The sequence below is a fragment of the Coleofasciculus sp. genome (assembly GCF_046565525.1).
In the GTDB taxonomy this organism is placed as follows: Bacteria; Cyanobacteriota; Cyanobacteriia; order Cyanobacteriales; family Coleofasciculaceae; genus Coleofasciculus.
In genome coordinates this window covers 1-48,981 of the sequence record NZ_JBKHUP010000066.1, presented here as the reverse complement: position 1 = coordinate 48,981, position 48,981 = coordinate 1, and the positions used below count along the sequence as shown (strand labels likewise).

Below are 48,981 nucleotides of genomic sequence, written 5' to 3'. Positions count from 1 at the left end.
CCCTCACAGGTAACCAAACCCCTGTTTGGTCTCCAAACCCTCACAGGTAACCAAACCCCTGTTTGGTCTCCAAACCCTCACAGGTAACCAAACCCCTGTTTGGTCTCCAAACCCCCACAGGTAACCAAACGCCTACTTAATAACAGTAGCAATCAAACCCCCGGCTAACCAGATATAGGAGACAATCGCCAGCCAAAACAGTACGCGCTCAATGATACCTTTGTTACCCCCACCGTGATGCATTCCACCCTTATGCTCCTTTTTGCCACCCCAACGCAGCCAAGCCAGAACCCCGGTGACAGCGAGAAAGGCAAGATTCAGCCAGAATGTATAGTCAATGGCAAAACGCTGCGTCTGGGCTTGACTCTGCCCAGTACTTTGTGGCAAAAGCCCCAATAGGGAAAAGCCATAGTGCATGACAATTGCTGTCACCACCAATGCGGCTAAAAAGACGCCCAGGATATAGGATGCCATTTTCCAGCCGTAGTACTTGGCATTAATCCGAATTATCGGGAACACGACTAAATCACTAAAAATAAACGCGATAACCCCAGCAAAACTCACCCCATTGGCATAAAGAACCGAAGCCAAAGGAATATTCCCCATAGAACCGATAAACGTAAAAAACGCCGCCACCGGTCCAACAATCGTATTTTCTAGAATCGCCAAAAATCCCGGATTCCCATCTTGTCCAGAACCAATAAACAGGAACTGAAAAAACGATCGCGGCACAAATACAGCAATAGCCCCCGCCACAGTAAAACCGATGGTTACGTCTTTCCAAACCATCTTCCATTCCATGAAATATTTCCGGGCAACCTGTTTCCATCCCTGTTTAGTTTGAATCTTCTCCTTCCAGTCGGGAGGATCTTCCCCATCATTTTGCTCGCCTTCATCTTCCCGTTCCCGCAGTCGTTTGCGTACCTTTCTAATTAGCTTGGTGGGGCGCGTAAACCGCACAATTAACCACATTGAAATAATCAGCAGAAGTCCGCCCAAATACTCGCCGACGACGAACTGCCAACCGAGGAAGACGGCGATGATAAATCCTAACTCAATTACTAAATTGGTTGAGGCGAGTAAGAAAGCCAGGGAAGGAACAAACCCGGCTCCTTTTTTAAATAAGGATTTCGTTGTCGCTAGGGCGGCAAAACTACAGGAACTGGAGATGAACCCGAAAAACGTTCCCAAGGCGACGCTACCTTTTCCCGCTTCACCCATTGTCCGTTGCATACGTTCGCGGGTCACAAAAACCTGAATAGCGCTGCTAATGACATAACCCAATATGAACGCCCATAACGCTTTCCAGAAAAAGCCGAGTGAGGTTAACACTGCCTCACTATACATTTGCCAAAAGCTTGCGTTGTTCATGATACTTAACTGATTTGATATTTTTTTGATTGCTAGGGTTTTATTCCAACGAATTAACTTGATTTCAAGAAAATAGCTTATTGAGAAAATCCATCAATAGCTAGATGAATTGAAACGGCTTCAAGCTCTGTAAACTACCCTAAAGAAGGGGTTAAGGTATTACATCTAACTATCGGATGATTCTTGATTCTATCTACTACCGCTAAGCGCAGTAGAGGCAAGTTATGACTTGCCCCTACTGATATTGGTTCAGATTTTTAGGTGGCAAACTAGGGACTTTATCGCTATCCTACAGGTTATCGGAAAAAGGTTTTACTATCACACGCCCAATAATCCGAACAATTTTTCGCTTGGATGCTGAGAACTTTATAGGGATGTACAACACACTTTTTGTCAGACTTTTTGTTAAAAAATCTGCATTTAGTACAGGGAAATTTAGGTTTTACAACTAATTTTAATTTTCACGGTAACGGTTAAACGTTAAGCCAACTTAATTCGACGTAACATAACTGCATTAATCGCCACAATGACTGTAGAAAGACTCATTAATAATGCCCCGACTGCGGGAGACAATAAAATTCCCCAAGCGTAAGCGACTCCAGCCGCCAGTGGAATTGCAATCACGTTATTTTAACCACAGCTTTAGCCAGGGAATGTTCAGAGGATGTTTCTAATGCAGGGGCAATTGCCAGGGCGTCTGTTTCGCTTATGTCTTCTGTATAAATATAAAGAACCATTGCTGAAATTGGAATGAGAAGTAGAGGATGGGTAAGGTGAGGATTAAACTAATAAAAAAGCGGCGTTTTACCCAAGACAACAGTATCTAAGACATCCACTTGAGCTAAACTGAAAAACCGCGAACCCGAAAATCCGGCTAATTTTAAGGTGGACTCAGATTGCTGTCCTCTCGCTTTTCACTGTAGAAAGTTGCGGGTGCGATCGCGTCCAACTAGAGAATGAGCTGTAATATCTGACTAATGGTGGACAACGATTTCATTTTGATTTCATGATTTGATGCTATGAGAATTTTTTTAGTCGAAGATGAACCCGATTTAGGCGCGGCGATTAAGCGGGCGTTGAATCAAGAGGCTTATATTGTAGATTGGGTTCTCGATGGCGTTGAAGCCTGGGAATACTTAGAATCCGACTGGATTCAATACACCTTAGCAATCTTTGATTGGCTATTACCCGGATTATCCGGATTAGACTTATGTAAACGGCTGCGATCGCAACAAAGTCCTCTGCCCATCTTAATGCTCACGGCAAAGGATCGGATGGAGGATAAAATAATGGGGCTAGATGCTGGCGCTGATGATTATCTAGTCAAACCCTTTGGTATGGAGGAACTCCTAGCGCGGTTGAGAGCATTGCAGAGGCGATCGCCTCATTTCCAAGCGCAACACCTCAAAATCGGCAACCTCACCTTAGATTACGGTACTCATACCGCTTATTGGCAAGACTCCCCAGGAAATCAGCAAACGATTCCCCTCACTCATAAAGAATTTCAGTTGTTGGAATATTTTATGAGACATCCTAACCAAATTGTCACCCGCGATCAGGTGCTCAATCAACTCTGGGAATTGGGTACAGAACCAATGAGTAATGTTGTGGCGGCGCAAATGCGACTGCTGAGACGGAAGCTGGCGCAGCAGGGTTGCGATAATTTGATTGAGACGGTTTATGGGGTGGGTTATCGTCTAAATGTTCCATCTTAGTTCTCATTCGTCATTTGTGTGCTTCCTTGCTTACCTAGAAGGGCGGGTTTAGTCACATCCAGGTGCAAAAGAAACGATAATAGTAAAACCCGCCCCTACACCCCTACACCCCATCTCCCTGATCAGATGAATCAAAATCAATTATTTCGCTCAACTCGGTGGCGACTGGCTGGTTGGTATGCTGGCGTTATGGGTTTAATTTTGGGCGTTTCGGGTTTGGGGGTGTATGAGGCGATTGCTCATGCTCATCGCGTTAGTGCTAATCAAGAGTTGAAATCAGTGGCGGGGATGTTGCATGATAGTTTAGAACCGACATTAAGACAACCGGGGCGTCTGGAAACAGCGGCAAAGCGACGTTTACCCAACCTCTGTTTAATGCGCGATCGCACGGTGGATAATCAGACTCAATCTACCTTGGGGGAGTTTTGTACAGCCGAGAGACACACCTCACCCGCTCATCGTTTGAGTGCGATTCATCAAGGCGATTATTTTATCCGCTTCTTTGATAAGTCTGGACAACTGATTGCTCAATCGGGATCACCACCGCAGCAATTGTCTACTGAGTTAATCCCTGAAAACGCCACAGAACAAAGCTTACTCACCCTTAAGGATACGTCAGGCTTACGCTACCGACACCTGGTTTTAGCCTTGGATACCCCAACCAATGAGCCTTGGGGATATCTCCAGGTTGGTCGTTCTTTAGCAGATTTTGATCATTATCTCGCCTCAGTCAGAATCATGATTTTACTGGGGTTACCTTTAGCTATGTTGCTCGTCGGTGTCGCCGCTTGGTGGCTAGCCGAGTTAGCCATGCGCCCGATTTACCAATCCTACCAGCAGATTCAACAATTTACCGCCGATGCTGCTCACGAATTACGGACACCCTTAGCGGCGATTCGAGCCACCGTCGAATCGGTTCTCCGACTGGCTTGTATCTCAGAAGCTGAGAGTCGCGAGACGTTGCAGGTTATTGAACGTCAAAATTATCGATTATCTCAACTGGTGAGTGATTTATTGCTGTTGTCTCGTTTAGATCGAAAAATTCAACACAATCAATGGCATCTTTGCTGTATGCAAGACTTGCTCAATGATATTGAAGAAGAACTCGCCGCCCTCGCTATGACCCAGCAGATTAAGTTAACCACAGATATTCAGGTTGATCAACCCATCCAGGTTTTAGGAGACGAAGAACAGCTTTATCGACTGATATTTAATATTGTCGTGAATGCGCTGCATTATACACCCGCTGGGGGTCAGGTTAAGGTTAGTCTGGATTGCCGGGATCAGTGGGTGTTGATTCACATCCAGGATACAGGAATTGGCATTGCACCCGAACATCAGAAGCACATTTTCGACCGATTTTATCGCATCAATAGCGATCGCGCCAGGGTGTCGGGAGGTTCAGGGTTAGGGTTATCAATTGCGCGTGCGATCGCCCAAGCTCATCAGGGTACTATTCAGGTACACAGTGAATTAGGTAAGGGAAGCCAGTTTACAATTCGGTTACCCAAAAGCGTTTAATACCCAAAACTACCGCAAAATTTGCTTTTCCTTGGTTTCCCCCGTGCAAAAAAAGCGAAGCATCCACTGGTCTCCCCCATGGAACAAAAAGCGAAGCATCCACTGGTCTCCCCCTTTTTAAGGGGGACGGAAGGGGGATCTATAAGGGGGACGGAAGGGGGATCTATAAGGGAAGAGGGAGATCTAAATCGGCAATAAAAATTTATGTCTAATGAAGGAACCCGAATAATCAGCCACTCTGTTATAGTTTCAGAATGCAAAACCTTCAAAAAATAACCATGAAAACTAAATCCATGATCCAAAATACTCGAAAAGTCGTGATGAAACTCCTACCCGCACTCTTTTCTCTAGTGTTAGTGACATTAACTTGGACAGGCACATTTTTTAATGCAACGCCAACAGCCCATGCTTTAACCGTAAAAACGACACCGTTTATCCTTGCCGATAGTAACCCAGTTGATCAAGTATTCGGTTCTGGAACCAGCGACCAAATTCAAGGGAAAGCCAAAGAAGACATCGGCACCGTAGAACGAAATGTGGGCAAAGCCAAAGAAGACGTTAAAGGTGCAGCAAAGCAAGCTCAAGGGCGGGCGGAACAAGATACAGGTCGCCTTAAAAATCGCGCCGAAGATGCAGGTTCGGATATGGAAGAGGCTTCTCAAAATCTGGGAGATGCGATTAAGAGTTTGTTTGGAGAATAGTACCCTAGCCTACATAAATGGATTGGCTAAAAACTCCTCACTAAATGGTAAAATCGGCTAGTCAATAACCGCTTTGCTGACTTCAGTAGAAACGTCCTCAGGGGCGTTTCTACTGAATACGTTTATTTTTACTTATGACTTCTTTTTCCCCTATTGTTAAACCGATTAGTCAGATGAGACTAGCACCAGGCAGTGCTGTCACCATTCCTAACGTAAACTGGCAGGAATTTGAGTCTATTTTGGCAGAATTGGGAGAAAAACGTGCAGCAAGACTTGCTTACAGCCAGGGAACATTAGAAATTATGCTTCCTTTACCGGAGCATGAAAAACCGAAGGATATTATTTCAGATATAGTCAAGCTATTCCTCAAGGCTACAGGCAGACGGTATGAACCTTTTGGTTCAACTACCTTTAAAAAAGAAGGAGCCGCAGGCGTTGAACCGGATGCTTGTTTCTACATTCAGAATTATCAACAGATGATTGGTCGTCGCCGACTTGAACCCGATGATCCGCCACCTGATTTAGCAATCGAGTCAGATGTTACATCGAAAACAACATTGGATGCTTATCAAGGAATTGGCGTTCCCGAAGTCTGGGTTTATGATAGTGGGAAGTTGACACTTTATGTGTTAAGAGAAGGGAAGTATATACTATCAGATATTAGTCCGACGTTTCCAGAAATTCCGATCACTCAGGTTATCCCGGATACCGTAAAACGATCATGGCAAGTGGGACATGTTCAGGCGTTGGAGGAATTTGAAAGCGCAGTTATTAGAGGTAGTCGTTAACGTTACCCAATTTAAATGCATGACAGCTTATCATCGCTAATCAGAAAGATTTCATCTTGATTTCATATTTTTCTGTCAAACTAAGAAATATCCAGAAATCATTTTGGACAGAGAGTTGGATGAAATTTTAGACCTGTTCAGCAGATAGCTACTATGGGAAATCGATATATCAAACAACTTACCGCACTCGCGATCGCGACAACCTTAATCATCGGCTCTGCACCCAAGCCGATCATGGCACAGCAGCGCAACGCCGTAGCTCATCCCCGCACTCCCTACCGCCTCAGCTTCTATAACCGCCACAGACGCAGTTACCGAGTCGCTAGTGCGCTGCATTTTGCACATAGCAAGCTCCATGATGTTTTACTTTTAACTCCCTTCCAGCGTCATGGTGAGGAAGATACGAAGCTTTACCAGGAAGTTCTAGCGTTTTACCAAAATCCACCCCGGATTGAGCCAACGATGGAATTATATGCGCCTTATACAGCGCGTGCAACTTGGCGACTCTTCCGCACCATTGACTCCGTGCATTTACTCCACGAAATGACTGAGGATATCATGGCAGATTCAGATATTCCTTGGAGTGAAAAAGAACAAGTACTCAAAGAGGCTTATGACTATTATAAATCCACCTATAAAGACATTGCATTGAGTCCCGCACCTCTAGATGTAACCATGCGTCGCGCTGGGGTAATGATGAAGCCCTATTTTAGCCTAACTCGGAATTATTATCCGAAAAATAATAACTTTTTCTATGCCGCTCATTGGTGGCATCCGGCGATTTATGAGTCGATGATGATTGGCGGAAATGATCAGGAACAGGACAAGATGATCCAGAAAATGGAAGATTTGTTTAGTTCCCAAGTTGTTCCCAATCCCCCGATGCGGATGATATTAAGTCGAGAAGGCTCACCTCGTTACAGTCGTCTTTCTCCGGAAACGGCGAATGTTTTTGATAATTTACACATGCTCCATGGCATTACTTATGATATTTTTGCTTACGATGGGTGGACAATTGAGCAAAAACGTGCTGAATTGAATCGGGTTTTAGATGCCATGAGTTATCAGCCAGGGGATGATAAATTAGTGCGGAAGTTTACCACACCTAAGCCTGATTTAAATCCGTTAGTTTATGATGATTGGATTAAAAGCTCAGATGGTGCGATGGCACAAATGATGATGGAAATGTTGGCAGAGATGATGCCAATGATGATGCAGCACCATGGGGGTATGGATTCCCAGATGGATCATAGTGAAATGGATTCAGATGGACATCATAGTGAGATGAGTCCTCAAATGCACCAGATGCATCAACAGTTAATGGCACAGTTGAAACTGAAACTGACTCCGGGAATACAATCGGGTGAAATGCCGGGTTCATTTATGGATGCGATGATGGAAATTATGCCAAATATGCCGATGTCTCCTGAGATGATGGCACCGGGTAAAGTTAATCCAATGATGATAGAGGTAATGCTGAAAGGTTGGCAGGAAAAGTATGGCAATTTACCTGATGTTGAACCGCTTCCGATGGGGAGTGAGCCATCAGCACAAACATTTTTAGAGTAGGCTCTTTAGGTTCGCCGTTGTGCTGTATTCGCCATAAATGCTGATATCCCCCACGACAAACTTTTAAGAGAGGTTCCGGTGGAACTAATACCAAATCCGCCTTTATTACCCCCTTCTGCCACGGCGATTGAAATCGCTGCTACACAAACAAAGTCCGCCTACGCGGACTAGGTTATAACGGGGGTAGCTAACCCGGATTTGGTATAAATGCTGATATCACCCACGACAAATCTTTAAGAGACGTTCCACCGGAACTAAATGCTGATATCACCCACGACAAACTTTTAAGAGACGTTCCACCGGCACGTCTCTACAAAAGGGCTAATCAAGGCGACAATATCCCAGTTTTAACTGATACTTTGCACCTGTTTCAAGAGATGGTTTTGAGTTTAGGCGAGATTCGTCAACCCCCAACGCTTTGAGCAATGGTGCGTTACGCTTCGCTAAAACACCCTAAAGTTTGGTTTGAATTTATAGTATTAGGAGTGAGGAAAATGAAACATTCATTGCAGCCGCTTACGGGTTTAACTGTTATCATTTTAACCATGGCAACATTTGGGCAATCAACCGCACAAGCCTCTGACCATTTCAACTTAGAAGAAGGATTACCGATTGAAGTTGAAGATGCCTATCCGGTTCCTTATCAAGGATTAGAAGTTCAGGGACAATTCCGATACGATCGCGCGGAGGATGGCGAGGATAAGTTTATCCTGGAACCGCGCTTGGAGTATGGCTTTGCCCCCAACTGGCAAGGGAAAATTACTGTTCCCTTTGAATTCGGAGCAAAGGAGGATGGTATCGGGGATGTGGGTGTGGAAGTGTTTTATAATTTCAATACAGAAACGCTGAAAACACCTGCGTTTGCGGCGTCTGTGAGTGCGGATCTGCCGACGGGTAATGATAGTGCGGGAGTTGATCCGACGTTAAAGTTAATTGCGACGAAAACATTAGGAACCGGGGCAAATTTAGATCGCCTACATTTGAATGTGGCTTATGGTTTAAATGATCAGCGCCAAGATGGGGAACGCCGCGATCGCTTGTCTGGTGTTTTGGGGTATAGTCGCCGTCTAAATTCAGAAGCGCTGCTGCTGACGGATTTTGTTTATGAGCAGGAATTAGAGGAGGATAAGGAAGCGTTTCTGCTGGAGTTGGGGGTTCGCTATCAACTGACACCTCTGAATGTGTTATCGGTTGGGGTTGGGGTTGGTTTAAGTGAGGAGTCTCCTGATTTTCGGGTTACGGCTGGATTTCAACAATCATTGTGATGGTTTTAGGTTACGGAAGTTGTTCTCAGAACTCACCGATCAAGTAGTGGCTTCTGTTACAGGATGAAATTTTTCTGGAGGTTCTATCTGTATCAGGCATTTTGTGAAATGGTATAAGCTCGCTTCTGCTAGCTTAATTCAAGCGCAAGCGTTCTTCAACAAAGAACAGACCTAACGAGTTGCATTCGTGACTCGAATCTAGGTCATTGTAGTTGAGAGGTATAAAAGCGCTATTTTGGGTACGATGATTCCCCCAAATAAGCTGATAACCCATATCAAAAAGAGGTTTGACTATTTCTTTATTTGAGAGACCAAAGGCATTAACTTTCGAGAGTGAATCGAATTCTAGTAGGAAAAAAGGTTTAGATTTTTCAAGTGTTTTCATTGCTCCGGGGATGATTTTAGCTTGGAAACCTTCTACATCCATTTTAATCAAATCTGGCATTACATAATTTTTTTCACAGAAATCATCAATTGACCAACAATCTATGTTAAATTGATTAAAATATTGCTTAAAATATTTTTTTTTCGGGGTTCCATCCAAAAACTGCTTCAACTTATCTTTGCTCTCCCATAACTTATATGTGCCATAAACTTGCATATTTTTAAAAATTATATTGAGACGATCTAAATAGGGATAATTACTAACACTATCAATTTTAGAACCTCGGTTGATTATAGATTTATTTAGTTCCGAGGAGTCAGAAAGTGCATAGTTAAAGGCTTTATTTCGAGATATTACATCTAGTTGGTGGTTAATATCGATGTTATGTTTTAGGGATGCAAACGAAACCGGATTCATCTCAAATGAATAAACTTTTGCGGTATCAAATATTGACAAACATATTAGAGAAAAGTAGCCGTATAAAGCTCCAACATCAAAGACTGTATTGAGTGATTTTGCTGAGGTATATAACGCCTCAAAAACAGCAATTGTTCCTGGTTCGTAAATTGCGCCTCCAGAATGTGTATGACGCATCCATTGAGAAGTTTCATGACTATTTTTTCCTAATTTTACAGGAAAATAGACTGGTTTATATGAATTTACAATCAGCTTTTGTTCATGGGAATCTTCACTAAAGCTATAAGAAAGGGAACAAAGTGATAAATTAATTTGTTCACACAAGTATTTAGCATGATTCATTAGATTAATTCCTCCAACAATTAAATAAAGTTTGTTGCTAACAAAATGCACTAGGACACTGGTCTGAGGTTATCGTTCAAGTGCTGTACTCATATCAAGTCCTGTTAATTGCCCATAATAGCCATGCTACAACAGCAAGGGTTTCGGGCTTTTTTATTAGGGGCGATTTGTGAGAGACTATATCACAACTCTAGCCAGTAAGTCCAGCTACCCTCCTATTCCGCATCCCTGATTTTTATCCTCTCTTGACTCTCCAGTAAGCTGGAGACTTTATCCTATAAACGTACACCCTTCAGACGTGCTATTACCCCTCCCCACTCCCCAAACTGCTACTATCAGGAGTCAACCATGGAAACCAGCCATCTACGACTACAAGGAATGGGTTGCGCCTCTTGCGCCACCACCATTGAACAAGCCATCCAAAACGTTCCTGGCGTTGTTGAGTGTAATGTTAACTTTGCCATGGAACAAGGTTCTGTAACCTATAATCCCAACGCGACAAACTTAGACAGCATCCAAAAAGCCGTCGCCGATGCGGGATATGGGGCGCAACCCTTAGATACCACCCGAATGGGTGAAGACACCGATGCCGAAAAAGCAGCAAGGGAAGCCCATCAACGGGATCTCAGACGTAAAGTTATCGTCAGCGGCGTTATCAGCCTCATCCTCGTCGTCGGTTCACTTCCGGCGATGACAGGATTGCACATTCCCTACTTTCCCTCCTGGCTGCATAATGCTTGGGTACAACTGGTTTTAAGTACACCTGTACTCTTTTGGTGCGGTCAATCCTTCTTTGTCGGCGCATGGAAAGCCTTTAAACGTCATGGCGCGGATATGAATACTCTGGTGGCGCTGGGGACAGGTTCCGCCTATTTCTATTCTCTGTTTGTTACCCTTTTCCCTGGCTTTTTAATCACCCAAGGATTATCACCAGATGTCTATTATGAACCCGCCGCCGTGATTATTACCCTCATTTTATTGGGGCGACTCTTAGAAAATCGGGCGAAGGGTCAAACCTCAGAAGCGATTCGCAAGTTAATGGGATTACAAGCGAAAACAGCGCGGGTAATTCGTAAAGGTGAAGAAGTTGATATTCCCATTGAACAGGTTATCGTCGGTGATGTTATTGTCGTGCGCCCAGGGGAAAAGATTCCCGTTGATGGGCAAGTAGTTGATGGTGTATCTACCATCGATGAATCCATGGTAACTGGCGAACCCATCCCGGTGAAAAAACAAGCCGGGGATGAAGTAATTGGCGCTACGATTAATAAAACCGGGAGTTTCAAATTCCGCGCCTCACGAGTGGGAAAAGACACCGTATTGGCGCAAATTGTCAAATTAGTGCAAGAAGCGCAAGGGTCAAAAGCCCCGATTCAGAAACTCGCAGATCAAGTCACAGGCTGGTTTGTACCCGTTGTGATTGCCGTTGCGATCGCGACCTTTGTAATCTGGTTTAATATTATGGGTAATATTACCCTTGCCACGATTACCACCGTTGGGGTTTTAATTATCGCTTGTCCCTGTGCGTTAGGATTAGCTACCCCGACATCCATTATGGTTGGCACCGGCTTAGGCGCAGAAAATGGCATTTTAATTAAAGGCGGAGAAAGTTTAGAACTCGCCCATAAACTTCAGGCAATTGTTCTGGATAAAACTGGCACGATTACCCAAGGCAAACCCAGTGTAACTGATTATGTAACCGTAAAAGGAACAGCGGATCATCATGAAATCAAACTCCTAAGATTAGCCGCCGCCGTGGAAAGACTTTCGGAACATCCTTTAGCCGAAGCCATCGTTGATTATGCCAAACTCCAAGGTGTTGAATTCCCCTTACCCGATGTCCAAAACTTTGAAGCCGTTGCGGGAATGGGGGTGCAAGGAAAAGTAGAAAATAACCTGATTCAAATCGGAACCCAACGCTGGATGGATGCACTAGAAATTAATACCCAATCCCTCCAAACCCAGAAACAAACCTGGGAAGCCGCGACAAAAACCACCGCTTGGATTGCTGTCGATGGTAAGGTTGAGGGATTAGTGGGCATAGCCGATGCCTTAAAACCCTCCTCTGTTGAGGCGGTAAAGAAACTGCAACGCCTGGGGTTGCAAGTCGTCATGCTCACAGGAGATAATCAACAAACAGCCGACGCGATCGCACGAGAAATGGGTATCCAGCACGTCTTTGCCGAAGTGCGCCCGGATCAGAAATCCGCCGTCATCCGATCTTTGCAAACCGAAGACATCAAGAAAACACCGAATTCAAAACCCAAAACCCAACATTCAAACCGTATTGTTGCCATGGTAGGCGATGGAATTAATGACGCCCCAGCCTTAGCCCAAGCGGATGTAGGAATCGCCATTGGTACGGGTACAGATGTCGCCATAGCCGCCAGTGATATTACCCTAATTTCCGGTGACTTAAATGGAGTTGTTACCGCGATTCAACTCAGCCACGCCACGATGCGAAATATTCGCCAAAATCTCTTCTTTGCCTTTATTTACAACACCGCCGGAATTCCCATTGCGGCAGGAATTCTTTACCCCTTATTTGGCGTATTACTGAATCCAATTATAGCCGGGGGAGCAATGGCGCTGAGTTCCATTTCCGTGGTAACTAATGCCTTAAGGCTGCGGAATTTCCAGCCCAAAATCATCACTCATCCTGCTAAGTAGGATACCCCCAATTATCAGTGAAATCCTGTATTGGCGACCCGATAATATCAATAAACAATCCGAATTTTCTCAACTTTATCGGGTCGCACTTTAGTAATCTAGGAGGAATCGAAACAATGTTAACCAAACCCAAAACCTTAGCTTATCTGATTAGTTTAGGGCTTCTATTCGGAGTCGCTGCCAATCCAGCTACGGCTGAAATGTCAGAACATCAGTCCCAGCAGACCAGTCAATTCCGCCGAATTGAGCAATCATTACCGCTAAAAGTCGGTGTCACCCTAGGCGGTTTAGCGTTAATTGGTACAGAACTTTGGTGGTTTTTATTTAGCAAAAACAAAGCTAATAAAACCTAACCTAGCTGTGTAAAATTAAACCCAAGCGATTAAAGTCACGGAACCCTACTAACAAAGTCCGCTTGACAAGGAAATGAAAAAATTAAGGGGTGTGAAACTTTGAAACCCGCCTTAGCGGGTTTCGTTGGTTTAGCCTAGCTGACTATTCCAGACTAAAATCATAGTAAAAAATTGAGATAGGCAAGTGCCTCTTTCTGTAGGATAGTCATAGCCTATCCGTCTATATATCTGAAGGAATAACAACCTAGAATCTGTTTGTATTCACGAATACAATCCAACTTAACATTAGAGTCCTACTTACAACTTTTGATAGAGGTTTGGTGCAGTCATAACAATTATTCTGGGCATAAAGATTCATCTAGATCAACCGATTTATCCGGATATCTGTGTAAATCTTTGTAAAGATTGCTCACATCCTTTTGCGTCAAGGTGCCAAAGTTTTTTAGCTCAAGACATAGTACCGTTTATTTATGTCCGACTACTTAGGTAAAACCTTTTCACTTGTGTAAAAAAGTTAGTTAAGATGGCATATCCTCCAGCTCCTTGGACACTGCAAGGCTACAGTATCCAGACCTTGCATTTGTTTGATATTGCAAAGGTGCGCCCGTTTGTTCCTTCTGAATTGGAAATTATTTCTGTTTTACCCGGTAAAACTCTTGGTGGAATTTACGCGGCGTTTTATGGTTTAGGTTCCACCTTAACCTATAGCGAGTTAATTATTGTCAGTGCTGTAACTCGTTATGGGGGTAAATTCGGTACTTGGATTTCCCACCTCTATGTTGATAATGCTGATTCGATGGAAGGGGGGCGAGAGATTTGGGGACTCCCCAAGGAACTCGCTCAATTTAGGTGGGAATTAGGGGAACGCTCTGGTGTAAACGTGCATCAAGGAGACCAGTTACTCTGTAGTATTAGCTACGATTGGCAACTTCCCCAATGGCGACAGCCGCTAAGTTTACCAAGTTTTAGCGCTCTCGGTTCTAACCTGCTCTCCTTTGAGGGTAAAGGTGAGATTGGGTTGTCTCTGATTGGTGTCAAGGTACAAATACCTGTACAAAGTCCTTTCTCTACCTTGGGTTTAGACCAACCTTTGCTGGGCTTTTATGGTAACCAATTGCGTCTGGTTGCAACTGCACCAATCGTTATCGGACAGAGATCTGTCCCCTTCAGTGAATCGCGACTATAAATTCTATCCAATCCACTTTTACAATCTTTTTTATTGTCCTGATGTAGAGATGTTGTCTACAACAGCGATACCAATTTATAATAACCGCGATCGCGAAAAATTGAAAGAACACAAGAGGTTAAAGCAGTCTTATCCCGTAATGGGCAAGAGCGCTCACATTGACCAAAGCTTTTGAACTTACCTATTGGGTCATGCTGACCCCCAATCGCGATGAGCGTCTAGCGGTATTGGACGCGAGACTACTCTCAAGTTTGCCCAAGGAGGCGCAAAGGTAGTGGGGCGCGATCGCGGGTGTCGTCGCACTGGGAACACTCGCTGCCCTAGCTATGCCAGTATTTAGAGAGGGAGTATGAGGTCTTCTTTGACTTGTTCACGGTTTAAAAGAGAGTGGATTCTAATACCAAAAAGGTAACATCCTCCGCACCTCAAGAGGTCGGTTTTCCGATCATCACCCGACAACTATTCAACCCAAGAATTAGCCAATATAAGAATAGAGTTACACAGGTGAAGGTGGATTATGTTTCCATTCTGGAATTGGGATAATGCTTGCTGCGGTGGAGAACCTGTTTCTCGGAAAACCAGCTTAGAGCGTAAGCTCAAGTTTCTTAAGGCAATGCGTGGCGATCTAGAAATCAGATTAGCTGGACTCAATGCAGCAATTGGCACGATTGAGGAGCAATTAAACCAAGACGATACTGCACAGACTTTGTAAAAAGTCAAGGGTTACAGCAACAACTGTGATCCAACTCGCCACAATCAGGATGCGCTAAGGGTGCGTTACGCTACGGCGGCAAACGCACCCTATTTTGAAACTTCCAGCAATTCCAATATTGCGGGAACTGGCGGTGCAATTTTCTCAACTAAGGTAAACGCGATCGCAGAACGTACTGTTTAAGTTGAGGGATTTTTTATGATGTAGAGGTAAAATTGTCGTTAAAACCGCTAGATGAACTATTCCTCTGATTCGGTCATCACTAAGCGGATTAGAGTAGAGGCGATCGCATTCATCGGCACAACGAAATCTACCGCACCCGTTTGAATTGCCGCAGACGGCATCTCGAAAAACTCACAACTGTCTTCATCTTGGGCGATGACTTTACCACCCATCTTATGAATAGCCTTCACCCCCAAAGCACCATCGCTGCCAGTACCAGAAAGAACTACCGCGATCGCACGTTCTTTAAACGTAGCGGCTACTGACTGCAACAGGAGGTCGGCAGAGGGGCGATCAAAGTCCACAAATGCTGCCTGAGAGAAAGAGAAGGTACTATTCGGGTTGACTAGCAGGTGTTCAGTTGGGGGGGCAATGTAAGCTATCCCCGGTTTTATTGACTCTCCGGCTTCAGGCAGTTTGAGGGGTAAAGTCGTGGAACGGTTCACTACGTCACTTATCCAATTGGCAGAGGATTGAGAGTCTAGGTGCTGCACCACGACGAGCGCTGCCGGAAAATCCCCTGGTAAGGCAGCTAAGATATGGCTTAGGACTCTCAGTCCACCAGCTTTTGCCACCAGTACCACAATTTTAAAGGTCGTTAGCTCGTTTTCCTGGTTCGGGTTGGAGTCCTGGGTAGCGGCGGCAGATGCTGGCGTAGTCGGCAATTGGGCTTGAAAAAGTGCTTTGCGAATGATGTCAGCACGCTCTCGGGCTTCCTGCGCTTTCGCTTCAAAACGCTGGGCTGAAATGGAACGGTTATTATCGCGGGCTTTCGCTGCCATCTGACTCATCAGCTCTCCACGCCCCTCTAGAGAACGGATTGCCGTCCACAGCGCCTGCTCTTGAGTCTCGGATTGCCCCGCCACCAAACTACCTGCTGACCAAGCATGACCCACGCGACAACGGTATTTGAGCAAACCTCTCTCGTCTTGATAGTACAGCATACCGCCGCAGTCCGGACAAGCTAAGCTTGCAGGTGTTCCAAACTCACGCTCTCGCATAGCCGCCCCATTGAGTTCCACCACATCAGGTTCTATCTCTATCTCGTTCTCACTAGACATGGTTGTTGCTCCTTCCTCCGTTACCGATTCATGGGCTAGACGCACTAAAGTGGAGGCTATTGACGACAAGGGCAGAATATGGTCAACATCTACGTGTTTAATCGCGCTCTTCGGCATTCCCGAAAACAGGGCATCATCGGGATCTTGAACAATCGCCACACCGCCCAAACGTTTCACATCCATAAGCCCTACAGTACCATCGTCGAGGGCACCCGATAGCACCACACCAACCACTCGACGTCCATACGCCTTCGCTGCCGTGCGAAATAGGGGATCGACAGCCGGACGACAACCGTTCTCCTTCGGACCATACACTAAGCGAACATAGCCGCGTTTGACTAGCAGGTGGTAGTCCGGAGGGGCTACATAGATGTGCCCTTGTACGATCTCCTCACTCTCTGTAGCATGAGCCACTGGCAAGAGGCTTTTTCGGTTCAAAATATCCGGCAGAAAGCTTTTAACGTGGCGTGAAATATGAACGACAATGAAGATCACTGCTGGTAGATTCTCTGGCAAAGCAGCAACCAGTTGAGTCAACGCTTCCACTCCGCCTGCGGAGGCTCCAACAACGATGATGTCATGACCTGGCATTTATTTTTTCTTCTAGAAGGTGGGGGAATATTTATTTGATGAATCCAAGGAGATGATAACCATTGTTGATATTTCATGCTACTACTGTTGAAGAGAATAACAAACTCTTATTTTCCTCAACGTCTCCCCATGGTATGAATGTGAACGACTGCTGAAATGTCAAAATATCAGTCAGAGACTGGAAAGTTGAATTACTGAATCAAATGCCATGAAATGTTCTCCTTATTTGTGTTCTGTTTAGTAGAAAAAAGGCAAATAGCGTGTTTTCCCGCCTCGAATATTCTCCTTAAAAATCAGAAAATTATCCTGATATTTGCGAAACAATTAAGAATTACTTAACCACTTGATAGGTGGTGAAAGTAATAATCATTTGTTATCCAGTTAACCAGGAATTACATTGATGGAAACTGGTGATATTGATAGAGAGTTGAGAGGGGCAAAATCTAGAAATTTCATACGTTCAATGAGTGAGAGTAGATAGCCTAAACAGAGCGTCAATTCGCAAATCAGGACTGGCAAACTGAAATAGTTTTACCAAAGGACTAGATTATAATTGACGATAAAGTTAGGTTAATTTCGGAAAATGGGTCGTCGCCGCATTTGTCTTGCTGACTAGGAAGAGCCAGATGCGCCAACTTTTTATAGTGCTTTATCTGAGCATAGTGCCAACTGAAATGGGCAGGCTTTTACTCAGAGTTCAGTTTTTGGTAATCCGCCAAGATTTCTTGAGCGTAAGATGAAGTCTTGGGGTTGCTTGTCGCCTTGTCAGTCAACATGAAATTTTTATTAATCTTTGTTGATGAATAAACTTTAACAAAAATAAAACGGTGTAAAAGGGGAGTTGTGTGAGGGTTTTGTAAAGTTATTCAGTGGCTTTTATGCAGCTTTGGTAAAGATAATTGGCTGTTATCGATGCATTACGGGTAAATAATAAATGGTAACTTAATTAATGGTCAACTGATGAATTTTTATATATTGACAAGATGACACGAGTATGTATTTAATCAAAGTTGCCTGAGTTTTTATGAAAGTTCGCTTTTGTTCTCCTTTTTATACCCTGACGTTTCACGGCATCTTAGGCATGGGGGTTGGGTGTGGGGAAAATCCGGTGAAAAGTGAGATCATGCTTGGGAACTCATCGGCTATGTCACAATGGGAAAATGGGAAACCAACATTATTTATAATCGGGACGAACTGGCGATGGTAGCTATTCACCAGAGAGATGAACCCAAACTTTACGATGCCTATACCATAAAACCGTTAGAGCTATCTCGCTCTACCAATGGTGTGTATCAGCATTCCAAATGGCATAGCCAGGGAGACAGACTCTACGACTTGGGGCATTATCAGGAAAGTATTAAGTTTTACGAACGTGCTTTAGCCAACAAGTCTGATGAATACCTTGCCTGGAATAAACTCGGCTTGGCATACTTAGCACTGGGGGAATATCAGCAGGCATTATCTAACTTTGATCAAGCCATAGAGATTAACCCAGATAGTTATATTGCTTGGTATAACAAAGGAAATATTCTCCGAGAATTAAATTATAAAAATGAAGCTATTGCCAGTTATGATCAAGCTTTGGAATGCAACCCTGAACGCAACAAAGATTGGATTTTGCATAACCGAGGCATTGTTTTACATGACTTAGGTCGCCTTGAAGAAGCGGTTATAAGCTATAACCAGGCTGTAGATGTTAATCCAAATAATTTTCAGGCATGGACGAATCGAGGTGCTGTTCTATCTCAATTAGGTCGCCATCTAGAGGCAATAGATAGTTATGAACACGCTTTAAGGATTCAAGAGAATGAAGTTATAATTTTGGCTAATCTGGCGATAGTTTATGCCAAATGTAGCAACATTGAAGCGGCAATTGAAACTTTTAATAAAGCAATAGAGTTAGAACCAAAAAATGAGCAATTGTGGAATGATCAAGGTGTAATATTTTATGACATCGGTCGGTATAAAGATGCACTTGCCAGCTTTGAACAGTCCATAAGGCTTAAACCAGATGATGACATTAGCTGGTTTAATAAAGGTAATGCACTGTTAATGCTAGAGAACTTTAATGAAGCTATTGCCAGTTATGATCAAGCCTTAGCTCTCAATGGTGAGAATAATTCCGTTTGGACAAATCGTGGACAAGCGCTGGCACTCCAACCCAATAACGCTCAGTATTGGTTTAATCGTGGCAATGCACTGCGACAACTAGGACAGCTTGAAAATGCATTGGCTAGCTACAACACAGTTTTATTAATTGACAGAAATTATTCTCAAGCTGAAGTGATGCGTGACCGCGTTCTACAAGATATTGAACACCAGAATAATCGCCTGTTGATACCTAACCAAAAATCGTTACGACCATTTGGCTTGTGTGCGGGAGAGTTCACAGTATCCGATGATTTTGATGATTCCCTACCCGAAGATATTCTGAGTGCTTTTGAAAGCTAATGAAACTTTTGCTTGACACTCATATCTTTTTGTGGTTTATCAGTGGCAATCCTAAACTGTCACAACCTGTTTTAAATGCTATTCGTGATCCCAATAACGACGTTTATCTAAGTGTTGTGTCAATTTGGGAGTCTATTGTCAAGTATCAGCTAGGCAAACTAACTCTGCCGCAGTCACCCGCAATCTATTTACCACAACAGCGGGTTCGCCATCAAATTGCTAGCCTTAGTCTCGATGAGGATAGTGTGGCTCAACTTATCAGGTTGCCTTTATTACACCGTGATCCCTTTGATAGAATGCTTATCTGTCAGGCTTTGCACCATCGTTTAACCATTGCCACCGTCGATCAAAAGATTCGTGCCTACTCAATCCGTGTTATTTAAGTAGGTTAGTGGAAATAAACTCAACTAGATTAAGTTTGGTAAACACACCTCAAATCCTTACCTAAACATAAGACGTAGCTTGCTTCTCAAGGAAAGCGAATATGACAATCCCCACTGTTAACTTTAATGAAAGTCCGACTACTTAGCTAGGTGACGAATCCTTATGGCAGCATCAACTCCCCGTTTCCCCGATATCCAAAACCACTGGGCGCGTTCATTCATAGAAGGGTTAGCCCAGGCGGGTATGATTAGTGGCTTTCCCGATGGGCGTTTTCGTCCTGATGATCCCATGAGTCGGGCGCAGTTTGCTGCTTTGTTACAAAACGCTTTCTCTAAACCCAGTAAACGCCCTAATGTTCCTTTTGTCGATGTTCCCGCCAAACATTGGGCAACTGGCGCGATTGCTAAGGCGTATCAAACGGGGTTTATGTCGGGATATCCGGGAAACCGTTTTCGCCCAGAGGCGAGTATTGCCAGAGTGGAAGTGTTGGTGTCTCTGATAGCGGGGTTGGAGATAACCACCAGTGGATTAGCACAGGTGAAAGCCGCCCTACCGGAACTCTATCAAGATTTTAGCGACATTCCCAGCTATGCTATTGATCGGATTGCGATCGCAACCAATACCGATATGGTGGTGAATTACCCACAGGTCAAGCGGTTTAACCCCCTCAAAGCAGCAACTCGTGCGGATGTCGCCGCGTTTATTTACCAGGCTTTAGTCTATACCGGTCAACTCGACGCCATTGGCTCAGACTATATTATTGTGCGCCAGAAAACCGCGAAACTGAGCCATCAACGGGAGTTTCGTGGGGCGTGGATAGCTACCGTTTGGAACATTGATTGGCCCTCGCAACGGGGACTGTCTGTCGCCCAGCAGCAACGGGAACTGCTGCAAATTATTGACCGCGCGGCTAATCTCAAGTTAAATGCTTTAATCTTACAAGTTCGACCCACAGGCGATGGGTTTTATGCCTCCCCGTTAGAACCGTGGACTGAATGGTTAACGGGAACTCAAGGTCAAGCCCCCGATCCTTATTATGACCCTTTAGAGTTTGCGATCGCGGCTTGTCATCAGCGCAATATTGAACTACACGCCTGGTTTAACCCCTATCGCGCCAAAACCTCTTCCCAAAGTTCCACCAGTGTCGCCCCTCACATTACCATCACTCATCCCGAATATGTGTATCAATACGGCAATCAGAAGTGGATGGACCCTGGTGTCAAAGTGGTTCAAGATTTAACCTATAACGTAATTATGGATGTAGTGCGGCGCTATGATGTAGATGGCATTCACCTGGATGATTATTTTTATCCCTATCCCATCGCGGGTGAGAATTTCCCCGATGATAAAACATACAATGCTTATCGAGCCAAAGGCGGCACCCTTAGCCTAGGCGATTGGCGGCGGGAAAATGTCAATCAAATGGTTCAGCGCCTTTATACGGGGATTCGCGCCACAAAGAAACAGGTCAAATTTGGTATTAGTCCCTTTGGCATTTACCGTCCCGGACAACCCGCCCAAATAAAAGGTTTAGATCAATACGAATCCCTGTATGCTGACCCGAAAAAATGGTTAGCAGAGGGATGGATTGATTATATCGCCCCGCAATTGTACTGGCGTATTGACCCCCCAGCCCAAAGTTATCCCGTTCTTTTGGAATGGTGGACTGATAATAACCCGAAACAGCGACATATTTATCCCGGCAATCGGTTAAGTATGTTGGATGATAAAGACTGGTCTTTTTTGGAATATGAACGACAGGTTGATATTACCCGCAATCTGGCTCCTCAACTCTCGCTAGGCAATATTTTTTATAATATGAAAATATTTAATGAAAATCGTTTTGGGGTAGTTGAAAAGTTCCAATCGTCTGTTTATAATCAACCCGCTTTGTCTCCAACCATGTCGTGGCTGAGTAATACACCGCCAGCGATTCCCGTTAGGGTGAGAGTCATTGGGAATAAGCTGATTTGGAGTGCAGCAGTTAATGCCAAAATTCGCTCCTGGACAATTTATCAGCAGCAAGGTAATAACTGGAGACTGCACAAAATTTTGCCAGAGGAGACAACCGAGGCTGAATTAGCAGCAGGAACCTATGCGGTTTGTGCTGTAGACAGACTGGCGAATGAAAGTTTAGGCGTAGTGGCGTCTATTCAATAATGTCTTTGAGATGTGGAAATCATGGGTGTAGACAAAGGGAACAGGGAACAGGGAAATACATAATTTAAATGCACATCAGTTTATTCGTGATATACCGTAGGGTGGGCACTGCCCACCATTTGTCAATTTAAGCCACATTACCCACGATAGGATATTGGGTGTGGGGTATGGGATGTGGGGTGTGGGGTGTGCTTATTTTTCGTTAAAACTCTTCCTTTAATATTGGGTAAAGCTCATGAATACTGTAACCTTAAATTTAGACACCATTCCCTTAACTGACGAACAATTCTATCAATTATGTCAAAATAATCGCGAGTTTAACTTTGAAACGACGGCGCAGGGAGAATTAATTATCATGCCACCCGTTGGCGGAGAAAGTGGGAATCGAGAATCTGAACTGATTGCTGATTTGGTCATCTGGAATCGGCAAACTCGCTTGGGTTATACCTTCAGTTCCTCCACAATATTTAAGTTACCCAATGGTGCGAAACGCTCCCCAGATGCGGCTTGGATTCGCCGAGAACGCTGGGAATCGCTAACGCCTGAACAACGGCGTAAATTTACCCCGATTGCACCGGATTTTGTCATCGAATTAAGGTCAGCCACAGACGATTTGCAACCGTTACGTGACAAAATGCAAGAGTATATGGATGCTGGGGTGCAATTGGCATGGTTAATTAATCCCCAACAGCAACAAGTGGAAATTTATCGCTGGGGACAGCCAGTAGAAATACGAAATCTGCCGACAGAATTATCGGGTGAAACCCTATTACCGGGATTTAGCTTAACTTTATATGCCTATTTATAAAGCTAGGGAATTTTAAAGCTGATTTAAGCTAAGTAGGTTGGTGGAAATAAACTTAACTAGATTAAGTTATGTAAACAAGCATCAAACCCTTACTGTTCCCTGTTCCCTGTTCCCTGTTCCCTAATCTCCACCGCTAACTTTAATTGTGTCCACCTACTTAGGGAAAAGACCATGAATACTGTAACCTTAAATTTAGACACCATTCATTTAACCGACGAACAGTTCTATCAATTATGTCAAAATAATCGCGAGTTTAATTTTGAAACGACGGCGCAGGGAGAATTAATTATCATGCCACCTGTTGGCGGAGAAAGTGGAAATCGAGAAGCCGAATTAATTGTCGATTTGGGAATCTGGAATCGGCAAACTGCTCTGGGTTATACCTTCAGTTCCTCCACAATATTTAAGTTACCCAATGGCGCTAAACGTTCCCCAGATGCGGCTTGGATTCGCCGAGAACGCTGGGAAGCGCTCCCCCCTGAACAACGGCGCAAATTTCCCCCCATTGCACCCGATTTTGTCATCGAATTAAGGTCAGCCACAGACGATTTGCAACCGTTACGTGACAAAATGCAAGAGTATATGGATGCTGGCGTGCAATTGGCATGGTTAATTAATCCCCAACAGCAGCAAGTGGAAATTTATCGATTGGGACAGCCAGTAGAAATGCGAAATTTGCCGACAGAATTATCGGGGGAAAACCTATTACCGGGATTGAGATTGAGTTTATCCCCCTATTTGTAGATGATATTAAGTTAAACAGAGACCATAAACCTTAAAGTGTTTTGTCCTCTGGCTTCTGCTCCTTGGCTTTTACTCTCTTCCTTACTGTACTCGGCTTCTGCTTTGTGGTTTCTGGCTTCTGCTCTGGTGTAGTAGGCTTCTGCTCTTTAGCTTCTAGCTTCTGCTCTGGTGTAGTAGGCTTCTGCTCTTTAGCTTCTAGCTTCTGCTCTGGTGTAGTAGGCTTTTGCTCTTTAGCTTCTAGCTTCTGCTCTGGTGTAGTAGGCTTTTGCTCTTTAGCTTCTAGCTTTTGCTCTGGTGTAGTAGGCTTCTGCCTTTTTATAGTAGGTTTTTGCTCTTTGCCTTCTGGCTTGTGCTCTTTATCTTCTGGATTGTGCCTTCCTGTACTAGGCTTGTACTTTGGCTTACTCTGCCGTTTCTCCTGCTGTACGGCTGTCTTGTCCGCCTTCGACGCCTTCAAAAACTTAGGTGCTTTCTCCAATGGCGGCGCTAACAGAGCATCGAACTCAAAAAGACTTCTATCAGGTAAAAATTTAGCCTTGACTTGAATAAATGCAGGATGTCCCTGTTCCTCTTTTGTGAGTGTCGGATTGAATCGGAACGGCTTAACCGGAGAATCTTTCCACATCATCGGTAGGTGAGACGCCTTCATAAATCTCACCTTTTGCGCCGGTTCCGCTTTTTTGATATAGTCTAGGCGATCGTCATTGAAATTCCGGAAAATCGAGACAACGGGTCCTCGACACACAGGAATGAATTGCCACAAGCCACGGAGCTGAAACTCGAAGTCTTGCAATTGTGCTGCAACGCCATCGGGTTCTCCTTTTGAGAATCCTACCAACTGAAAGGAAAGCTGGTGCGGCTTGTTGCGTTGCGGAAAGTGGGTCACTCTTGGGTAAACGATTAATCGTTGAGTCGCCTCTCCCGTGTTCTTTATTTCCAGTTTCAGAGCGTTGAAAGCCCTGCGTAATCGAGATGTATAGAAGAGTGGATAATCTTTACCAGCGATAGTAAGCATAGCACGTCCCTCGTCCGACACGCTGACTTCACCGAGGACGATTCCAATCGCTTGGAAGATAGTTCCCTCATTTTCCGATTCCCTTTTGTTCTGCTCAGGGGCGTCAGTTGTTTCAGTTGTTTCAGTTGTTTCAGTTGTTTCAGTTGTTTCAGTTGTTTCAGTTGTTTCAGTTGTTTCAGGTGTTGCTGTCGTCTGTTCGAGTTCTGTCTCTGTCATCATGGCTGCTGCTGGCTTTTTTGTTCAGGGTAGCATTAGAAGCTATATTCCGTAGCAAATTGCTGCACGTTGGTTCCGTTAAAACCGACTTAAATTCTTATCCCGTCGTCTTTAGACGAATGTAAACGGTTCGCTATGGGATTGAATCTATGGCGAATTGTTGCGATTGGTGCGGCTGCGGTTTCTGTGAATGCGACTTATTTTTGATTGACCCATTGTACTATGGCTTGGGTTAACCCTTCTAAAGTATACTGTTGAGCCTCTACATCCACTCGTCCCAACCGTTGTTGACAGGTTTTGGACGTTTGGGGACCAATGGAAGCAATACAGACATTTTTCAAAAGCGAGAGTGGCTCATTGCTCGTTTTTTCTAAAAGCTGATAAAAATTTTTGACGGTTTTAGAACTGGCAAATGTAATAATATCGACGGTACCATTTTGCAACGCTGCCCAAGCTGGGGGGGCTATTTCCCCTGGACAAGTTGATTGATACGCCGCAACTTCCACCATAGTAGCACCTTGGGCAGTTAATTCTTGGACTAAAACCTCTCGTCCCCCAGTTTCCACACGCGGGAACAGGATATTTTGCTCAGCCAGGGGTTCAGGAAAATGTTCAACCAGGGAATCGGCGACAAAATCCGGGGGAATAAAATCTGGGTTTAATCCTCGTTCTTTTAAACTCATCGCCGTTTTCTTCCCCACAACGGCAATTTTGACTCCGGATAACGCACGGCTATCTTTTCCTAGCGTAAGCAGTCGTTCAAAAAAGTAATTGACGCCGTTACTTGAGGTGAGAATTAACCAATCGAAATCGGATAAGTGGGTAATTGCTTTATCCAAAGCATCCCAACTCGACGGCGGCGTAATCAACAAGGCGGGCATTTCAATCACTGTAGCGCCTTCATGTTCTAACAAGTCCCGAAATGTACTCGAGTGTTCCGCAGAACGAGTAACTAAGATTGTTTGACCCTGAAGCATCTGTTGGCAACCACTTCTACTGATGTCTTCGCCTATTATCTCGTGCTTTGTCCATTCTGTATTCAACTGTTGGGGCGATTGCAGATAATCTCGTAATCCTACCACTTCTCCCACGACAATGACTACAGGAGACAGTGAGACACCCGCCGTTTGCCTCACAATACTGGACAATGTTCCCACCCAAACCTGTTGCTGAGTCCGTCCACAAGCCCGAATCACAGCCACAGGGGTTTGATAGGATTTGCCATAACGCTGTAACTGCTCAACGATTGTCGCTAAATGACGCCCACCCATTAGAATAACCAGGGTATCAATTCGTGCCAATGCTTCCCAGTCTAATGCTTCGGGCTGATGGGCACTGAGGACGGCAAAACAGCGACTTAAAACCGCATCAGTCAGGGGAATATTTGCCAGTAACGGTGCAGCGAGGGCAGAGGAAATCCCTGGTACGACTTCAAAGGCGCAACCTGCATCGGTTAACGCTTGAATTTCCGACGTCGCCCGACCAAAGATAAAGGGATCACCACTTTTTAAACGGACTACCTGCTTCCCTTGTTGACATTGTTTGACCAACAATTGATTAATTTCCGCTTGTGGAGTTGAGGGACGCCCCCCCCGCTTTCCCACATCAAACTGGCGGCAATTTGCCGGGACTAATTGTAAAAGTTGAGAGTCTACTAAAGCGTCATAGACTAACACTTCCGCTTGAGTGAGAAGCTGTTGCCCTTGTCGGGTGAGGTATGCCATGCTTCCGGGTCCAGCACCGACGAGATAGACTTTACCCAAAGGGCGGCGATAAAGCACATTTTTAGAAGGATTGAGGTGAACCATTCTCCAATTTTAAACTGTTTTTGTGTATACATCCCCCTTAAGTATAATTTCGTTTCTAACCTAGGTCATAAATAAACAGTTACCAACAATCCTACATGAGGGGGAATGTATTTCTTTTAATCTAAAGGGTATAATGAGCTGTCAAACTAAAAGGAAACCAACATTATGCAATTTATCCGCGAAAAACTCTTTTGTGCACGCCCATTGCGTTTTTTAATTGCCGCTTCACTTTGTACATTTTTGTTTTTATCAAACGCTTTGCCGGCGGCGGCTGTGGGTGGATCTGACAAAGGTGGCACAACCCTAGATCAAATCGTCGAGAAAGCTGAGCAAGTCGTGAAACAAGAACCTCGTTCTATGCAAGAGGTACAAGCTGAGGCGAATAAAAATACGAATTCCGTTCAAGGCTCAGCTAATAAAGAAAAGATGGAGAAATCCGAAAATTCTATGTCAGGACCTCCCATGGCAAAACAAGCTAACGAATTAGTAAAAGAGATCAAAGATTCCGATTATGATTAGAGCCTCACTGCATAGTTAATATATTCCCTCGCTAGCTTCAAAGACTATAGCGAGGGATAGAATGTCCGGTTGAATACTTACACCCTTGGTGAAGGCAAGACTTCAGAACAGAAGGCTCCAGGGTATAGGTAAAAGGAAATACGGTGTTTTGGCAAACAATCGGGTTTACTTATTACCTTCTCTACAAAAAGCTTCTAAAAGAGTCTATATGAGCGCACAGTTTCCCATTATAAAATATATAGTATCAAAAACTAAGTGAATTGTCTAGATTTTGATCAAAAATGCTGAAATCCCCGACTCAGGGTTAATAATTCATCCGCATAAATTCCCGTGCTATCTCTGAGACAAACCTCCGTACCGGATGTAATGTAACCAATAATTGCTGATCCGGCTGGCAATTTCTTGACCAATTCCTGCGCCAAGGGTTGAGGTAGACATACCACCAGTTCAAAGTCTTCACCCCCATACAAAACCCAATCCCAGACTTGTTCAGGAGAAGCCAGCTCAGGCAATACTGAGGGAATGGGAATAGCATCCCGTTCCACAACAGCCCCCACTCCACTCGCCCGACAGATTTGGGCGATCGCATCGGCAAGTCCATCGCTGCTATCCATTGCTGTTAGGGGGATTGGGGATTGGGAGGCTAAAATTTCCCAGAGTTGGGGTAAGATATCGAACCTCGGCTGAGGGCGTTGGTGGGCTTGGATGAGACGCGATCGCTCTTTTTCACTCAACTCTTTCCCGAATTCTGGATTCAGTAATAATTCCAACCCGACTCGTGCTGCACCATGCACTCCCGTCACCACGATTGCATCTCCGACTTGAGCCTGACAACGTCGCATGACGCGCTCTCGTAAGACTTGACCGAATGCGGTAATTGACACCGTAATCACCGGGGAATGACAAACATCACCCCCGACAATGGGCGTATTATACAACTGTAAACACTCAGACATGCCTTGGTAGAGTCGTTCAACCCAACTCACCGCCACATCACCCGGAAGACTCAAACCAACAGTAATCCCCAGAGGCGATGAACCCATTGCGGCTAAATCCGATAAATTCGCCGCCGCCCCACGCCAACCCACATCTTCCGCCGAAGTCGTGCGATCGCTAAAATGGATTCCATCCACCAACACATCCGTTGTCACCACTAATAACTGCCCAGGTTCTGGACTCGGCATAACCGCCGCATCATCACCCACAATATCTGAGGGACAAAAGCGCTGTAATCGTTTTAAAACACCCTGTTCGCCAATATCTCTAATCACATCATTAGTCATTTGTCAATTTATTGGTTTCATCATTCATTGCGCCGATGCAGTTTAGGAAAGCGATAGTAGGTATCTCCATCCGCATCAACTTCTGGGACAGCATTAAACACCTGAACTTGGTGTTCCAAATACTGCTGTGCGATTTCGGGTTCAACTCTAGCCGTCGCAGCTAACTGAATCAGAGAAATACAGCTATTTTCAGCTTCTAATAACTGATAAAAGCTTTCCTCTAGCTGATTTTGTTGGCTGCGGGTGGCTCTTTGCAGGAACAAGATACCTAAGACACCTAAAGTGATGACCAATAGCAAATCAATAATTGGCATATTCAAGGAACAGGGAATGGGGAACGCAGAACAACTGGAGTACCTCCGATAACCTGCAATTGATCCCACGCTCACCTTTCGGGTTGAGACGTGGGATCAATTGCTATTTAAGCTAAATTATCAGCACCCTGAACGACTTTAGCTGACTCAATGATATCGCCAAGTTCCAGCTTATCTAATACATCTTTCCCCTCGACAACATAACCAAAGACAGCATAACGCCCATCCATGAGATTAAAGCCGGGAGGGGTTAACTCAGTATCAAACTTAAAGAAAAAGAACTGAGAAGAACCACCATTGGGGTCATCTCCTGGACGCGCCATGGCGACAGCACCGTAAGCGGAGAAAGGAAGCACGGGTTCATCTAAGTAAATCCCCGCCTGTTCTAAGGTCATACCATAGATAGGTTCCTCATCTCCCCTAACTAACACCTCCAAGGGAATAGCCCGATATTCCCCTGTTTTGGGTTCGATAAACCCAGCTTCAGGTCCGGGTGGATCACCGGTTTGGACGTAGAGCTCGTCTGTGCGAGTAATTGCCAGACCATCATAGAAACCCCGTTGCACCAAATCAACAAAGTTACCCGCCGTAACCGGGGCGCTATAACCATCGACGACTAGGGTTATATCACCTTTATTCGTCGCTATCTCTACCGTGGCGCGACCTTTGAGTTGAGGCAAATTACTGTACTCTGAGGGAACGTCAAAGGGAAATCCCTTGACCATCATTTGTTCGAGTTCGCCCACTTTATCAAGGATTTTGCCTCGCTCAATCCAGATGGCTTCTTTATCCTTGGCTTCAACCGCTTCTCGGAGTGAAACGATATCATCTCTCATGGCAGTAATGATCGCTTCAGCTTGCGGTTTTTGCTCCTCTGGGATGTCAGCCAGCACTTTTTCTGGGCGATTGCTCAAAATGACATCCGCTTGAGTAATATCCCGATTAATCGGACTCCAGCGTTTTCCCCGTAACTGAGTGGCAATATCTTCTAGACTCGCTTGCACATCCCGCACCGCTTGGTTATCAATGGGCAGAGCATACCGCAACAGGGCTTTGCCATCTGTAATCGCATTCCCTTGCGCCAAGCGACTTTCTCGGACAGGTTGATCATTGCCAAAACTCCACCAGGCGCCGCTTAAACCTACGGAGAGTGTCACCAGTAGCAGCGCCACAAAACTGGTTTTGATCAGGCGTTGGCACCAATCGAGCTTGAGAATTTTTAAAGGTCGCATAAACATATTGCCTAAGGCTGAATACCATTAGGGTTGAGGCTAACTTACAGTATGGAAACAGACATTCTTCATATTGCCATAAGCGGTGTCCGTGCCAAAACTGCACGAGTGCGATATCTCCTGTGCACGCCTGTCGAACCCCTGCTCTGTGAATTGACCGGAAAGTTGGGTTTCAAGCCCCGTCCTTCTAGGACGGATTTTTCCGGTTAGAGTTTATTATCCAGGGTAGGATAATTGAGGAGACACACTTGATGGGCATGAAATCAAGGTATCAGTATCGTATCTATCCCACCCCTGGTCAGCGTCAATCATTGGCGCGGCTATTTGGGTGTGTCCGGGTAGTGTGGAATGATGCCTTAGCCTTGTGTAAACAGGCTGATAAACTGCCCAAAAACAGTGAGTTACAGAAGACTTGCATTACTCAGGCTAAGACAACCCAGGCTAGGGAGTGGTTGACTCAAGTTAGCAACATTCCTCTCCAACAGTCGGTTGCCGATCTGGGTGTGGCATTCAACAATTTCTTCTGTTCCCGTTCCGGTAAGCGCAAGGGAAAAAAGGTAAACCCGCCACGGTTCAAACGGAAAACCAATCGCCAAACCGCAAGGTTCACCAGGGGAGGGTTTAAGGTCAAAGCGGCTAAGGTCTACCTTGCCAAGATTGGAGACCTCAAGGTCAAATGGTCGCGTTCCCTTCCCAGTGAACCCAGCTCGGTTACGGTGATAAAGGACTGTGCTGGTCGGTACTTCCTCAGCTTTGTCGTTGAGGTACAACCGGAAATCAAGCCAGCTAGATTCCCCTCGGTTGGGATCGACCTAGGGCTGAAAACCTTTGGATGCTGCAGCAACGGGGACAAGGAATATAGCCCCGACTATTCCCCCCTGTACCGGAAGTTAAAGCGCTCTTCACGACGGTTAGCGAAGCGGGAACGGGGAAGCAAAGGACGGGAACGGATGAGGGTCAAGGTTGCCAAGCTGAATACCCAGATAAGGGATAAGCGAAAGGATTTTTTGCATAAGCTGTCTTCTGAGATAGTCAACGAAAACCAAGTGGTTGTCTTAGAAGACTTGAATGTTAGCGCAATGGTAAAAAACCGCAAGTTATCAAGGGCGATATCCCAGGCGGGATGGCGCGAATTCCGGTCAATGTGTGAGGCAAAGTGCAGCAAATACAACCGGGATTTTCGGGTCATCAGCCGATGGGAACCCACCAGCCAAGTCTGTTCTAAATGTGGCTACCGATGGGGAAAGATAGACCTATCGGTGAGGCGGATCATTTGTATCAACTGCGGTGCAGAACACGATCGCGACGATAATGCCTCGGTGAACATTGAGCAGGTTGGGTTGAGACAGGTCGGGGTAGGGCATACCCACGACAATAAATGGACAGGGAGCGCGTGTAAGACCTCAAAGGAGGCAGTGTGTGAGGAGCTGTCAACCCGTCGAAGGTGCAGGCAATCATTCATTGATTGGCTCACTGGTAGGGAATCACCGTCCTTGTAGGGCGGTGAGGATGTCAATAGGGCTATGTTCCTCAACAAGGGTAAAATGAAGTGCCGATTGTTATGGGTGTAGTAGTTCACTGAGGTCTTGCGTTACACTGACTAACTAATTTCCGTATTTTTTCAGGAAATTAGAAGCTGTAGATTAGTTTATTGATAGGAAAGCGGCATACCCCGCCCCGCTTTCCTCTCCGGCGAAACCATCAAAGGCGTAAGCAGGAGTCTCCAGCGGGAAAGAGGACTAATGATTTCAAGTAATGACTTTCGCACGGGTGTCACGATTGAGTTGGAAGGATCGGTGTGGCGGGTGGTGGAGTTTCTCCACGTTAAGCCCGGAAAAGGTTCGGCGTTTGTCCGCACCAAGCTGAAAAATGTCCAAACTGGGAATGTGGTGGAAAAAACTTTTAGGGCGGCGGAAACAGTACCCCAGGCTACCCTGGAAAAACGCACCATGCAGCATACCTACAAAGAGGCTGACCAATTTGTCTTCATGGATATGGAAACCTTTGAGGAAAATCGTCTCAATGAAGACCAAATTGGCGATCGCGTCAAGTATCTCACCGAAGGGATGGAAGTCAATGTGGTGACTTGGAATGACCAAGTACTAGAAGTGGAGTTGCCAAACTCGGTGGTACTGGAAGTTGTGGAGACTGATCCGGGTGTCAAAGGTGATACCGCGACAGGTGGCACTAAACCGGCTACGGTTTCTACAGGAGCGCAAGTGATGGTACCGCTATTTATTTCCGTCGGCGAGCGGATTAAAATCGATACTCGTAACGATTCGTATCTCGGTCGTGAGTAAATGGATCGGAACCAATCAATCAACAGTATTATCGGGTGTTGGGTTTCAAGGGGTGGGGTTTTGGCTGGTTGAACCGCAATATAAGGCGGATACCAAACACCCATGAAAGCCCCGCTCAAATCCTGTCAATCCTGCCTGAGGATCATGTAAAACAAACAAGCGTGAATCTTCTTTAGAATTCCTACTCTCTAAATTTAGTTGTGCCACTAGACTTCAACCAAATCCGTGAACTGCTAACCGCGATCGCTCAAACTGATATTGCGGAAGTAACGTTAAAAAGTGCTGATTTTGAACTGACGGTACGCAAAGGATTGTCCGCCAGCCCTCCTATCGACTCGACGGTGAGTCGAACAGATCCCGCCGTGGCTTCCAGCTTGGGAACGGCTGTGGCTGGAGTCGCTCCCCCAACGCCCCCCGCTCTTATACCCGAGGTAGCACCGTCTGGGTCCCCAGCAACAGCTTCAGCTACACCGTCTGCAAAAGTAGAGTCACAATGGGAAGAGGTGAAGTCGCCCATGGTTGGCACATTTTATCGGGCACCATCGCCAGATGATGCTCCTTATGTCGAAGTTGGCGATCGGGTTCGCGTCGGTCAAACGATCTGTATCATTGAAGCGATGAAGCTGATGAATGAACTCGAAGCCGAGATATCAGGACAAGTGATGGAAATTTTGGTCGAAAATGGCGATCCGATTGAATATGGTCAACCGTTAATGAGGATTAATCCAGGGTAAATGAGCAGGAGTGATGATTACTCTATTGTTATAAATTGACAAAAAATAGGCTAAAATTTGATGATCACCTAATTTCGGGTTAGACCGATGCCAAGACTAAAAGCTGTCCCCCAAGAGGTCGTCCAACAAGTTTCTGAGTATTTTAGTATTTTAAGCGAGCCCATGCGCCTGCGCCTGCTGAATTTACTCCGCGAAGGTGAAAAATGTGTCCAAGAATTGGTAGAAGCTACAGAAACGAGTCAGGCAAATGTCTCTAAGCACCTAAAAGTGATGCTTCAGGCGGGAATACTCAGCCGCCGCACTGAAGGCACATCTGCCTACTATAAGGTGGAAGATGAGCTGATTTTTGAGCTATGTAATTTAGTATGCGATCGCCTCGCTACCCGCATCGAACAGCAAGCCCGCCATTTTCGCAACTTCAGCTTAACCAATAAAGGTTGACTTCTCCCTGGTATAGCATTTTCGGAACTTTAGCTTAACCAATAAAGGGTAAGTATTCCTTAAAAACGACGAACCCCACCGTCAACTTCAATTCTCTCCGACTATTTAGAGTGGAAAGTTTGTCTCAAAATCTTGGCGAGTCATTGGTTGATCGACGATCAACCCTTCACCTCCTAAGACTTCTAGCGGTTTTCCTCCCACATCAATCCAGACCTGAGCATCCGGATCTAAACTAGTGGCTGTGTAGATAATTTGTCCGAGGCGGCTTTGCATGGAAGCACTGCCACCCCCTGTGGTAAAGTCTTCAGATAGATCCAGATGCACTCCGTCAGATTTGACAGACAGATTCCGTAGCTGAGTTTCTTCGGGAATTGCTGATGCAATTGCTTCCTCCTCAGGTCCAGCCAATAATTGCTGGAATGCCATCTCTAACGCTTCAGAGGGGTTATCCGCATTTTCGACAGTGATGGAACTGGGAACCAGTTCAATTTGATTATTGACATCATCAACCCAATACACTTGAACCTTTTGTTCTGTCGCTGGCGGCGTGTCTTGGGGCGATTGGGAGAGGGTAGGAACTTCGGATTGGGGGGGTGAGGCGGTAGTCCTGTTCCACGCCCACCAAGCGCCTCCAGCACCGGCGGCTAACATTACGACGGAAACACCAGCAACCAAACTTGTGGGAATACGACGTGTGTCTTGTGGATTTTGCATACTTATTACCTTTCTAATGGTTCAAGGTTTTGTCGGATTAGGAAAAAATGTGATAGTTCTTCTAGTCTTTGACGTTTGAACTTGGAGGGTGGGTGCGAGTTAAGTTATCAGTTTTTGCCAAATCTTATCGGTAAAACCCGCCTCTACCCGATAACAGACGTTGCATCGGTTTCTTGTTAACCGACGTTCTAGTCCCCTGGTGGTACATCAGCTCGCACAAATGCTGCTACCTGTAGATCCTGATTATCTATCTCTAATTGTAAGAGTCTGACAGTAATACCAGCATCTTCCAAGCTACGGAGATTGACGCTTTCGCTTAATCTCCTGGCGAACCCTTCAACTAAGCGAGACGGAAGCGCTTGACCATCCACGGTAACCTTTGGTTCAATCAGTTGCAAACGATTTCCGGCTTCAATCCCCAATCCGGATTCCACAACGATGGCTAGGGATTGACGATTCCCTTCCACCGCATCCACTTGGAAACGCAGGCGATTATTTCCCAGCAACTCTAATTGAGGATTGAGAAACTGGTAACGCTGTGCGGTATCTCCCGATAGACGACTACCCAGTTGTTGCAATTTTGCCGTTACTCGTGCAGACTGAAGCATCTGGTTGAGATCTGATTCGGTGAAAACCAAACGCACCCCTGCTTGTAACGGTTGACGCAATGATGCTAAGGGAGAGGTTTGACCCTCCTGTCTTAAACGTTTTATATCCAGATTAATCGGATCAGTTTCTACCTCCAGAGCATCAATCCGAATTTCTGGCGTCAACCATAACCCTCGACCGGCGATACGGACTTGTTCGAGTTTCCCTTGCAAAGCTCGGTAATTCGGTGTATTGTCAATCCGAACATCGAGCTGTTCGACTTTCTGCAATTGAGAACTCAGGACATTTTCCACCACGCGATCGATAATTAAACCCGGAGGGGAAACCAGCGTGAGTAACCCTGATAGGAGAATGCTCAAAATTTCCATGATTTAGTGGAGTAGGTTGGTCAGTTGAATGGTCGATAAGCCATGAATTATTATGGACAACAAGATAGTATAAATTAACTTCGAGTTCCCTCCCTTGACAAGGGGAAGGTTAGGGAGGGGTCTTTCCCCTAGTTAATTAACCAACAGGATCATCTATTCCACCATCTTAGCTGTGCTACGCCATTCTTTATTGCTCCCCCTGCTTTTAGCACCCAGCCAACAGGCTGATTCCCACCGGGGTGATGATCATTCGACTCAAACCTGATACCTGATCATTTGAGCTAAGAAACATCAATTGTCTTTTCTTCCACCCGCAGATAGATGAAGGCTAGTCCTAGTCCTCAATTACAGTAGGACAATACCGCATAATTTTATAAACCCATGACTTTAATTGCTGGAAAACCCACTTCATTTTGGATTGATTCAACCCCAACCTCTACATTTTCTCCCTTTATCAATAATCTAGTCGTCGATGTGGCGATTGTGGGTGGGGGAATGGCTGGATTAACCGCTGCAACACTCTTAAAACGTGCGGGTAAAACCGTTGCTGTGATTGAATCTCAACGAGTTGCCATGGGGGTAAGTGGTCATACAACGGCAAAGATAACTTCGCTGCACCAGTTAATCTATGCCGATCTAATTCAGCAATTCGGGGAAGACAAAGCTCGCCTTTATGGAGAGTCTAACCAGGCGGCGATTGAGCAGGTGGCTCAACTGGTCAAAGATGAACAGATTGATTGCGATTTTAGCCGTCAAAGTGCCTACACCTTTGCCGATTCTCCAGAAAATTTGAGTAAAATTGAAGCCGAAGTGGAAGCGGCGGTAAAATTGGGACTTCCTGCTTCTTTTGTGAAAGATACCTCACTCCCCTTTCCGATTGCGGGAGCGGTTAAATTTGAAAATCAAGCGCAGTTTCACGCCCGGAAATATTTGCTCCATCTGGCTAGAACGATTCCGGGTAATGGTAGCTATTTATTTGATGATACGCGAGTTGAAGGCGTTGATGAAGATAGCCCTTGTCAAGTTAAAACGACTCGGGGGGTACTTAAAGCCAAAGATGTTATTGTCACGACAAATTTACCCATTCTGGATCAGGGACTCTTCTTTGCTAAAGCTTATCCGAAACGTTCTTATATTGTCGCCGCCTCGATTGATCCAGCCAAAGCACCCGATGGGATGTTTATTGGTGTCGGTGAGCATTATCGATCGCTGCGGACGACGCCCTACAATGACGGTGTACTCTTACTGATTGGTGGCGAGAGTCATAAAACGGGTACACTCACCCAGACAGAGGAACGGTATCTGCGCTTAGAAGAGTATGGTCGCACCTATTTTGGCATTGATACCTTCGAGTATCGCTGGTCAACCCAGGATATGGTGTCTTTTGATAAGTTACCCTACATTGGCAAATTGACCCCGGTAAACAATCATATTTACGTCGCCACGGGATTTAGTCTCTGGGGTATGACTAAGAGTACCCTATCGGGGATGATCCTGTCTGATCTGATTTTAGGACAATCCAATCCCTGGGCAAATCTTTATGACGCTACTCGCGCCACTCCCTTTATCTCGGAAACCTCGCTCAAAGAGAACCTGGATGTGGGTAAGCATTGGATTGGCGATCGCTTGAAGGGATTAGATAACTCCTCTTTCGCTGATGTTAGCAAAGGGGAAGGGAAACTGCTCACCCTTGATGGGAACAAAGTCGCCGCTTACCGGGATGAAAAGGGTTCAATTCATGCGGTTTCCGCCGTTTGTCCTCACTTAGGCTGTATTGTTAACTGGAATAGCGCTGAGAAGAGTTGGGATTGTCCCTGTCACGGTTCCCGTTTTAGCTGTGATGGACAAATTCTCCACGGACCTGCGGTTAAGGAGATGGAACGGGTTAAATAACTCAGTTGGGATGAGGTGTATCCCAATTGTGCGTAGTGGGAGCATCTTGCTCCCCTTAGTTAGTCTGAGTTTCTATCTTTCATTATGGGTTTAGCCTATTTTAAAGCAACTCAATCACTTAATCCAATCTTAAGTTTTTTACTTTCCAGGGATTGCCGTGCTACTTCAGCTAGCCCCTCAAAATCTTGGAAAATTTCTTCATAGGCAGGATCATCTCTGAGCCGACGCCAAAATTTAATAAATCTCAGCCCACAATTATACAGTGCCGGAGCTAATTCATCGCGTAAAATCCTGACCATTGGGACAGAATCACCTGAGAGGAGTACATAATCACCTTCTGGATCTAGTCTTAGATAGCCGTAATAACGAAAATATGTGACAACAATGTGTTTCTCAGCTACTAAGTCTGGAATAAATTGGAAGCAAAGATTATGGACAGTGGCTTCCAATTCATCTTCGACACGGATATCAGGCTGCCCCGGAGAACTGATAACAACTGCTCCGTTAAGAACTTCCCCATAATAGTTTCCATCCTCCAGCAGTTCTAAGCGAAAGGTGTCAAAATTCGCGTTTATTTCTTCCTCACTCACGCATAAATCCCTGTTAATGTTCACACAAAAAGTGACCTCGACAGTCATGATGTCCTCTGCTTACTTTTTCTTGCCTACGGCTTCACATCACTACCTACCGCAGTTAGTAGTCGCTTCAACTGATCCACGTCGGTCACGCTATCCAGTAGGAGTACAAGATCATCTACCCCACCGACATCATCCAGCAGCTTCACTAAATCATTCACGCCGCCGAGGTCATCCAGCAGCGAATCCAGCACGTTTTTATCAAGTTTACCTGCCAGCTCATCAATCTTATTAATAGCTGCATCAAGGTCTGCTGCATCGTGGAAGTACTTCTTCAGTCCAGGATGATCTCCAGGCAAACCAGAGCTACTCAGAAAAGCTTTAATGCGATCTTCCTGTACTGCTGTCGCGCCTGATGGAATACACGGACTATTACACAAAGTAAGCACCTTGCGTACATCAGGGTCCATGTTGGCATAGACGCGCCATAGCTCTGGGTTATCTTTAAAGAATTGCTGCGTCTCAGGGGTGAGCTTCTTCTTCTTTTGCCTTAATTTTGACAAACGCTTCCTGTACACCTTTAGCAGCAGCTTGGAATGACTCCTGCCCTCAAGTCACTAGATCCTTGACACCGTTCGACACAGCCTGCACTAAAGACTGTGCCGCACTTAACAAGGGTACTCCAGTAATTCCTCCTAGCAATCCCAGCACCGCTTCGCTCAGTTGCACTGCCTGGTTAACCAAACTGGTAACAGTAGACTGCACCGCCTGACTGAAACCCTGTACCGCACTCAACATTTGCGGTAAAATCGTGTGACCCATTTGGGCGTGGGCACTCTTGACTATATTTGGATCATCTTTGTGTGCCCATAGCCATTGCACAGACTGCACCAATTAACTGTCGCTCAACGCGGCGGCTAATCTTGGTTGATCAATATTATCTCCTGGTTCATCCGGTAAGGGGAAATCATCGGGTAGCTTCTCCCAGGTAATTTTAGTTTTGGCTGTTACCGTTGTCATCAGGTATCCTCTCCCTATCCGTAAGCCCTATTGTAGATAAGCACGAAGCGCGATCGCAGGACTTGATACACTAATAAAGCAGTGGATAGCGTCGTTCTATCCCAGACAACGACCAAGGAATGAGGAGGGAATGGCAGAGGATTTTTCAGTTGATCAGCTTTTGGATAAAATGAGCGAAGCCTACGAAGATGCCGGAAAGGACACCGGACAGTGTAATGTATTGGTAATTGGCAAAACGGGTGTGGGCAAAAGTACGCTGATTAATGCTATTTTCCAATCTCGTCTAGCCGAAACGGGGGTTGGTTATCCGGTTACCCAAACCATCCGACGCTACCGGAAAAAAGGCTGTCCGATTACGGTTTATGATACACCCGGACTCGAACTCAATCCAGAACAGATTCAACAGGTGCGCTTAGATGTAGCAGAACTCATTGAAACGCAACGGTTACAAGCGGCTAAAGAACATATTCATGTAATTTGGTACTGTTTAGAACATGAGGCGGGACGGTTTGATCAAGTTGAAGCAGAATGGCTGAATAGGCTAAATCTACAAGATGTACCAATTATTTTAGTCTTAACCCAAACTTTAACCCGAAAGCGCAGTGAGTTTCAAGTCTTCTTGGATAGTAAAAATTTACCTGTTTGTCAGGTTGTGGCGGTTCTCGCTGAGCCTAAACCCATCGATGATGATTATACGATTAAAGTCCATGGTTTAGATCATCTGGTTGAAGTAACGGCTAACCTTCTGTCTACCGAAGCACGCAAGGCTTTTCTCAGAGAACAGACGCGCAATATTACCTTAAAATCCAGTGAGGCGTTTAAATATGTGAGTGGATATGTAGCGGGTTCTGCATTAATCGGTGCATCTCCGATTCCCTTTTCTGATGCACCGATATTAGTCACCATGCAAACTGTGATGCTGGCGAATATCACGGCTATCTTTGGCTTACCCTTTGACCGCGCCTTTACCAGCACCGTACTCTCGACGATTGTCGGGGTTGGCGGCGTGGCAACCGTTGGCAGAGCGATCGCGGCGAACTTACTTAAAATGATACCCGGTGCTGGGACAATTGTGGGCGGTGCAATCTCCGCCTCCACCGCCGCCGCACTAACCTTGGCACTGGGTTTAGCTTATATCGAGTCTCTTAAATATTACCTGAAACGTAAGCTGGAGGGACACGAAATTCCTCTATCTGAACTGGCAAAAATTATTCTTGAACAATATAAATTTTATGCCAAAACGGGTCAAAGAACCCTGAAAGATGAAACCGTGACACCCCCTCGTCAAATCGATATTGAATAACTAATAAGCATATCCGTAAACATCAATTATAACAATCGCCATAGCGGTTAGGACGCATCTTATGGTAGAGACGTTGCATGCAACGTCTCTACAACAGTTCGGAAAGTCCTAATCGATGTGTCTACTGCTATACCAGGCAATGGCAATCGCTTTTTCACACCCACCTTTCAGTTTGGCTTTAAGAATGGCATTGGCACTGTCTTGAATACTGGCTGATTGAGCGCTCTTTCTTGACCTTGAATGTCGTTAAGGGGTTTATAGGAGCGCACATTTTCCCATGATATAAAAATACCTAAAAAGGCAACAAAAGTCAAGGGATGAATTGATTTTTTTCGGATATAATCTTGGATCAAGTATAGAATTCGTCTATCAGACCTGTAGTTATTGGGAAGGTAGAATTACTCTTGTAAAGAGCGCCGTGCAGCGGCTAAAAGTAACCGTTGTTCTGCGCGAGCGATCGCGTGATAAGTCGCTTCGACATCATTCACATCCACAGAAATAGACTGAATCCCCCATTCCACCAAAGATGTAACTAATTCCGGATACTGGGCTGGGGCTTGACCACATATTGCACAAGGAATACCCGCCACCTTTGCCATATCAATCAATTGCTTAATCGCTCCCATGACAGCGGGATGACGTCCATCTAAACTTGAACCCAACTCCCCCAAATTGCGATCGGCGGCTAATAACAATTGCGTCAGATCATTCGTCCCAATCGAGATTCCCTGCACACCCGCCTTAACATAATCCGGCAGTAAAAACAGTACCGATGGCACTTCTGCCATAATCCAAAGTTGAAAGTGATGATTATCCATTAATCCCGCTTGTTCCACCCGACGGCGACAAAAGGCAAACTCTTCAACTGTTCGCACAAAAGGCAAGATGAGCTGAACATTACTATACCCTTGAGCATAAAGCTGGTGTAACGCCGCCAGTTCCAAATCAAAACTCGTCGGATCATGTAAATAGCGATAAGTCCCCCGTCGCCCCAACATCCCATTCACCACGGGTAACGTCGAACCCGTCATATCCGACTTATCCCCATGGATCAATTCCGCTTCGCCCCAATCCAGAGAGCGATAAAATACAGCTCGTGGCATCAACGCCGCCGCAAACTCCCTGATTAATTGAGCAAGGCGGGTAACTAACTCCTGTTTGCGCCCCTGTCGCAACCATTCCTGGGGGGGTTGATTATCCAACACCTCCAAAATCATCAATTCCGATCGCAATAAGCCAATTCCATCAATCGGTAAATCCCGAATTCGTTCCAGAGATTGAGTTTGGCTGAGATTCACCAACAATTGAGTAGCAATGGGAAATCGGTTATACTCCCTCTGTGATGGGGCATCAGCAAGAGTTTTCCGCTTCTGAGACGTGACATCGGCTGCTTCTACCTGTTCTGCGGCATCCCTGGCTAAACGTTGAATTTCGCCGCGATCGCCATCAACCAACAGTACCTCCCCAGTTTTTACCAATTGGGTAATCCCAGGGACACTAACCACCGCCGGAATCCCCAATTCCCTAGCCACAATTGCCCCATGACTCGTCATTCCCCCCTGTTCTGTTACCACACCTGCGGCTTGTTTTAACATCGGTAACCAATCGGGAGCAATCGTTTGAGTCACTAAAATCCGATCCGGGGGGATAGCCTGCCAATCTGGCTCCTCCCCAACCATCACTTGTGCCACGGCTGTTACTTGTCCAGACGCCGCCGGTAATCCTCGCAGTGGCTGAGGTTGGGATAGGAAGGGTTGAGAGGAAGAAGCAGACTGAGGGCGAAATTGAGTCACGTACAGTTGAGATTCTGGAGTGTTTGGAATTTTACAAAGAGTCCAGTCAAAAGAAAAGGGGGGATTGAATTGCGTTTGCAGTTTTCCGGATAACGCCATAATCTGTTGCCAAGCGTTATCGTCCAAAACAAACTGCTGCTGTTCTCCTTGAGTGAGGGGATAAGCTTGCACGGTATGTCCTGTCGGTTTGGGGTTAAGATAATAAGCCAGGGTTTTATTTCCCCGTAACGCGAGCAGAACGTGATGGGTAGGAATTGCGATTTGATAGGTATCTGGTAATACTTTGCCCTGAGTAATCGCCATACCCAGTCCCCAAACGGCTTGGATTTGCCAGATATCGGATTGCGCTTGGAGGACACCAGAAGCAACCGTTTCATAGATCGGTTGTACCAGAACCGCTAAATTAATCTGATCGAGTCCCATCCCAACACGTTGCCAGTAAAATAGGCTTTTGGCTCGAAACAGTTCTGCCCACACTTGCTTTAAGGTATGGATCAGAGCATCCGGGTGTTTGCGGCAATAATGAGATGCCAAAAGTTCTGGAATTGGCGCAGACTCTACCCAATCCTCGCGGTTAACCTGATGGGTGGACATCTGAAGGTGCGATCGCACATCGGGAAATGATACAGATGGCTGTAAAATCAGGGCTGGGGCGTCTAGAGTTTCAACCGCATCGAGAATCTGCGATCGCCAACCTTCTGGTACAGTGGCAGAGGTAATCCCTTGGCGAATATGTTGGGCAACCTGTTGCAACTGACGGGGATTATCAACATTCACGTATAACGAGGATTGAGGTAAATCGGCTAACAACGGTTCAGATTGACTTAAAGAAGCGATTACTTGCCAAAACGCGATCGCTGGGATGACAAAACCAGGAATAACCGGATAACCTTGTTGCTCAAGTTGACTCAAGCCGAAGGCTTTCTCTCCCACAAGGGAACGTTGTGACGGTTGAATCTGATCCAGCCAGTAGAGATTGTCCACAATTTGCTTTGGAATACCACTCGCGGTTAAGTGATCTAGAATAACGGAAACTCGATTAGCCAACAGTGTTGAGTGTGTAGGGGCAGGTTTAGGGAATCTCTTGTCGCTATTGATGATAACGTTTGTGCAAAACCCGCCCTAACCAAGTAGGGGCGGGTTTCACTACTATCGTTTTTGACCTCACCCAGATGTAACTAAACCCGCCCTGACTAAGGATTGACTTCTGTTTTCTGGGTTGCATGAGTAGAATGGCATAAGTCTTGTTAGGATAAATGTGAACAGTAGGTCTTGAATACTGGGTATGTCATCAACCTCAACCCCTCTACCCGATTCCCTCGCCAAAATTGTGCAGCGATTTAAGCGACGGACGAATCCTAAACAACGGTATGAACAGCTTCTGTTGTATGCCAAGAAGCTTCAGGATATGCCAGAAGCGGACAAAACGCCGGAAAATAAAGTACAAGGCTGCGTCTCTCAGGTTTACATCAGTGCCAACCTAGAAGATGGAAAGGTATGGTATCAAGGGGATTCAGATGCCCAGTTAGTCAAAGGGCTAGTCGCGCTGTTGATTGAAGGGTTGAATGGACTTCCCCCAGATGAAATTATCAACGTTTCCCCAGAGTTTATCCAAGAAACGGGGTTAAATGTCAGCTTAACCCCCTCTCGTGCTAATGGCTTTTATAATATTTTCCAGACGATGAAGAAAAAAGCCCTGGGATTTAAACTGGCGACGAATCCTAGTTAGCGAATTACCCTCTGCCTTTCTTTTATCAAACCGTAGAAGCCCTTAATTGTCCACAAGCGGCGTCTTTTTCTAAACCGCGAGGACGACGCACGCTGACGGCAATGTTATGCTGTTCTAAGGTCTCAACAAAGGCTTGAATCCGGCGGGGACTAGGACGCTGATAATCCACTTCGCTGATGGGATTGTAGGGAATCAAATTAACGTGACTCTGAAACCCGCGTAGGTGTTGAGCTAATTCTATTCCATGTTCGGGCTGGTCATTGAGTCCTGCCAATAGGATATATTCAAAGGTGACTCGGCGTCCGGTTATCTTGACATAATCCCGACATTCCTGTAGTAAATCGGCTAAAGGATAGTGTTTAGCACTGGGAATCAGTTGTTCGCGCAGTTGCTGATTAGAAGCGTGGAGACTGACGGCAAATGTCAGTTGCAGTTTATGCTCTGCCAGTTGACGGATGCGATCGCGAATGCCTACGGTGGAGATAGTTAGCGATCGCATACCGATGCCAATATCCTGATTGAGGGATTGCACCGCAGCGAGAACCGTCTCTAAATTGAGTAAGGGTTCTCCCATACCCATAAATACAACATTACTCACCCGTTGCCCAAAATCTTCCTGAACCGTCAAAACTTGATCAACAATCTCATGACGTTGGAGATTCCGGGTAAATCCGCCTTTCCCCGTCGCGCAAAAGTCACACGCCATGGGACAACCGACTTGGGAGGAGACACAAACCGTTAACCGATTAGCGGTGGGAATCCCTACTGTTTCGATAATATTGCCATCTGCCAACCGCAGCAAATATTTAACCGTGCGATCGGGAGCCTGAGAGCGATAATGTAAAGTAGAGCGACCAATGGGGACATCAACTAAAGCCTCTCGCCATGACTTGGAAAAGACCGAAATCTCACTTAGCGATCGCGCCCCTTTTTGATAAATCCAGTTATGAAGCTGGCGCCCCCGATAGGCGGGTTGTCCTTGCTGTTGTACCCACTGGGTTAACTCGGCGAAACTTGCCCCTAATAGGGGTGTATTGCTTACATCTTGCTGAAGATTTTCTGGGGAGACGGGAGAATGGAGGGACGGGGTGACGGGATAAGCCATAAGTCTGATGATTCTTTGATTCCACAGATTGTTTATTTTGTCAAGAACATTAGCGGGAATAGAAATGAGAGTGAAGCCGTCGGGTTTAGATCTGATTCTACCGCCTCAGTAGGAGTTGGAGTGGGGAACCGTCGGGATAAAATTAATAAAGAATAAATTAACTCAATTATTGCTCTAATCAAAAGATAGCCAAATTCTCTCTAAGTTAGGTTGGTGAAAATAAATCCTACTATATTAATTGATGTAAATCTTCCTCAAACCCTTCCATAAGACGTAGCTTGCTTCTCGCTCCCTTGATTATGACATAAGACGAATGACACAAGACGAATGACAAAAAAACCCAAACTGATCAAATGTCCAACTGGCATCCAAGGACTTGATGAAATTACCAATGGCGGATTACCTCAAGGGCGTCCCACATTAGTTTGCGGTCAAGCAGGCTGTGGTAAGACACTCATGGCAATGGAATTTCTGGTACGCGGCGCCATGGAGTACGAGGAACCGGGTGTTTTCATGTCCTTTGAAGAGTCGCCAGAGGAACTGACGCAGAATGTCGCCTCCCTCGGTTGGGATTTACCAGCATTAGCCGATCAAAAGAAGCTAGCGATTCATTATGTGCATATTGATCGTACTCAGATTCAGGAAACAGGTGAATATGATCTCGAAGCCTTGTTTATTCGTCTTGGCTATGCCATTGACTCAATTAACGCCAAGCGAGTTGCCTTAGACAGCTTAGAGGCTTTGTTTGCCGGATTGCAAAATAATGCGATCGTGCGTTCTGAATTGCGGCGACTGTTTCTTTGGCTTAAGGAAAAAGGAGTGACGGCGATTATTACGGGTGAAAGTGGTCAAAATACCCTCACCCGTCAAAGTTTAGAAGAATACGTTTCTGATTGTGTCATCTTCCTCAATCAACGGATTATCAATGAACTGGCAACACGACGGTTACATATTGTCAAATATCGCGGTTCCAGACACGGTACAAATGAATATCCCTTCTTAATTGAAGAAGACGGCATTTCTGTATTACCCCTTACCTCTGTGGGGCTAGATTATCAGGTATCCAATGAGCGAATATCCACCGGTGTTGATCGCTTAGATACCATGCTGGGAGGTGAAGGATATTTTCGTGGGAGCAGTATTTTGATTTCCGGTACAGCGGGAACAGGAAAGAGTTCGCTTTGCGCCCATTTCGCCGAGGCAACTTGCTTGCGAGGAGAACGATGTCTCTACTTTGCATTCGAGGAATCGGCTAGTCAGATTATCCGCAATATGCGATCAATTGGCATTGATTTGGAGCCATCTGTACATAAGGGTTTATTAAAAATTAAAGCGATGCGTCCCACCTTTTATGGGTTAGAGACTCATCTAGTCAAAATTCATCATTTTGTCAATGATTTTAAACCCACCGTTGTCATCATCGATCCCATATCAAATCTGACGGATATCGGCAACTCTATGCAAGTGAAATCATTTATGATGCGTCTGATTGATTTCTTTAAAACGCACCAAATTACCACGGTTTTAACCCATCTCAATTTAGGCGGCAATCCCCAGGAACAGACAGATCTGGGCATTTCCTCGTTAATGGATACGTGGTTGTTGTTGCGGGATGAAGAAAGTGGCGGCGAACGCAATCGCTTACTTTATGTCCTGAAATCTCGCGGGATGAAACATTCTCATCAAGTCCGTGAATTCCGTTTGACAGATAGGGGAGTGCAATTAGTTGATGTGTATTTGGGAGCCAGTGGTGTCATGGCGGGAACCGCACGAACCATACAAGAAGCGCAAGAAAAAGCAGAAGCATTGGTTCGCAGACAAGCCATTGAACGTAAGCAGCATGAAGTCGAACGCAAACGCCAGATTATGGAAGTTCAGATTCAAGCCTTGCAAGCTGAATTTGAAACTCAAAAAGAAGAAATCGAACAAATGATTCAGCAAGAGAAGTTGCGGGAGAATACACTGATACAGGATCGGCAAATACGGGCGCAGCTACGTCATTCTGATTCTAGAGAGACTTGAGAATAGGAATAAATAAATATACGTAATACGTAATCCGGAATAAAAAAATGGAGCGTAGTGTAGCGAGCTTTTGAGGAAGTCACGGTACAATGACTAAATTGGTATTATCGGGAGGTAAAACAGAGCGTAATGAATAATTTTGAAAAAAACGAGAATCCGCTGGAGTTCATTGACAACTCTCAATCAAGTTTCGAGGCGCTGGAAAATCTGGAGGTAGAAACTTATGTTTTACGTTTGTATGTTGCTCATAATAATTTCAAGTCCATACAAGCTGTTAAAAACCTAAAAATTATCTGTGAAAAATACTTAAAAGGACGTTATGAACTGGAAGTAATTGACATCTATGAAAATCCAGAACGTTTAGAGAAAGAGCAGATTTTTGCTGTGCCAACTCTGATTAAAGAACTGCCTCCTCCTTTACAGCGATTAATTGGAGATATGACAGACATCGAAAAAGTTAGGATTTGTTTAAGTCTTTGAGTGATGAAAATATTGGTCAACGCCATCGGTCGATTACTTGCCAGAGTATGGAACTGCCCAAACTTGATAAGATTGAGTATTGATTAGAAAATTTTCCGAAAAACTGGTAACATTAGCAACACATAAGCCAACAGCATCGAATCTACCGTCTGATTAGAGAACACAGCTAAACCGTGAAACCCAATCGTATTACTCCAGAACCTGGTCAAGAATCTGTCTGGGATTACCCACGTCCTCCACGCCTAGAGGAGACAACAAAGCATATTCGGGTAATCTTTAACGGGATTGCGATCGCAGACACCCGACGGGCAAAACGGGTATTGGAAACGAGCCATCCTCCCAGCTATTACATCCCACCGGAAGACATCAAGCTAGAACACCTTCCTAAGACAGAGCGTAAAAGTTTTTGCGAATGGAAGGGAATGGCTGGATACGCCGACGTTGTGGTGGGTGACAAGCGGGCTGCCAATGCTGGCTGGTATTATCCTGAACCAACCCCAGAGTTTTCCTCAATCAAAGACCATTTTAGCTTTTACGCCAGTAAAATGGACGCCTGCTATGTCGATGATGAGTTAGTTCAATCCCAGCCAGGGGACTTCTACGGGGGATGGATCACCAAAGATATTGTCGGACCATTCAAAGGTGGAGCCGGAACAATGGGATGGTAGAGTTGAGCCTGGAAACTCAGGCGAATACATTGACTATTTTTAATTCACTCTCCGCTATACTCAAATGCTGCAAGCCATACCTTCCCTGATCCTGGCGTTTCAATTTGCCTCTCCAGGACCGATTCTGGTGAAGCTAGGACCACTGACTATCCGGTGGTACGGTTTATTAATTGCTTCAGCCGTATTAATTGGAGTCAGTCTGTCCCAATATTTAGCCAAACGTCGTAATGTTGACCCAAACGCGATCGCTGATTTGGCAATCTGGCTAGTGATTGCGGCAATTCCCTGTGCCAGACTGTACTATGTCTTGTTTGAGTGGGAACAATACGCCCAACGCCCGGAAGATATTATTGCAATTTGGAAAGGCGGTATCGCGATTCACGGTGCTATTTTGGGGGGACTTGTCGCCACGATCATTTTTGCCCGTGTTCAGAAACTATCGGTTTGGTTATTAGCTGATTTGGTTGTTCCTTCGCTGATTTTGGGGCAAGCTATTGGACGTTGGGGAAATTTCTTTAATTCAGAAGCCTTTGGTAGTCCCACAAATTTGCCGTGGAAACTTTATATTCCTCCCCAACAGCGCCCTCCAGGGTACATGAATTATCAGTACTTCCATCCCACGTTTCTTTATGAGTCGTTGTGGAATGTATTGATTTTTGTGATACTGATCACCTTATTTTTTCGGGATTTGAAACGGAAACCACACCTGAAAGTGGGAACATTGGCGCTCATCTATCTGGTGGGTTATAGTGCAGGTCGCATTTGGATTGAAGGATTGCGAACGGATAGCCTCATGGTGGGACCTTTACGCATTGCCCAAATAGTCAGCTTAGTGTCAATTCTCTTAGGATTGGCAGGTTTAGCATGGCTCTATTGGTTCCGTCGTCCTCTACCCGATGTTGTACCACCAGAAAATCAGCAATGGGATACAGTTTCTGAGTAACACAGGGGTCATTGGTGTCAACTTAACGCTAAAAGCAGGGGGAGCAGGGGGAGCTGGGGAAGCTGGGGGAGCTGGGGGAGCTGGGGAAGCTGGGGTTGTAGAGACGTGCCATGGCACGTCTGGGAGCAGAGGGAGCGGAAAAAACGCAAAATCTATTAAAAAATTTTTTAGCGGATGGTGTAAGATTTGAGTTTAAACTTTATAATTCTACAAATGACCAATGACACATAATAAAAGTCCCAGAGAAAAAATCTCTAGGACTGAACCAGGGTGCATCTACCATTTCTTTCTTCCTATCCCCATGAACCTAATCCGGACTAATTGCCTAAAAAAAACAAAAGCCCCAGAGAAAAAATCTCTAGGACTGAACCAGGGTGCATCTACCATTTCTTTCTTCCTATCCTCATGAACCTAATCCGGACTAATTGCCTAAAAAAAACAAAAGCCCCAGAGAAAAAATCTCTAGGACTGAACCAGGGTG

The 48,981-nt window shown here is 45.3% G+C and carries 44 protein-coding genes and 1 pseudogene; 28 read left to right on the top strand and 17 right to left on the bottom strand.

Annotation, left to right across the window (positions count from 1 at the left end):
- Window positions 1-132: 132 nt before the first annotated feature.
- Both ACLGGO_RS22490 and ACLGGO_RS22485 read right to left on the bottom strand, forming a co-directional pair.
- A complete protein-coding gene (locus ACLGGO_RS22490) occupies window positions 133-1,371 on the bottom strand; it encodes a permease (protein WP_446420978.1) in 1,239 nt (412 codons plus the stop codon).
- Window positions 1,372-1,851: 480 nt separating this feature from the next.
- Window positions 1,852-1,995 (bottom strand): hypothetical protein, encoded by a 144-nt coding sequence (locus ACLGGO_RS22485; protein WP_446420977.1) that lies wholly within the window; start codon window positions 1,993-1,995, stop codon window positions 1,852-1,854.
- Window positions 1,996-2,390: 395 nt separating this feature from the next.
- Here ACLGGO_RS22485 and rppA point away from each other — a divergent pair, with 395 nt between their 5' ends.
- The 6 genes from rppA to ACLGGO_RS22455 all read left to right on the top strand — a co-directional run bounded on the left by rppA (window position 2,391) and on the right by ACLGGO_RS22455 (window position 8,930).
- Window positions 2,391-3,086, top strand: coding sequence for a two-component system response regulator RppA (rppA, locus tag ACLGGO_RS22480; RefSeq protein ID WP_446420976.1), 696 nt, complete (start codon window positions 2,391-2,393; stop codon window positions 3,084-3,086).
- A gap of 126 nt (window positions 3,087-3,212) precedes the next feature.
- Entirely contained in the window at window positions 3,213-4,607 is a 1,395-nt protein-coding gene (rppB, locus tag ACLGGO_RS22475; RefSeq protein WP_446420975.1) for a two-component system sensor histidine kinase RppB, read from the top strand.
- 278 nt (window positions 4,608-4,885) lie between these two features.
- The gene (locus ACLGGO_RS22470) at window positions 4,886-5,308 is read left to right on the top strand and encodes a CsbD family protein (protein ID WP_446420974.1); all 423 of its coding nucleotides are present in this window, start codon (window positions 4,886-4,888) and stop codon (window positions 5,306-5,308) included.
- A 134-nt stretch (window positions 5,309-5,442) separates the two neighbouring features.
- Window positions 5,443-6,096 (top strand): Uma2 family endonuclease, encoded by a 654-nt coding sequence (locus tag ACLGGO_RS22465; RefSeq protein WP_446420973.1) that lies wholly within the window; start codon window positions 5,443-5,445, stop codon window positions 6,094-6,096.
- Window positions 6,097-6,249: 153 nt separating this feature from the next.
- Window positions 6,250-7,665, top strand: coding sequence for a hypothetical protein (locus tag ACLGGO_RS22460; protein WP_446420972.1), 1,416 nt, complete (start codon window positions 6,250-6,252; stop codon window positions 7,663-7,665).
- A 494-nt stretch (window positions 7,666-8,159) separates the two neighbouring features.
- Entirely contained in the window at window positions 8,160-8,930 is a 771-nt protein-coding gene (locus ACLGGO_RS22455; RefSeq protein ID WP_446420971.1) for a transporter, read from the top strand.
- A gap of 133 nt (window positions 8,931-9,063) precedes the next feature.
- Here ACLGGO_RS22455 and ACLGGO_RS22450 read toward each other — a convergent pair whose 3' ends face one another.
- A complete protein-coding gene (locus ACLGGO_RS22450) occupies window positions 9,064-10,074 on the bottom strand; it encodes an FkbM family methyltransferase (RefSeq protein ID WP_446420970.1) in 1,011 nt (336 codons plus the stop codon).
- Between the two features lie 348 nt (window positions 10,075-10,422).
- On the opposite strand from ACLGGO_RS22450, the gene ACLGGO_RS22445 reads away from it, so the two are divergent.
- From ACLGGO_RS22445 to ACLGGO_RS22425, 5 genes are all read left to right on the top strand, one after another.
- A complete protein-coding gene (locus ACLGGO_RS22445) occupies window positions 10,423-12,744 on the top strand; it encodes a heavy metal translocating P-type ATPase (RefSeq protein ID WP_446420969.1) in 2,322 nt (773 codons plus the stop codon).
- Window positions 12,745-12,860: 116 nt separating this feature from the next.
- The gene (locus ACLGGO_RS22440) at window positions 12,861-13,097 is read left to right on the top strand and encodes a hypothetical protein (protein WP_446420968.1); all 237 of its coding nucleotides are present in this window, start codon (window positions 12,861-12,863) and stop codon (window positions 13,095-13,097) included.
- 523 nt (window positions 13,098-13,620) lie between these two features.
- Window positions 13,621-14,283 carry an acetoacetate decarboxylase family protein gene (locus ACLGGO_RS22435; RefSeq protein WP_446420967.1) on the top strand — a complete coding sequence of 221 codons (663 nt, stop codon included), beginning with the start codon at window positions 13,621-13,623 and terminating at the stop codon, window positions 14,281-14,283.
- A gap of 517 nt (window positions 14,284-14,800) precedes the next feature.
- Window positions 14,801-14,995 carry a hypothetical protein gene (locus ACLGGO_RS22430; protein ID WP_446339000.1) on the top strand — a complete coding sequence of 65 codons (195 nt, stop codon included), beginning with the start codon at window positions 14,801-14,803 and terminating at the stop codon, window positions 14,993-14,995.
- A gap of 60 nt (window positions 14,996-15,055) precedes the next feature.
- On the top strand, window positions 15,056-15,178 hold the full coding sequence (locus ACLGGO_RS22425; RefSeq protein WP_446420966.1) for a hypothetical protein: 123 nt from the start codon (window positions 15,056-15,058) through the stop codon (window positions 15,176-15,178).
- Between the two features lie 56 nt (window positions 15,179-15,234).
- On the opposite strand, the gene ACLGGO_RS22420 is transcribed toward ACLGGO_RS22425, so the two are convergent.
- On the bottom strand, window positions 15,235-16,869 hold the full coding sequence (locus ACLGGO_RS22420; RefSeq protein WP_446420965.1) for a chemotaxis protein CheB: 1,635 nt from the start codon (window positions 16,867-16,869) through the stop codon (window positions 15,235-15,237).
- 1,152 nt (window positions 16,870-18,021) lie between these two features.
- On the opposite strand from ACLGGO_RS22420, the gene ACLGGO_RS22415 reads away from it, so the two are divergent.
- From ACLGGO_RS22415 to ACLGGO_RS22395, 5 genes are all read left to right on the top strand, one after another.
- Complete coding sequence (locus ACLGGO_RS22415; protein ID WP_446420964.1) at window positions 18,022-19,320, top strand: tetratricopeptide repeat protein; 1,299 nt, start codon at window positions 18,022-18,024, stop codon at window positions 19,318-19,320.
- The gene (locus ACLGGO_RS22410) at window positions 19,320-19,703 is read left to right on the top strand and encodes a type II toxin-antitoxin system VapC family toxin (RefSeq protein ID WP_446420963.1); all 384 of its coding nucleotides are present in this window, start codon (window positions 19,320-19,322) and stop codon (window positions 19,701-19,703) included. Before ACLGGO_RS22415 ends, ACLGGO_RS22410 begins: the two co-directional genes overlap by 1 nt.
- Before the next feature lie 163 nt (window positions 19,704-19,866).
- A complete protein-coding gene (locus ACLGGO_RS22405; RefSeq protein ID WP_446420962.1) occupies window positions 19,867-21,864 on the top strand; it encodes a glycoside hydrolase family 10 protein in 1,998 nt (665 codons plus the stop codon).
- 235 nt (window positions 21,865-22,099) lie between these two features.
- A complete protein-coding gene (locus tag ACLGGO_RS22400; RefSeq protein ID WP_446420961.1) occupies window positions 22,100-22,672 on the top strand; it encodes a Uma2 family endonuclease in 573 nt (190 codons plus the stop codon).
- Between the two features lie 171 nt (window positions 22,673-22,843).
- Entirely contained in the window at window positions 22,844-23,416 is a 573-nt protein-coding gene (locus tag ACLGGO_RS22395) for a Uma2 family endonuclease (protein ID WP_446339005.1), read from the top strand.
- Window positions 23,417-23,447: 31 nt separating this feature from the next.
- Here ACLGGO_RS22395 and ACLGGO_RS22390 read toward each other — a convergent pair whose 3' ends face one another.
- Window positions 23,448-24,650, bottom strand: a complete 1,203-nt coding sequence (locus tag ACLGGO_RS22390) for a hypothetical protein (protein WP_446420960.1) — start codon at window positions 24,648-24,650, stop codon at window positions 23,448-23,450.
- A gap of 194 nt (window positions 24,651-24,844) precedes the next feature.
- On the bottom strand, window positions 24,845-26,455 hold the full coding sequence (cobA, locus tag ACLGGO_RS22385; RefSeq protein WP_446420959.1) for a uroporphyrinogen-III C-methyltransferase: 1,611 nt from the start codon (window positions 26,453-26,455) through the stop codon (window positions 24,845-24,847).
- A gap of 165 nt (window positions 26,456-26,620) precedes the next feature.
- On the opposite strand from cobA, the gene ACLGGO_RS22380 reads away from it, so the two are divergent.
- Window positions 26,621-26,974, top strand: a complete 354-nt coding sequence (locus tag ACLGGO_RS22380; RefSeq protein ID WP_446420958.1) for a hypothetical protein — start codon at window positions 26,621-26,623, stop codon at window positions 26,972-26,974.
- A gap of 275 nt (window positions 26,975-27,249) precedes the next feature.
- On the opposite strand, the gene thiL is transcribed toward ACLGGO_RS22380, so the two are convergent.
- The 3 genes from thiL to ACLGGO_RS22365 form a co-directional block, all read right to left on the bottom strand.
- Window positions 27,250-28,257 carry a thiamine-phosphate kinase gene (thiL, locus tag ACLGGO_RS22375; protein WP_446339009.1) on the bottom strand — a complete coding sequence of 336 codons (1,008 nt, stop codon included), beginning with the start codon at window positions 28,255-28,257 and terminating at the stop codon, window positions 27,250-27,252.
- A gap of 20 nt (window positions 28,258-28,277) precedes the next feature.
- Window positions 28,278-28,571, bottom strand: a complete 294-nt coding sequence (locus tag ACLGGO_RS22370; protein ID WP_446339010.1) for a hypothetical protein — start codon at window positions 28,569-28,571, stop codon at window positions 28,278-28,280.
- A 107-nt stretch (window positions 28,572-28,678) separates the two neighbouring features.
- The gene (locus ACLGGO_RS22365; RefSeq protein WP_446339011.1) at window positions 28,679-29,803 is read right to left on the bottom strand and encodes a peptidylprolyl isomerase; all 1,125 of its coding nucleotides are present in this window, start codon (window positions 29,801-29,803) and stop codon (window positions 28,679-28,681) included.
- 257 nt (window positions 29,804-30,060) lie between these two features.
- Between ACLGGO_RS22365 and ACLGGO_RS22360 the strand changes: the two genes are divergently transcribed.
- The 4 genes from ACLGGO_RS22360 (at window position 30,061) to ACLGGO_RS22345 (ending at window position 33,278) form a co-directional block, all read left to right on the top strand.
- Window positions 30,061-31,302 (top strand): RNA-guided endonuclease InsQ/TnpB family protein, encoded by a 1,242-nt coding sequence (locus ACLGGO_RS22360; RefSeq protein ID WP_446339012.1) that lies wholly within the window; start codon window positions 30,061-30,063, stop codon window positions 31,300-31,302.
- A gap of 243 nt (window positions 31,303-31,545) precedes the next feature.
- On the top strand, window positions 31,546-32,103 hold the full coding sequence (efp, locus tag ACLGGO_RS22355) for an elongation factor P (RefSeq protein WP_446420957.1): 558 nt from the start codon (window positions 31,546-31,548) through the stop codon (window positions 32,101-32,103).
- 200 nt (window positions 32,104-32,303) lie between these two features.
- A complete protein-coding gene (gene accB / locus ACLGGO_RS22350) occupies window positions 32,304-32,837 on the top strand; it encodes an acetyl-CoA carboxylase biotin carboxyl carrier protein (protein ID WP_446420956.1) in 534 nt (177 codons plus the stop codon).
- A gap of 87 nt (window positions 32,838-32,924) precedes the next feature.
- Window positions 32,925-33,278: an ArsR/SmtB family transcription factor gene (locus ACLGGO_RS22345; RefSeq protein ID WP_446339015.1), complete on the top strand. Its 354-nt coding sequence runs from the start codon at window positions 32,925-32,927 to the stop codon at window positions 33,276-33,278.
- A 105-nt stretch (window positions 33,279-33,383) separates the two neighbouring features.
- Here the strand turns inward: ACLGGO_RS22345 and ACLGGO_RS22340 are convergent, their stop codons facing one another.
- Together ACLGGO_RS22340 and ACLGGO_RS22335 are read right to left on the bottom strand one after the other, a co-directional pair.
- Window positions 33,384-33,992, bottom strand: coding sequence for a GerMN domain-containing protein (locus tag ACLGGO_RS22340; protein WP_446339016.1), 609 nt, complete (start codon window positions 33,990-33,992; stop codon window positions 33,384-33,386).
- A 188-nt stretch (window positions 33,993-34,180) separates the two neighbouring features.
- Entirely contained in the window at window positions 34,181-34,969 is a 789-nt protein-coding gene (locus tag ACLGGO_RS22335; protein WP_446339017.1) for an LmeA family phospholipid-binding protein, read from the bottom strand.
- A gap of 381 nt (window positions 34,970-35,350) precedes the next feature.
- On the opposite strand from ACLGGO_RS22335, the gene ACLGGO_RS22330 reads away from it, so the two are divergent.
- A complete protein-coding gene (locus tag ACLGGO_RS22330) occupies window positions 35,351-36,862 on the top strand; it encodes an FAD-dependent oxidoreductase (protein WP_446420955.1) in 1,512 nt (503 codons plus the stop codon).
- Between the two features lie 110 nt (window positions 36,863-36,972).
- Here the strand turns inward: ACLGGO_RS22330 and ACLGGO_RS22325 are convergent, their stop codons facing one another.
- From ACLGGO_RS22325 to ACLGGO_RS22310, 4 genes and pseudogenes are all read right to left on the bottom strand, one after another.
- Window positions 36,973-37,500 carry a hypothetical protein gene (locus ACLGGO_RS22325; RefSeq protein WP_446339019.1) on the bottom strand — a complete coding sequence of 176 codons (528 nt, stop codon included), beginning with the start codon at window positions 37,498-37,500 and terminating at the stop codon, window positions 36,973-36,975.
- Window positions 37,501-37,526: 26 nt separating this feature from the next.
- Entirely contained in the window at window positions 37,527-38,000 is a 474-nt protein-coding gene (locus tag ACLGGO_RS22320; protein WP_446420954.1) for a hypothetical protein, read from the bottom strand.
- 46 nt (window positions 38,001-38,046) lie between these two features.
- Window positions 38,047-38,328, bottom strand: a complete 282-nt coding sequence (locus ACLGGO_RS22315; protein ID WP_446420953.1) for a hypothetical protein — start codon at window positions 38,326-38,328, stop codon at window positions 38,047-38,049.
- A 6-nt stretch (window positions 38,329-38,334) separates the two neighbouring features.
- Window positions 38,335-38,457: pseudogene (locus ACLGGO_RS22310) on the bottom strand (Uma2 family endonuclease); the annotation flags it as partial.
- A gap of 130 nt (window positions 38,458-38,587) precedes the next feature.
- On the opposite strand from ACLGGO_RS22310, the gene ACLGGO_RS22305 reads away from it, so the two are divergent.
- A complete protein-coding gene (locus ACLGGO_RS22305) occupies window positions 38,588-39,760 on the top strand; it encodes a GTPase (RefSeq protein WP_446420952.1) in 1,173 nt (390 codons plus the stop codon).
- Between the two features lie 398 nt (window positions 39,761-40,158).
- On the opposite strand, the gene ACLGGO_RS22300 is transcribed toward ACLGGO_RS22305, so the two are convergent.
- Window positions 40,159-42,600 carry a putative PEP-binding protein gene (locus tag ACLGGO_RS22300; protein ID WP_446420951.1) on the bottom strand — a complete coding sequence of 814 codons (2,442 nt, stop codon included), beginning with the start codon at window positions 42,598-42,600 and terminating at the stop codon, window positions 40,159-40,161.
- A gap of 238 nt (window positions 42,601-42,838) precedes the next feature.
- Between ACLGGO_RS22300 and ACLGGO_RS22295 the strand changes: the two genes are divergently transcribed.
- The gene (locus ACLGGO_RS22295; RefSeq protein WP_446339024.1) at window positions 42,839-43,282 is read left to right on the top strand and encodes a SufE family protein; all 444 of its coding nucleotides are present in this window, start codon (window positions 42,839-42,841) and stop codon (window positions 43,280-43,282) included.
- A 25-nt stretch (window positions 43,283-43,307) separates the two neighbouring features.
- Here ACLGGO_RS22295 and rlmN read toward each other — a convergent pair whose 3' ends face one another.
- Window positions 43,308-44,387, bottom strand: coding sequence for a 23S rRNA (adenine(2503)-C(2))-methyltransferase RlmN (gene rlmN / locus ACLGGO_RS22290; protein WP_446420950.1), 1,080 nt, complete (start codon window positions 44,385-44,387; stop codon window positions 43,308-43,310).
- A 327-nt stretch (window positions 44,388-44,714) separates the two neighbouring features.
- Between rlmN and kaiC the strand changes: the two genes are divergently transcribed.
- The 4 genes from kaiC (at window position 44,715) to lgt (ending at window position 48,500) form a co-directional block, all read left to right on the top strand.
- Window positions 44,715-46,409 carry a circadian clock protein KaiC gene (kaiC, locus tag ACLGGO_RS22285; protein WP_446420949.1) on the top strand — a complete coding sequence of 565 codons (1,695 nt, stop codon included), beginning with the start codon at window positions 44,715-44,717 and terminating at the stop codon, window positions 46,407-46,409.
- 129 nt (window positions 46,410-46,538) lie between these two features.
- Complete coding sequence (locus ACLGGO_RS22280; protein ID WP_446339027.1) at window positions 46,539-46,889, top strand: circadian clock KaiB family protein; 351 nt, start codon at window positions 46,539-46,541, stop codon at window positions 46,887-46,889.
- Window positions 46,890-47,062: 173 nt separating this feature from the next.
- A complete protein-coding gene (locus ACLGGO_RS22275; protein WP_446357477.1) occupies window positions 47,063-47,557 on the top strand; it encodes a DUF427 domain-containing protein in 495 nt (164 codons plus the stop codon).
- 64 nt (window positions 47,558-47,621) lie between these two features.
- Window positions 47,622-48,500, top strand: coding sequence for a prolipoprotein diacylglyceryl transferase (gene lgt / locus ACLGGO_RS22270; RefSeq protein WP_446420948.1), 879 nt, complete (start codon window positions 47,622-47,624; stop codon window positions 48,498-48,500).
- Window positions 48,501-48,981 lie beyond the last annotated feature (481 nt).

Bases quoted from the DNA above. Each gene is read 5' to 3' on its own strand.
- ACLGGO_RS22490 (WP_446420978.1), bottom strand. From the start codon at position 1,371: ATGAACAACGCAAGCTTTTGGCAAATGTATAGTGAGGCAGTGTTAACC.
- rppA (WP_446420976.1), top strand. From the start codon at position 2,391: ATGAGAATTTTTTTAGTCGAAGATGAACCCGATTTAGGCGCGGCGATT.
- rppB (WP_446420975.1), top strand. From the start codon at position 3,213: ATGAATCAAAATCAATTATTTCGCTCAACTCGGTGGCGACTGGCTGGT.
- ACLGGO_RS22470 (WP_446420974.1), top strand. From the start codon at position 4,886: ATGAAAACTAAATCCATGATCCAAAATACTCGAAAAGTCGTGATGAAA.
- ACLGGO_RS22465 (WP_446420973.1), top strand. From the start codon at position 5,443: ATGACTTCTTTTTCCCCTATTGTTAAACCGATTAGTCAGATGAGACTA.
- ACLGGO_RS22460 (WP_446420972.1), top strand. From the start codon at position 6,250: ATGGGAAATCGATATATCAAACAACTTACCGCACTCGCGATCGCGACA.
- ACLGGO_RS22455 (WP_446420971.1), top strand. From the start codon at position 8,160: ATGAAACATTCATTGCAGCCGCTTACGGGTTTAACTGTTATCATTTTA.
- ACLGGO_RS22450 (WP_446420970.1), bottom strand. From the start codon at position 10,074: ATGAATCATGCTAAATACTTGTGTGAACAAATTAATTTATCACTTTGT.
- ACLGGO_RS22445 (WP_446420969.1), top strand. From the start codon at position 10,423: ATGGAAACCAGCCATCTACGACTACAAGGAATGGGTTGCGCCTCTTGC.
- ACLGGO_RS22440 (WP_446420968.1), top strand. From the start codon at position 12,861: ATGTTAACCAAACCCAAAACCTTAGCTTATCTGATTAGTTTAGGGCTT.
- ACLGGO_RS22435 (WP_446420967.1), top strand. From the start codon at position 13,621: ATGGCATATCCTCCAGCTCCTTGGACACTGCAAGGCTACAGTATCCAG.
- ACLGGO_RS22430 (WP_446339000.1), top strand. From the start codon at position 14,801: ATGTTTCCATTCTGGAATTGGGATAATGCTTGCTGCGGTGGAGAACCT.
- ACLGGO_RS22420 (WP_446420965.1), bottom strand. From the start codon at position 16,869: ATGCCAGGTCATGACATCATCGTTGTTGGAGCCTCCGCAGGCGGAGTG.
- ACLGGO_RS22415 (WP_446420964.1), top strand. From the start codon at position 18,022: ATGGGAAAATGGGAAACCAACATTATTTATAATCGGGACGAACTGGCG.
- ACLGGO_RS22410 (WP_446420963.1), top strand. From the start codon at position 19,320: ATGAAACTTTTGCTTGACACTCATATCTTTTTGTGGTTTATCAGTGGC.
- ACLGGO_RS22405 (WP_446420962.1), top strand. From the start codon at position 19,867: ATGGCAGCATCAACTCCCCGTTTCCCCGATATCCAAAACCACTGGGCG.
- ACLGGO_RS22400 (WP_446420961.1), top strand. From the start codon at position 22,100: ATGAATACTGTAACCTTAAATTTAGACACCATTCCCTTAACTGACGAA.
- ACLGGO_RS22395 (WP_446339005.1), top strand. From the start codon at position 22,844: ATGAATACTGTAACCTTAAATTTAGACACCATTCATTTAACCGACGAA.
- ACLGGO_RS22390 (WP_446420960.1), bottom strand. From the start codon at position 24,650: ATGATGACAGAGACAGAACTCGAACAGACGACAGCAACACCTGAAACA.
- cobA (WP_446420959.1), bottom strand. From the start codon at position 26,455: ATGGTTCACCTCAATCCTTCTAAAAATGTGCTTTATCGCCGCCCTTTG.
- ACLGGO_RS22380 (WP_446420958.1), top strand. From the start codon at position 26,621: ATGCAATTTATCCGCGAAAAACTCTTTTGTGCACGCCCATTGCGTTTT.
- thiL (WP_446339009.1), bottom strand. From the start codon at position 28,257: ATGACTAATGATGTGATTAGAGATATTGGCGAACAGGGTGTTTTAAAA.
- ACLGGO_RS22370 (WP_446339010.1), bottom strand. From the start codon at position 28,571: ATGCCAATTATTGATTTGCTATTGGTCATCACTTTAGGTGTCTTAGGT.
- ACLGGO_RS22365 (WP_446339011.1), bottom strand. From the start codon at position 29,803: ATGCGACCTTTAAAAATTCTCAAGCTCGATTGGTGCCAACGCCTGATC.
- ACLGGO_RS22360 (WP_446339012.1), top strand. From the start codon at position 30,061: ATGAAATCAAGGTATCAGTATCGTATCTATCCCACCCCTGGTCAGCGT.
- efp (WP_446420957.1), top strand. From the start codon at position 31,546: ATGATTTCAAGTAATGACTTTCGCACGGGTGTCACGATTGAGTTGGAA.
- ACLGGO_RS22345 (WP_446339015.1), top strand. From the start codon at position 32,925: ATGCCAAGACTAAAAGCTGTCCCCCAAGAGGTCGTCCAACAAGTTTCT.
- ACLGGO_RS22340 (WP_446339016.1), bottom strand. From the start codon at position 33,992: ATGCAAAATCCACAAGACACACGTCGTATTCCCACAAGTTTGGTTGCT.
- ACLGGO_RS22335 (WP_446339017.1), bottom strand. From the start codon at position 34,969: ATGGAAATTTTGAGCATTCTCCTATCAGGGTTACTCACGCTGGTTTCC.
- ACLGGO_RS22330 (WP_446420955.1), top strand. From the start codon at position 35,351: ATGACTTTAATTGCTGGAAAACCCACTTCATTTTGGATTGATTCAACC.
- ACLGGO_RS22325 (WP_446339019.1), bottom strand. From the start codon at position 37,500: ATGACTGTCGAGGTCACTTTTTGTGTGAACATTAACAGGGATTTATGC.
- ACLGGO_RS22305 (WP_446420952.1), top strand. From the start codon at position 38,588: ATGGCAGAGGATTTTTCAGTTGATCAGCTTTTGGATAAAATGAGCGAA.
- ACLGGO_RS22295 (WP_446339024.1), top strand. From the start codon at position 42,839: ATGTCATCAACCTCAACCCCTCTACCCGATTCCCTCGCCAAAATTGTG.
- rlmN (WP_446420950.1), bottom strand. From the start codon at position 44,387: ATGGCTTATCCCGTCACCCCGTCCCTCCATTCTCCCGTCTCCCCAGAA.
- kaiC (WP_446420949.1), top strand. From the start codon at position 44,715: ATGACAAAAAAACCCAAACTGATCAAATGTCCAACTGGCATCCAAGGA.
- ACLGGO_RS22280 (WP_446339027.1), top strand. From the start codon at position 46,539: ATGAATAATTTTGAAAAAAACGAGAATCCGCTGGAGTTCATTGACAAC.
- lgt (WP_446420948.1), top strand. From the start codon at position 47,622: ATGCTGCAAGCCATACCTTCCCTGATCCTGGCGTTTCAATTTGCCTCT.